Origin of the sequence: Paraglaciecola sp. (assembly GCF_030730205.1) — a bacterium.
In the GTDB taxonomy this organism is placed as follows: Bacteria; Pseudomonadota; Gammaproteobacteria; order Enterobacterales; family Alteromonadaceae; genus Paraglaciecola.
In genome coordinates this window covers 1-41,462 of the sequence record NZ_JANQVQ010000028.1, presented here as the reverse complement: position 1 = coordinate 41,462, position 41,462 = coordinate 1, and the positions used below count along the sequence as shown (strand labels likewise).

Annotated in this window: 35 protein-coding genes, 1 tRNA gene and 2 pseudogenes; 17 read left to right on the top strand and 21 right to left on the bottom strand. The window is 43.2% G+C overall.

Features of this window, described 5'->3' with window-relative positions:
• Positions 1 to 42: 42 nt before the first annotated feature.
• The 3 genes from NWQ57_RS02525 to NWQ57_RS02515 form a co-directional block, all read right to left on the bottom strand.
• Positions 43 to 1,389 (bottom strand): OprO/OprP family phosphate-selective porin, encoded by a 1,347-nt coding sequence (locus tag NWQ57_RS02525; RefSeq protein WP_306020425.1) that lies wholly within the window; start codon positions 1,387 to 1,389, stop codon positions 43 to 45.
• 228 nt (positions 1,390 to 1,617) lie between these two features.
• The gene (locus NWQ57_RS02520) at positions 1,618 to 2,886 is read right to left on the bottom strand and encodes an inorganic phosphate transporter (RefSeq protein ID WP_306020424.1); all 1,269 of its coding nucleotides are present in this window, start codon (positions 2,884 to 2,886) and stop codon (positions 1,618 to 1,620) included.
• Positions 2,887 to 2,898: 12 nt separating this feature from the next.
• Positions 2,899 to 3,576 (bottom strand): TIGR00153 family protein, encoded by a 678-nt coding sequence (locus NWQ57_RS02515; RefSeq protein ID WP_306020422.1) that lies wholly within the window; start codon positions 3,574 to 3,576, stop codon positions 2,899 to 2,901.
• A 301-nt stretch (positions 3,577 to 3,877) separates the two neighbouring features.
• On the opposite strand from NWQ57_RS02515, the gene NWQ57_RS02510 reads away from it, so the two are divergent.
• From NWQ57_RS02510 to ppx, 3 genes are read left to right on the top strand one after another with little or no spacing between them, the layout of a single operon-like run.
• Entirely contained in the window at positions 3,878 to 4,381 is a 504-nt protein-coding gene (locus NWQ57_RS02510) for a glycine cleavage system protein R (protein WP_306020421.1), read from the top strand.
• A 60-nt stretch (positions 4,382 to 4,441) separates the two neighbouring features.
• Positions 4,442 to 6,556 (top strand): polyphosphate kinase 1, encoded by a 2,115-nt coding sequence (ppk1, locus tag NWQ57_RS02505; RefSeq protein ID WP_306020420.1) that lies wholly within the window; start codon positions 4,442 to 4,444, stop codon positions 6,554 to 6,556.
• Positions 6,540 to 8,066: an exopolyphosphatase gene (gene ppx / locus NWQ57_RS02500; RefSeq protein ID WP_306020418.1), complete on the top strand. Its 1,527-nt coding sequence runs from the start codon at positions 6,540 to 6,542 to the stop codon at positions 8,064 to 8,066. Before ppk1 ends, ppx begins: the two co-directional genes overlap by 17 nt.
• A 20-nt stretch (positions 8,067 to 8,086) precedes the next feature.
• Here ppx and NWQ57_RS02495 read toward each other — a convergent pair whose 3' ends face one another.
• The 5 genes from NWQ57_RS02495 to tkt all read right to left on the bottom strand — a co-directional run bounded on the left by NWQ57_RS02495 (position 8,087) and on the right by tkt (position 14,014).
• Positions 8,087 to 8,425, bottom strand: coding sequence for a hypothetical protein (locus NWQ57_RS02495; RefSeq protein ID WP_306020417.1), 339 nt, complete (start codon positions 8,423 to 8,425; stop codon positions 8,087 to 8,089).
• Positions 8,426 to 8,612: 187 nt separating this feature from the next.
• On the bottom strand, positions 8,613 to 9,512 hold the full coding sequence (locus NWQ57_RS02490) for a fructose bisphosphate aldolase (RefSeq protein WP_306020416.1): 900 nt from the start codon (positions 9,510 to 9,512) through the stop codon (positions 8,613 to 8,615).
• Between the two features lie 123 nt (positions 9,513 to 9,635).
• Entirely contained in the window at positions 9,636 to 10,802 is a 1,167-nt protein-coding gene (locus NWQ57_RS02485) for a phosphoglycerate kinase (protein WP_306020414.1), read from the bottom strand.
• 44 nt (positions 10,803 to 10,846) lie between these two features.
• Positions 10,847 to 11,857, bottom strand: coding sequence for an erythrose-4-phosphate dehydrogenase (gene epd / locus NWQ57_RS02480; protein ID WP_306020413.1), 1,011 nt, complete (start codon positions 11,855 to 11,857; stop codon positions 10,847 to 10,849).
• A 159-nt stretch (positions 11,858 to 12,016) separates the two neighbouring features.
• A complete protein-coding gene (gene tkt / locus NWQ57_RS02475; RefSeq protein ID WP_306020412.1) occupies positions 12,017 to 14,014 on the bottom strand; it encodes a transketolase in 1,998 nt (665 codons plus the stop codon).
• A gap of 274 nt (positions 14,015 to 14,288) precedes the next feature.
• On the opposite strand from tkt, the gene metK reads away from it, so the two are divergent.
• Positions 14,289 to 15,434 (top strand): methionine adenosyltransferase, encoded by a 1,146-nt coding sequence (metK, locus tag NWQ57_RS02470; protein ID WP_306020411.1) that lies wholly within the window; start codon positions 14,289 to 14,291, stop codon positions 15,432 to 15,434.
• 64 nt (positions 15,435 to 15,498) lie between these two features.
• On the opposite strand, the gene NWQ57_RS02465 is transcribed toward metK, so the two are convergent.
• A complete protein-coding gene (locus NWQ57_RS02465; protein WP_306020410.1) occupies positions 15,499 to 15,972 on the bottom strand; it encodes a hypothetical protein in 474 nt (157 codons plus the stop codon).
• Positions 15,973 to 16,109: 137 nt separating this feature from the next.
• Between NWQ57_RS02465 and NWQ57_RS02460 the strand changes: the two genes are divergently transcribed.
• Positions 16,110 to 16,907 carry a M48 family metallopeptidase gene (locus tag NWQ57_RS02460; RefSeq protein WP_306020451.1) on the top strand — a complete coding sequence of 266 codons (798 nt, stop codon included), beginning with the start codon at positions 16,110 to 16,112 and terminating at the stop codon, positions 16,905 to 16,907.
• 117 nt (positions 16,908 to 17,024) lie between these two features.
• Positions 17,025 to 17,423: a large-conductance mechanosensitive channel protein MscL gene (gene mscL, locus NWQ57_RS02455; RefSeq protein WP_306020409.1), complete on the top strand. Its 399-nt coding sequence runs from the start codon at positions 17,025 to 17,027 to the stop codon at positions 17,421 to 17,423.
• 55 nt (positions 17,424 to 17,478) lie between these two features.
• Here mscL and NWQ57_RS02450 read toward each other — a convergent pair whose 3' ends face one another.
• Complete coding sequence (locus NWQ57_RS02450; RefSeq protein WP_306020408.1) at positions 17,479 to 18,306, bottom strand: mechanosensitive ion channel family protein; 828 nt, start codon at positions 18,304 to 18,306, stop codon at positions 17,479 to 17,481.
• A 279-nt stretch (positions 18,307 to 18,585) separates the two neighbouring features.
• Here NWQ57_RS02450 and NWQ57_RS02445 point away from each other — a divergent pair, with 279 nt between their 5' ends.
• From NWQ57_RS02445 to NWQ57_RS02435, 3 genes are all read left to right on the top strand, one after another.
• The gene (locus NWQ57_RS02445; protein ID WP_306020407.1) at positions 18,586 to 18,756 is read left to right on the top strand and encodes a hypothetical protein; all 171 of its coding nucleotides are present in this window, start codon (positions 18,586 to 18,588) and stop codon (positions 18,754 to 18,756) included.
• 108 nt (positions 18,757 to 18,864) lie between these two features.
• Complete coding sequence (locus tag NWQ57_RS02440) at positions 18,865 to 19,593, top strand: 16S rRNA (uracil(1498)-N(3))-methyltransferase (RefSeq protein ID WP_306020405.1); 729 nt, start codon at positions 18,865 to 18,867, stop codon at positions 19,591 to 19,593.
• Positions 19,594 to 19,663: 70 nt separating this feature from the next.
• Positions 19,664 to 21,112: a sensor histidine kinase gene (locus NWQ57_RS02435; RefSeq protein WP_306020404.1), complete on the top strand. Its 1,449-nt coding sequence runs from the start codon at positions 19,664 to 19,666 to the stop codon at positions 21,110 to 21,112.
• A gap of 65 nt (positions 21,113 to 21,177) precedes the next feature.
• Here the strand turns inward: NWQ57_RS02435 and serA are convergent, their stop codons facing one another.
• The 4 genes from serA to gshB form a co-directional block, all read right to left on the bottom strand.
• Entirely contained in the window at positions 21,178 to 22,407 is a 1,230-nt protein-coding gene (gene serA / locus NWQ57_RS02430) for a phosphoglycerate dehydrogenase (protein ID WP_306020403.1), read from the bottom strand.
• Between the two features lie 229 nt (positions 22,408 to 22,636).
• Entirely contained in the window at positions 22,637 to 23,065 is a 429-nt protein-coding gene (gene ruvX, locus NWQ57_RS02425; protein ID WP_306020402.1) for a Holliday junction resolvase RuvX, read from the bottom strand.
• Positions 23,065 to 23,622 carry a YqgE/AlgH family protein gene (locus tag NWQ57_RS02420; protein WP_306020401.1) on the bottom strand — a complete coding sequence of 186 codons (558 nt, stop codon included), beginning with the start codon at positions 23,620 to 23,622 and terminating at the stop codon, positions 23,065 to 23,067. The genes ruvX and NWQ57_RS02420 overlap by 1 nt, the downstream gene beginning before the upstream one ends.
• Before the next feature lie 5 nt (positions 23,623 to 23,627).
• A complete protein-coding gene (gene gshB / locus NWQ57_RS02415; RefSeq protein WP_306020400.1) occupies positions 23,628 to 24,599 on the bottom strand; it encodes a glutathione synthase in 972 nt (323 codons plus the stop codon).
• 274 nt (positions 24,600 to 24,873) lie between these two features.
• Between gshB and NWQ57_RS02410 the strand changes: the two genes are divergently transcribed.
• Entirely contained in the window at positions 24,874 to 25,581 is a 708-nt protein-coding gene (locus tag NWQ57_RS02410) for a hypothetical protein (RefSeq protein WP_306020399.1), read from the top strand.
• Between the two features lie 66 nt (positions 25,582 to 25,647).
• Here NWQ57_RS02410 and NWQ57_RS02405 read toward each other — a convergent pair whose 3' ends face one another.
• From NWQ57_RS02405 to NWQ57_RS02395, 3 genes are all read right to left on the bottom strand, one after another.
• Complete coding sequence (locus tag NWQ57_RS02405) at positions 25,648 to 25,977, bottom strand: hypothetical protein (RefSeq protein WP_306020398.1); 330 nt, start codon at positions 25,975 to 25,977, stop codon at positions 25,648 to 25,650.
• A 108-nt stretch (positions 25,978 to 26,085) separates the two neighbouring features.
• On the bottom strand, positions 26,086 to 27,192 hold the full coding sequence (locus NWQ57_RS02400; protein ID WP_306020397.1) for a methanobactin export MATE transporter MbnM: 1,107 nt from the start codon (positions 27,190 to 27,192) through the stop codon (positions 26,086 to 26,088).
• Between the two features lies 1 nt (position 27,193).
• Entirely contained in the window at positions 27,194 to 28,081 is an 888-nt protein-coding gene (locus tag NWQ57_RS02395; protein ID WP_306020395.1) for an MbnP family copper-binding protein, read from the bottom strand.
• On the opposite strand from NWQ57_RS02395, the gene NWQ57_RS02390 reads away from it, so the two are divergent.
• The 6 genes and pseudogenes from NWQ57_RS02390 (at position 28,053) to NWQ57_RS02365 (ending at position 37,947) form a co-directional block, all read left to right on the top strand.
• Positions 28,053 to 30,785, top strand: a complete 2,733-nt coding sequence (locus tag NWQ57_RS02390; protein ID WP_306020394.1) for a choice-of-anchor B family protein — start codon at positions 28,053 to 28,055, stop codon at positions 30,783 to 30,785. The two genes, NWQ57_RS02395 and NWQ57_RS02390, sit on opposite strands and share 29 nt — an antisense overlap.
• A gap of 54 nt (positions 30,786 to 30,839) precedes the next feature.
• Positions 30,840 to 32,258 carry a DUF945 family protein gene (locus tag NWQ57_RS02385; protein ID WP_306020393.1) on the top strand — a complete coding sequence of 473 codons (1,419 nt, stop codon included), beginning with the start codon at positions 30,840 to 30,842 and terminating at the stop codon, positions 32,256 to 32,258.
• Between the two features lie 204 nt (positions 32,259 to 32,462).
• Positions 32,463 to 32,539, top strand: a tRNA-Ile gene (locus NWQ57_RS02380).
• Between the two features lie 271 nt (positions 32,540 to 32,810).
• A pseudogene (locus NWQ57_RS02375) lies at positions 32,811 to 33,578 on the top strand (PLP-dependent cysteine synthase family protein); the annotation flags it as partial.
• A gap of 229 nt (positions 33,579 to 33,807) precedes the next feature.
• Entirely contained in the window at positions 33,808 to 35,145 is a 1,338-nt protein-coding gene (locus tag NWQ57_RS02370; RefSeq protein ID WP_306020392.1) for a uracil-xanthine permease family protein, read from the top strand.
• A 264-nt stretch (positions 35,146 to 35,409) separates the two neighbouring features.
• Positions 35,410 to 37,947 carry a TonB-dependent siderophore receptor gene (locus NWQ57_RS02365; RefSeq protein WP_306020390.1) on the top strand — a complete coding sequence of 846 codons (2,538 nt, stop codon included), beginning with the start codon at positions 35,410 to 35,412 and terminating at the stop codon, positions 37,945 to 37,947.
• 99 nt (positions 37,948 to 38,046) lie between these two features.
• Here the strand turns inward: NWQ57_RS02365 and NWQ57_RS02360 are convergent, their stop codons facing one another.
• From NWQ57_RS02360 to NWQ57_RS02345, 4 genes are all read right to left on the bottom strand, one after another.
• The gene (locus tag NWQ57_RS02360; protein ID WP_306020388.1) at positions 38,047 to 38,691 is read right to left on the bottom strand and encodes a TetR family transcriptional regulator C-terminal domain-containing protein; all 645 of its coding nucleotides are present in this window, start codon (positions 38,689 to 38,691) and stop codon (positions 38,047 to 38,049) included.
• Positions 38,692 to 38,823: 132 nt separating this feature from the next.
• Positions 38,824 to 39,348 (bottom strand): hypothetical protein, encoded by a 525-nt coding sequence (locus NWQ57_RS02355; protein ID WP_306020386.1) that lies wholly within the window; start codon positions 39,346 to 39,348, stop codon positions 38,824 to 38,826.
• Between the two features lie 27 nt (positions 39,349 to 39,375).
• Positions 39,376 to 40,095 (bottom strand): anti-sigma factor, encoded by a 720-nt coding sequence (locus NWQ57_RS02350; protein ID WP_306020385.1) that lies wholly within the window; start codon positions 40,093 to 40,095, stop codon positions 39,376 to 39,378.
• A complete protein-coding gene (locus NWQ57_RS02345) occupies positions 40,092 to 40,583 on the bottom strand; it encodes an RNA polymerase sigma factor (RefSeq protein WP_306020384.1) in 492 nt (163 codons plus the stop codon). The genes NWQ57_RS02350 and NWQ57_RS02345 overlap by 4 nt, the downstream gene beginning before the upstream one ends.
• A gap of 123 nt (positions 40,584 to 40,706) precedes the next feature.
• Between NWQ57_RS02345 and NWQ57_RS02340 the strand changes: the two are divergent.
• Positions 40,707 to 41,462: pseudogene (locus tag NWQ57_RS02340) on the top strand (protease); the annotation flags it as partial.

Here is a 41,462-nt window from a genome sequence, read left to right as displayed (position 1 = left end):
TGAGCCACTCGGTGAGCCAATTTGCCATTACATGATCGTTCGTTAAAAACTGACCTGAGTGCGCGCCCCCACCACATTGACCGAAAAATCTTGCGGCGCGCCCTCAACAATACCCAAGGCATCGCTGTACTTAATATGTCCGTAATTCACTAAAAATCTAACGTTATTAACCGGTGTCCAAATAAGTGAGGTCATATACGCATTTTGAGTACCGCCAACAATATCGGCGTCGACCAAGTCTAGACGGTCAAACCTGACATTAATTTGCCACGCGCCCATACCACCGGCACCCAAGGGTTCACTGACTTTCACCCCCTTGAATATGCCACCTTGATATTGGCGAGCATCATTTGTTAAAAAATAACCCGCCTCAATCGCACCACCAAAGAAAGATGCATCTTCAAAACCGTTTCTATCGAGCATTAATGAATACATTTCAGCCATGGCATGAAAACGATCAGCAATCAGGCCAAACTCTAGGCCCAAACCTGTTTCAGTGTCGGCACCGGCAATATTGTTGGTATTAATAAATCGAGTATCAACCGTGTGCACCATAGGGCGCGCACGATATCTGACTGTGTCAGTGCTTTCTGCGAGATTTCGCCAGTGCACTGATGCACCAACATGCCATTGCTTACCCTCTATTTTCGGGGCCAGATAGGCTCTTACATCAACACTGTGTGAGTTATTGCCGTCGTTCAAATTATCGATGTTATCGGTAAATACCCCACCTTCTAGATTAATATCAGCGACTTTATATGATGCTGAAATACCAACCTTACGTTCAAAACCAAAGGCATCAGTAAAGGCTGCTCGTTCAATAAAGCTTGTATCATTACTGCTGGATAATTCTTCTAAACCTTGAAAATTATTATGCTGGCCAATAATGATTTTTAATCCATCGCTTTTGTAATCAAGGTAAGCATCAGTTAACGTCGTGCCATCCAGAAAGTCAGCTTCCAATTTATAAGCGAAACCGCCTGGCATAGAGCCCTGAATACCAAGTCGTACCCGTCGAGCCTCATTAGAAAATCCTTCTCCGGGGATATCAATGCTCGATGGCACAGAAGAGAGGTTAGAAAAGTCATACAACATTCTGCCTCGTGGCTTAATACTCCACCCGCCCTGACTTTTTACTTCAGGTGCGCCCTTCCATTTCACCGACGTATCATTTTTAGTGCTTAGTTTTTTGTCTATTTCTACCTTGTCTGTTGCAACCGCATTTAGCTTGTCTTTTATGGCACTAATTTCTTGTTCTAATTGGTTAAGGCGTTCCAATAAAGCCGTGTCATTTTGTCCTTCTTTTTCTTGTGCAAGCGCCGTCAATGGCAAAGATAAGCTTAAACAAGCGGAGAAAAATGAAGTAAACACTATGTTTTTTTTAGACACGTCTCATTCCAGTTTTTGGCAGGATTTAAATTGCGCGCAATATAGACCAAAATGACTTAAATGACAATTTTATGAAGCTTTAATGAATTTTTTGTGACTTACTTTATAAGGATAAATGACAGCGAAAGGATGCCGTTTTTTGTCACTAAAAAAGGCCAGAAACGTTGTAACGTTCTGGCCTAGTTTTATAGCAATTCAGCCTAACTTTGACTGATTAAAAAGCGCGTTTTAGGCGGCAAAGATACCTTTAATCATGTAGAAGAACATAATTGATAAACCAGCACCTGCAGGAAGTGTTACCACCCATGAAATAACGATATTTCTTACTACACCTAAATTAAGTGCCGCAATACCTCTTGCCATACCTACACCCAGTACTGCACCAACTAAGGTTTGCGTGGTAGAGATAGGCAAACCGGTACCTGATGCGATAACCACCGTACTTGCAGCAGCAAGTTCTGCAGCAAAACCGCGGCTTGGGGTTAAATGGGTAATCCCATTACCAATCGTTTTGATAACTCGATGACCAAAAAGTGCTAAACCTGCAACAATACCAATACCACCTAGGGGTAATATCCACCATACTAAGGCTGATTTAGAACCGATTTCACCACCACTGTTGACAATACTGACTACAGCAGCCAATGGCCCAATTGCATTCGCCACATCGTTTGAACCATGGGCAAACGCCATACAACAAGCAGTAACAATCATCAGTACCGCAAAGACTTTTTCTACGTTGGCAAAGTGAGCAGCGCGACCTGCTTGCGGGTCAAACTTGAGTCGGTTAATAATAACCTTACCAATAATGGCAACCACAAGACCAATCGCAATTGAAATTAGGTAGCCAGTGCTGCTTTCAATGTGCAAACCAACATGGCTTAAACCTTTTTTGATGGTCACTAAAGACATAATAAAACCAGCCGCTGCCATGTAAAAAGGCACATAACGTTTGGCATTATCAAAAGGTTTTTCAGTATCAAATATCAGCTTTTGCGCACTTTGGAAAATTAAGTAAGCAATAAAGCCAGAAATAGCAGGAGTGACGATCCAACTTCCTACAATACCCGTTACTTTTGCCCACTCAACGGCATCAGAACTCACACCAATCGCCGCAAAACCAACGATTGCACCAACAATAGAGTGGGTAGTTGACACTGGCCAGCCTAAGTAAGAAGCGAAGGCTAACCAAATACCCGCCGCCAATAGCGAGGCGATCATACCGTATACAAGCAATTCAGGAGTATTGACAAAGAATGCAGAGTCAATAATCCCTTTACGGATGGTTGAAGTCACTTCGCCACCCGCCAAATAGGCGCCGGCAAACTCAAAAATCATGGCAATGAAGATTGCTTGTTTGATTGTTAAGGCTTTTGAACCTACCGAGGTTCCCATAGCATTAGCAACATCGTTAGCACCAATACCCCAAGCCATTAAGAATCCAACCGCAGCCGCAGCTACGATCAACATAAAACCGTATGTATTTAAAATATCCATGAAATGCGTCTCTTAATTGGCTAACATTAATTCGAGCCTAGAACCAACTCGTTCAGAAATATCGGCCAATTCGCCGACCCATTCAATAATACTGTACAAGAACATGACATCCACAGGATTAAGATTTTTCTCAATGGATAACAAGCTTCTGCGCAGCCCTATTTGTAATCTGTCTGTGTCATCTTCGATGCTGTCAAGACGCTCAATCATGTCTTCAACTAGTTTTACTTCACGGCCTCTAAAACCTGTTTCAAGTAATTCATCAAGTTCGTTTATCACTTGTTTCGCTTGGTCAGTGGCGTCTAAGCAACGTTGCAAATATTCAAGAAACTGGCTTTGTAACTGTTCAGGCACTGTTAACTGGCGGCCTAAAATTCGTCCAGAAATATCTTTCGCTTTGTTGGCTATTTTGTCTTGCTGAGTAAGCAAATCCAATACGTCTTGGCGTTGAATAGGCATAAAAATACCGCTAGGTAAATTTATCCGTAATTCACGCTTTATGGTGTCAGCTTGCTTTTCTAGTTTTGAAATGGCAGCTTGTTGCTCTTGCGCTGCTTTCCAATCTTCTGCGTAAACCGCTTCAAAAAAAGGCAATAAGCCCTGGCTGCATTGATGCACAAGGTTGATATGATCTTCTAATGGCTTTAATGGTGATTTTGCAAACACCCCTAAGAAAGAATTCATTGGCATAATTTACTTTTCTCTTTAGTTAAGTTGATGCTTAAAACGAATAAACACGCACCACACCCTTGGACGCGCATTCTATTACAGAAATAAGACACTTTTGTTACAGTGAACAAATTTTTCTAAATTTAAAACTCTCGTCATAATAATTCACTGCGTTTCCGTGGCTTGCTAAGATAGAAACTCATCAGTATAGAGGGTTGGTAGACCTTCTTAATAAACAACAAATTAAATTACATCCCATAGTAGCAAGATTAAGTTATGCTTTTATGTCATTGATAAACTAATCAAATTAATAGGATATAAGATGAAACCATTGATTTTTACCTTAGTTGGCCCCGATAAACCGGGTTTAATCAGCAACCTATCTAAAGCCGTCTACCAAAGAAATGGAAATTGGCTAGGCAGTAATTTTTCACATATGGCCGGGCATTTTGCCGGTTTTGTGCACATTGATTTGCCAGAAGACAAACACGCCGAACTGATTGAATTATTTAGCCAACACCCTGATCTGCGTATCCATTTAGTCTCGGCTCAAACAAGCCAATTAAAGAACCAACAAACCGTTGAAATTACTATCATGGGAAATGACAAAGCAGGTATAGTGCAAGAGCTAACGCGAGTCCTAAATCAGTTTAACTTGAATATTGTTAAGTTTGATTCGAGTTGCACCAGCGCCCCCAACTCAGGTAGCCCGCTTTTCAATGCAAAAGCCATTGTCGAGATTGCACCAGAGGTTGACTTGTCTAATTTACGTGACGCACTTGAAAATATAGCCAACGACTTAATGATAGACGTGGACTTAGTTTAATTATTAGCTGTGCTGTCATCAAAACGTCACATTCTCACCTGAGGATCGACGTTTTGTCTTATGACGGATAAATTGAATAGAACCATGCCATTACAAACCACTACCTACTATCCAAGAGAACTAAGCTGGTTAGCATTTAATCAACGCGTATTACAAGAAGCGGCTGATAAAAAAAATCCCATCATTGAGCGAATACGCTTCTTAGGTATTTATTCAAGTAACATGGATGAGTTTTATCGGGTCCGCGTTGCTGATGTGAAACGTAAGATTTACATTCATTTAAACGAAGGCGATACACAAAAAGCCGACGACACCAAATTGTTGATGGAAAAAATTCAACAACGGGTACTCGTGATGACCAAAGATTTTGATCGAGTATACGAAGACGTTGTTGCCCGTTTAGCCCGCTATCGTATTTATTTACTCGATGAGAAAGATTTAAACCCCTTTCATACGCAGTGGTTGCGAGACTATTTCAAAAATAAAATTCTACGGCATATCGCGCCTATTCTGCTGGATAACAAAGTAAAATTAGTGTCTCGATTAAATGATTCAGCCACCTATTTATATATTGGTATTTATAACGAAGGCAAGCCCACTAGTTATGCCACTATAGAAGTTCCCACTCAGGTTATGTCCCGCTTTGTGGTAATACCCCCTGAAAAAAGCCGTAAGAAAAAATACATTATTTTGCTCGACAATATTATTCGGCAAAACCTTGAGAGCATTTTTAAGGGCTTTATCAAATTTGATAAATTAAGCGCTTATTCATTTAAGATGACCCGAGATTCAGAATATTCGATCAATGATGAAATTGACGAAAGTTACGTAGATAAGATGTCTGACAGTATGAAACAACGTTTAATCGCTGAGCCTGTGCGCGTGGTTTACGATGGTCGAATGCCTGAAGACATGCTGAAAGATTTGCAAAAACGTTTAAAGATATCGTCGTTTGACAGCTTGATCGCCAGCGGTGCCTATCGTAACTTTAAAGACTTTATCGGTTTTCCTAATATCGGCCGTGAATATCTCGAAAACCCTATACTACCGGCGATGACAGCGACTGACTTTGCAAAATACGACACGGTATTTGAAGCCATCACCGCCAAAGATATTTTGTTGTATTACCCCTATCATCGGTTTCTACACTTCACAGAATTTGTGCGCCAAGCGGCCTTTGACCCGCAAGTCAAACATATTCGGCTGAACATTTACCGTGTTGCCAGTAAGTCACGGGTCATGGGTTCGTTAATTGACGCGGTGGATAACGGTAAAAAAGTCACCGTCGTGGTTGAGCTACGAGCAAGATTTGATGAACAAGCCAATATAGAATGGTCAAAAACCATGACCGATGCGGGTGTTAAAGTCGTATTTGGTATGCCAGCATTAAAAATTCACAGTAAGGTGTGTGTGGTAAGCCGCGAAGAAAATGGCAAATTAGTCAATTACGCGCATTTAGGCACTGGCAACTTTAACGAAAAAACCGCCAAAATATACACAGACTTTAGCCTATTTACGCGTAATCCTGAAATAACAGAGGAAGCTGAAAACCTCTTCACCTTTATTCAACAGCCCTACAGGCGCGTGAAGTTTCAGCATTTACAAGTATCACCTATTAATGCGCGGACTAAAATTCAGTTGCTGGTTCGCCAAGAAATACAAAATTGTAAAGAAGGCCAAAAAGCCGAAATTTTTCTCAAATTAAATAACTTAGACGATGAATTGCTGATTGACGATTTGTATAAGGCAAGTCAAGCAGGTGTGAAAGTAAAGGCTATCATTCGCGGGATCTGCTCATTGATCCCAGGGGTAAAAGGCTTAAGCGAAAATATCAGTATCATTAGTATCGTTGACCGCTTTTTAGAGCACCCTCGGGTCCTCGTATTTGAAAATGGAGGCGACAGAAAAGTTTTTATTTCGTCAGCTGACTGGATGACCCGCAATATGGACAATCGAATTGAAGTAGGTTGCCCGATTTTTGACCCTGATATTAAAAATCGCATACTAAACATTTTAAATATCCAATGGCATGATACGGTTAAGGCCAGAGTCATTGATGCCGAGCAAACAAATAAATATGTTAAACGCGGCAATCGCAAACAAACTCGTTCGCAAGTTGCAATTTATGACTACCTAAAAGGGTTGGAAACAAAACAAAATGCTAAATCTGAATAACGCCTTTGACACCGTTGAAGTAAGAGAGTCCCTAAAAGTGGCTGCGCTGGATCTTGGTTCCAATAGTTTTCACTTAGTAGTAGCGCGCATTGTCGCAGGCTCAGTGCAAATATTGCATCGGGTCAAACAAAAAGTGCGCCTTGCTGATGGGCTGGGTGTTGACGGCGCATTGTCAGAAGAAGCCCAACAACGTGGCCTCGATACGCTTGCCACTATTGCAGAAAGTCTGCAAGATTTTGCACCTGAGTCGGTAAGAGTCGTCGCCACTCATACCCTAAGAAGAGCGAGTAACGCAAAAGAATTTCTGCAGGCAGCCAAAAAAGTCTTTCCCTTCCCCATTGAAGTGATTTCAGGGGCTGAAGAAGCCCGTTTGATCTACCAAGGTGTGGCACACACCAATCATCAAACAGGCCAACGCCTTATCGTGGATATTGGTGGTGGGTCTACCGAATTTATTATTGGTGAAGGATTTGAGACCAAAATTTTACGTAGTTTGCAAATGGGCTGCGTGAGTTACACCAATAAATTTTTCAAACAGGGCGAAATCAAAGCTAAGTTTTTTACCAAAGCCATTACTAGCGCCCAGCAAGAATTAGAACTCATCGACAAGAAGTTTAATCAGATCGGTTGGAAAGCCTGTATAGGCACCTCTGGCACCATTAAAAGCATCATTGAGCTGGCCTCTCAACTAGACTCCACCAATCGTGAAAACTGCGTGTCGTTGAGTGACTTAAACGTACTGATGGACCTATGCTGTGCGGCGGGTAACAGTAAAGATTTAAAATTAGAAGGTTTGAGTGATGACCGTCGCCCGGTTTTTGCAGCGGGATTGTCCATTCTAATTGCCGTATTTAAGAGCTTACACATTACTGAAATGGAGTTTTCATCTGCGGCGCTGCGTGAAGGTGTTTTATATGAAATGGGCGACCAGTTAGCGCAAAAGGATATTCGCCAGCGCAGTGCTGAAAGTTTAGCGGTGCGATATGACGTAGATATCGAACAAGCAAAGCGGGTTTTAAATACAACCATGGATCTATTTCAACAGGTTCGCAAAGGTTGGGATATTAATCACCCTGAGTTAAAAAGTCTGTTGGGTTGGTCTGCCCTACTGCACGAAGTTGGTTTACACATTAATACTCGTGGTATTCAACGCCATTCGAGTTACATTCTGCAAAATATTGATTTACCCGGTTTTGGCCAAGAGCAGCAAAGTATTCTGGCCACCTTGGTGCGTTTTCATCGCAAGAAAATCCGTAAAGCAGACATCGTAGAATTTACGTTGTTACAACAGAGCCAAGTACTGAAGTTAATTACCTTGCTCAGAATTGGGGTGTTATTGAACATAAAACGTCAAGATGACATCTTGCCTGAAATTAAAATAACGGCACTAGACAAGAAAATTACCCTACACCTGCCTGATGATTGGCTGAGCCAAAAACCGGTCTTTAGCGCTGATTTAGAAAGAGAACTTGAATATCTAAAAGATATTGACTTCAAGCTTCACTATTAGGCATTCAAAGCAAAGTGGAGTTAACGACCCAGAAATTCGTCAATTAGCTCCGCTAGCCTGTCTTGTAAATGCTCTTCAAAGTCATCCAGTTCCTTGCCAAATACCCGTAAATACTTCTGCGCTTTATCGTGATCCAAGCGTTTATTGTTAGTTTTGTATTCGGTTTCAAGTAATGACTTATCAAAGCGCGGTGTGATAACCCAACGAACAAAGTCAGAATCCAGCGTGGCAACGTCTTGCTTGGCAAACTTACAAAATTTTTCGATGTGATCGATGCCATCAGGCCCCAAACAACCAGGCTCAACCCGAAACGTTACTGTCAGCTTTTTATAAAGTGGTAAGGGCAAATCAACATTCATAAGGGATAATTACTTTCACTTTGGGTTAAATTACTATCATCTCAATAATAGCGTAATTATTTCATCTTAAAAGCTTAAAATAACTGAAACTACTGAAAAAACAAGTAAGTAGAAGTAGACTGAACAGCCTGCGGACATAAAAAAAGCCGAATGAGATCCGGCTTTGTTCATGCTTCTAACAAACTAACTAGCTGCGCGATGCCTGATAAATACTTTCAATGGTCGCGTCTAGTACGCTATCAAATTCTGCATCAGACTGCTGGGCACTCACACCTTCAGTTAAGGCACGAGAAAAACTGGCAATCATGCCTTTATTTTCTGTTAGGCGCTGATTGGCTTCTTCACGGTCGTAACCACCAGATAAAGCCACCAGCTTCAACACTTTAGGATGACTTACAAGCTCTGCGTAAAAGTTAGCCGTTTCTGGCAAAGTCACTTTAAACATCACTGGAGTATCTGCACTTAATGAATCTAGGTGCTTCAATATGGCCGCCTTTAACATTGCCTCAGCGGCTGCTTTTTCAGGGCTGTGAATATCAATTTCAGGCTCTAAAATTGGCACGAGGCCCGCAGCCAAAATTTGCTTTCCAACCTCAAATTGCTGAGCAACGACTGCTTCAATACCGGCTTCGTTGGCTAACTTAATCACTGAACGCATTTTTGTACCAAAGACGTTTTGCTTATTTGCTTTGGCTAACAGCTCGTCTAAGTTACTAATGGGCTTAAGTAGCTGAGTACCATTTACTTCATCTTGTAAGCCTTTATCTACCTTCAAAAAAGGCACAACGTGTTTATCTTGCCACAAGTATTCTGCTGATGGTTTACCAGCAATTTCTCGGTCTAAGGTATTTTCAAACAAAATGGCCCCTAACACGCGGCTCCCATCAAACGCTTTTGACGTTACGATACGGGTCCTCATGTCATGCACCTTGCGGAACATTTCTTCATCACCATTGTAGTCAGATTCCATGACACCGTATAAGCGCAACGCCTTTGGTGTACTCCCTCCGCTCTGATCCAATGCCGCAATAAATCCAACTTGCGACTTAATTTTTTCAAGCATGTCCAATTGTGCTGGTGATGCCATGTAGTGCACTCCTTCTTTTTATTTAAAGCCGATAGTAGAACGGCTCGTAGGTTACATAGGTTAGTAGTTGAGGACTCAAGCCCTTCTTTTTATAAATTTCTTACTGACTTAAGCCAGTTTTTATTATTTTTTTGCCGCTCGAGCTTCGAGCATAGCCACTGCGGGTAAAGTCTTACCTTCAACAAATTCTAAGAAAGCGCCGCCACCAGTAGAGATATAAGAGATCTGATCTTCTAAGCCCCATTTATCTATGGCCGCTAAGGTATCACCGCCACCGGCAATTGAAAACGCGTCACTTTGGGCAATAGCCCGAGCGACCACTTCTGTGCCTTTAGCAAAATTATCAAATTCGAATACACCACATGGGCCGTTCCACAATATGGTTTTAGCACTTTTAAGTACTTCAGCAACATGAGCTGCAGTTTGTGGACCGTAGTCCATGATTTCTTCGTCATCTAACACTTCATTTACCAGCTTCACTTCAGCCGGTGCGGTATCAGAAAACTCTTTACCAACTCGCACATCAACCGCTTCAGGAATATCAAGATTCGCCATTAATTTTTGTGCTTCTGGGATCAAGTCTTTTTCATACAAAGACTTACCCACATTGTGGCCACGAGCCGCAATAAAGGTGTTTGAAATCCCACCACCGACAATTAACTGATCAGCAATTTTAGATAAAGCGTCTAACACCGTTAATTTGGTTGATACTTTAGAACCACCCACTACCGCCACCATAGGACGTGCAGGGTTACCAAGCGCCTTCCCTAAAGCCTCTAACTCGCCAGCCAATAATGGACCAGCACAGGCTACAGGTGCATACACGCCAACACCGTGAGTAGACGCTTGCGCACGGTGGGCCGTACCAAATGCATCCATTACGTAAATATCACATAAGGCAGCATATTGTTTTGCTAAGACTTCGTCATCATTTTTCTCGCCTTTGTTAAAGCGCACGTTTTCCAAAATAACCACTTCACCGGCTTGCACTTCAAGGCCTTGCAAATAGTCTTTTTCTAAACGCACGGGGCACGAAAGCGCGTCTTGTAAATAATTGACAACGGGAAGTAATGAATACTCTTCTTCAAACACACCTTCGCTTGGTCTGCCCAAATGCGACATCACCATGACTTTGGCACCTGCTTCCACGGCAAGTTTTATAGTGGGGATAGCTGCGCGTAGACGTGCATCAGAGCTCACTTTTCCGTCTTTAATCGGCACGTTAAGGTCTTCTCTTATTAAGACTCTTTTACCCGCTAGTTCAAGTTCGCTCATTTTTAAAATAGACATACAGTACCTTCTTGATATTTAAATTAAATCGAAAACGTGTCAGCTTATTCGCTGGCAAACATGGCCAATGCTGTATCTAGCATTCTATTGGCAAAACCCCATTCATTGTCACACCACACTAAGGTTTTCACCAATTGCTTGTGGCTAACCCGTGTTTGATTGCCATCCACAATACACGAATGAGGGTCGTGGTTAAAATCTACTGATACTAAGGGCTCTTCGGTATAATCCAGTATTCCCGCTAAGCGCCCTTTTCTTGCTGCTTTGAGGGCAGCGTTAACCTGCGCTATACACACTTCGGTGTCCAAGGTTACGCTTAAATCCATCGCGGTAACATTGATGGTGGGCACGCGCACAGCTATCGCTTCAAATCGACCCGCGAACTTGGGCAAAATACGTTCTATGCCAATTGCTAACTTGGTATCAACCGGAATAATAGACTGGCTTGCTGCTCTTGTTCGGCGTAAATCTGGATGATATGCATCAATAACTTGTTGATCATGCATGGAAGAATGAATTGTAGTGATCGTACCACTGAGCACGCCGAAGGCGTCATCCAATACTTGTATTACTGGCACAATACAATTTGTGGTGCATGAACCATTAGAAACAATGCGATCGGTGGGTTTGAGTTGATCTTCGTTGATGCCAAAGATCACCGTTGCGTCCATGTCTGCGCTACAAGGCTGAGAAAACAATACTTTTTTAGCACCTTGGTTTAGATGAGCAAGCCCTGCTTCACGATCGCCATACACTCCGGTGCATTCAAGCACAAGGTCGATGTCTAACCTTGCCCAAGGGAGTTGCTCAATCTTATGGTGTTGGAATAATTGAATAGTATCACTGCCCACACGCAAAGCTTCATCGTGCAGATCCACCGGGATCCTAAAACGTCCATGAGACGTGTCATACTTCAATAGGTGAGCAATCCCTTGGGGTGAGGCAATTTCATTAATAGCCACTATTTTTATGTGCTGATTTAGCCCTGTCTCATACATGGCCCTCAGTACATTGCGTCCTATTCGGCCAAAACCATTTATTGCAATTCTCAGCATAATACTCGTAAATAATTCATTGGTTTATTCAACCAAAATGATATCCCTTGAACTTGATTTTACTGCGTTGACTACTGAGCCTAAAAACAGAAAAAACAAAGGCGCTTGAAAGCGCCTTAGGATATAGATTTATTAACTTTACTGAAAGCCATTTAACGACTAATTCAATAAGCCTTTGGCTGCCGTAACGACCGCGTCACTGGTAATCCCGAAATGTTTCATCAAAGCACCACCTGGGGCTGATTCACCAAAAGTCGACATACCGACTATTGCACCATCAAATCCAACGTATTTATGCCAAAAATCGACATGTAAAGCTTCAACGGCAACCCGTTTAGTTACCGCTTTGGGTAATACCGACTCACGATAAGCCGCATCTTGTTGATCAAACAAGTTCGTGCTTGGCATGGATACCACACGCACTGCAACACCTGACTCCGTTAAGGCGGCTGCAGCTTCAACCGCAATACCCACTTCAGAACCTGTCGCAATCAAAATAACGTCAGGTTGTGTAGTACAATCAACCAGTACATAACCACCTTTTGCCACATCAGCAAGCTGAGCAGCAGTGCGAGACTGCGCCGTCAAACCTTGGCGACTGAATACCAATGCAGAAGGTCCAGAAGTACGCTCTAAAGCAGATTTCCAAGCAACCGCAGTTTCAGCACCGTCACAAGGACGCCAAGTATTCAAATTGGGCGTTAAACGTAAGTTTGCAACTTGCTCAATAGGTTGATGCGTAGGACCATCCTCGCCTTGGCCAATTGAGTCATGGGTGTAGACAAATATGTTGGGAATGCCCATTAAAGCTGACATTCGCACAGCGTTACGTGCATATTCCATAAACATAAGGAAAGTCGCACCAAAGGCTCTGAAACCGCCATGTAAGCCAATCCCGTTCATGATTCCGCTCATACCAAATTCGCGAACACCATAGAACAAATAATTACCACTGGCATCGTCAGCAGAAATACCTTTCGCTTCTTTCCACAGAGTCAAGTTAGAGCCGGCTAAATCAGCAGAACCACCAATCACTTCTGGTAACAAGGTAGCAAAGGCTTGGATACAGTTTTGTGAGGCCTTACGACTGGCAATATTTTCGGCTTTGGCTTGAGATTCAGCAATAAAGGCATCGGCTTTTTCGCTAAAGTCAGCAGGCAATTCCCCGCTTAAACGACGAGACAATTGCGCGGCTAATTCAGGGTAAGCTTGCTCATAGGCTGCAAATTGTTTGTTCCAAGCAGCTTCTTTTTCGGCGCCTTGGCTTTTTGCGTCCCAGCCAGCATACACATCAGCAGGAATTTCAAAGGGGGCGTGTGGCCACTTTAAAAACTCACGAGCAGCGGCTATTTCTGCATCACCAAGAGGGGCACCGTGGCAATCATGGCTACCTGATTTATTAGGTGAGCCAAAACCGATAATGGTTTTACAGCAAATCAAAGTAGGTTTATCGCTTACCGCTTTTGCCGCTTCAATTGCACTAGCAATAGCAGCAGGATCGTGCCCATCAACATCAGCAATCACGTGCCAGCCATAAGCTTCAAAACGCGCTGGTGTGTTATCAGTAAACCAACCTTCTACATGACCATCGATAGAAATACCGTTGTCATCCCAAAAAGCAACTAACTTGCCAAGGCCTAAAGTACCGGCCAATGAACAGGCTTCGTGAGAAATACCTTCCATTAGACAGCCATCGCCTAAGAAGCAATAAGTGAAATGATCAATGACGTCATGGCCTTCGCGGTTAAACTGAGCTGCTAAGGTTTTTTCAGCAATCGCCATACCGACCGCATTACTGATGCCTTGTCCTAGTGGACCCGTTGTCGTTTCAACGCCAGGTGCGTAACCGTATTCCGGGTGACCAGGTGTTTTAGAGTGAAGTTGACGAAAGTTTTTTAACTCTTCCATCGGTAAATCATAACCAGATAAATGCAGCAGTGAATACACCAACATTGAACCATGGCCGTTAGACATGACAAAGCGATCACGATTGTCCCACTTAGGGTTAGTCGGATTATGGTTTAGAAAATCACACCATAACACTTGTGCAATATCAGCCATCCCCATTGGGGCTCCCGGGTGACCAGAATTAGCTTTTTGCACAGCATCCATGCTTAGCGCTCTAATGGCGTTGGCAAGTTCTTGACGTTGGGGCATGTTGTCTCCTGACGGTAAATTTGAAATCAAATTAATAAAGTAAATAAAAAGGAATAGATCCGATTGGCTTGGCATTTTGTATTAGCCTACCAACAACTTCAATGCTTTTCATATAACAAAAGGTTGTTTTGACGTGACTTTATTTCTCTAAATTTCCTCGCATTAAAAAAGACGTTTGGACGTCTAGATGGAAAGACTGGTAATTTATTGAACATTAGGTAAAATACCGAGCTATCAAGTCGATAAAACAAAATCGAACAAAGTAAGGCCCATTATGACAACACATTTATTTACCTCAGAGTCTGTTTCTGAAGGACATCCGGATAAAATCGCTGACCAAATTTCTGACGCGGTGTTAGACGCTATATTAACGCAAGACCCACGTGCCCGCGTAGCCTGCGAGACTTTTGTCAAAACCGGCATGGTATTAGTCGGTGGCGAAGTCACTACTTCTGCTTGGGTTGATATCGAAGAAATCACCCGTAAAACAGTAAAAGAAATTGGCTACACGCATTCTGATATGGGTTTTGATGCTGATTCGTGTGCCGTTTTAAACGCCATCGGTAAACAATCGCCTGACATTAATCAGGGCGTTGATCGTACTTCTCCAGAAGAACAAGGCGCTGGTGACCAAGGATTGATGTTCGGATACGCCAGTAACGAAACTGACGTGCTCATGCCCGCACCCATCACGTATTCTCATCGTTTAGTAAAACGCCAAGCAGAGGTCAGAAAAAACGGAACTTTAAACTGGTTACGTCCCGATGCAAAAAGCCAAGTGACGTTCGTTTACGAGAATAATCAGCCTGTGGGTATTGATGCGGTTGTCCTTTCAACCCAACATTGCGATTCAATCAGTACAGCTGACTTACGTGAAGCGGTCATGGAAGAAATCATCAAGCCTGTGCTACCAGCAAAATGGTTAACAGCAAAAACCAAATACTTTATTAACCCAACGGGTCGTTTTGTTATTGGTGGGCCAATGGGTGATTGTGGTCTTACGGGTCGAAAAATTATTGTTGATACCTACGGTGGTATGGCAAGACACGGTGGCGGTGCATTTTCAGGTAAAGACCCTTCAAAAGTGGATCGTTCTGCCGCTTATGCCGGACGTTATGTGGCTAAAAATATCGTAGCTGCTGGCCTTGCTGACCGTTGTGAAATTCAGGTTTCTTATGCGATTGGTGTTGCCGAACCCACCTCCATTAATATTGAAACCTTCGGTACAGGTAAAATATCTGAGGCCAAATTGATTGAGTTGGTGCGCGCTAATTTTGACTTGCGTCCCTATGGTTTAATTAAAATGCTGGACCTTGAACGCCCCATCTACCAAGCGACGGCTGCCTATGGACACTTTGGCCGTGACGAGTTCCCTTGGGAAAAAACCGACAAAGCAGAATTACTAAAAGCCGGTCTATAAACTTTATGCTAGGGCCAATTAGGTCAAAGTTTATTACAACAACGCCTCATTGATGAGGCGTTTTTTATAGTGACGGGTATTCTTTGGCCGCTTCAATGCAGCTCTCCATTGGGCGCTGGGTTAACCTTACATCACCCGCTACTCTGACACTAACGCACTCCCCTACTGCACCGGATTTTTTACCGACAATCACTGTGACCACATCACCATCTACTGCTTTTAACTGATATTCATAACCTTTAGAGCTGCCTTCAAAAATCGCGGCAAACAAACCGCCTACTAGAGCCCCAGCTATGCCGCCCGCAATCATATCTTCTTTGTCGCCATCAGAGCCTTCAATTACACCACCTATTGCACCAACGGCCATGCCTTCGCCGATATAGGATTTAAATCTAACTTTTTTTACCTCTTGCACATAAGCATAAAATTCAGTTACAAACTGGTTCTGGGCTCTTCGATCCACATCAGTGGAATTAGCACAACCAACCAATAGCGACCCTAAGAGAAAAACACCTACGTAAGCCAATTTGTTTTGCATATATCGTCCTAGTTTTTTTAACACTCACCTATCCTAAGCAGCAAAATAATGAAACTTGCCTGAACATAAGCTTAACGACTTATCCGAATCAATGTAATATCAAGACACTTAGTTATTCAATTGGAGTCAATATTTTGATGAAGTTTTCTCGGTTTGTTACTTACGCTGGCTGTTTAGTTTTATTAACCGCATGTGCCAAATCTCCTATGGGTAGAAACCAGCTCAAACTCTATTCAAATCAACAACTAGCCGGAATGGGACAACAAACCTTTGACGGAATGAAAGCCGAACAAAAAGTATCCAGCAAAGCAGTGACTAACGAATTTGTCAATTGTGTCGCTAACGCGATTACTAAACATGTGCCCAACTCAGTATTTAATGGCCAATGGGAAGTGGTGGTATTTGACGATCCACAAGTAAACGCATTTGCCTTACCAGGAGGAAAAATTGGTGTTTACACGGGCTTATTGGCGGTTGCAGAAAACCAAGAACAGCTGGCAGCGGTTATAGGTCATGAAGTAGGCCATGTTATTGCCGAGCACGGTAACGAAAGGATGTCGAGTAGTACCTTAATAGGTATTGGTATGGAAGCCACCAATGCCTTGTTGCAAGCCAATGAGATTGCCAACAACAACTTAATCATGGCGGCAATCGGCGCAGGCGTGCAAGTAGGTGTGCAATTACCCTTTAGCCGTACCCATGAAAGCGAGGCTGACTTAATCGGTTTAGAGCTCATGGCCCAATCTGGTTTTGCGCCTGGTGAAGCCGTGAAACTGTGGCAAAACATGGCAAAAGCCAGTGGTGATCAACGTCAACCAGAGTTGTTATCTACTCACCCCTTACCCGCTACTCGGATTAGCAATATCGAGCAACACTTGCCTGCCGCGGTGGCTATGTTCAATAGCGCTTCTGATAAACCTAAGTGCAAGAGGTAATTGGCTTAATTTGTAACAAAATGCAAAAAAATTGTACACATCGTGATCATCAGATAAACTCGCGACAGAATGTTTAACGTTTAAACATTCATTAAAACGAATAAGAAGGATGTTTAAATGAGTTTTATGTCAGAGTTTAAGAAATTTGCAATGAAAGGCAACGTGGTCGACATGGCGGTCGGTATTATTATCGGTGCCGCTTTTGGTAAGATCGTTGCTTCTTTCGTTGGTGATATTTTAATGCCGCCTCTTGGCCTAGCCCTTGGTGGAGTGAACTTTACTGATTTGGCTTTTGTATTAAAAGAAGCCACAGCAGAAAGTCCCGCGGTCGCAATCGCTTGGGGTAAATTTGTTCAAACTGTAATAGACTTTGTTATTATTGCATTTGCGGTTTTTGTGGGTGTTAAAGCGATGAACTCGATGAAAAAGAAAGAAGAAGCTGCTCCGGCTGCTCCAGCTGCACCACCTAAGCAAGAAGTATTACTTGAAGAAATTCGTGATTTGTTGAAAAAATAAAACACTAATTGATTTATTAAGCCAGATTCGGCGACGAATCTGGCTTTTTTTGATCTTACGATTCGGTTTTATGTAAATGCACATCCATTTGAGGATAAGGAATGCTAATGCCTTCTTCGTCAAATCTTAATTTTACCGCTTCGGTGAAATCAAATTTAACTGCCCAGTAATCTGATGAATTAACCCAAGGGCGCACAACAAAATTAACACTGCTATCAGCTAATTCAGATACTGCAACCGTTGGCGCTGGATCTTTCAGAATACGCTCATCAGCAGCAACCATTTCCTTCAATATTTCTTTGGCTTTTCTTAAGTCACTGTCGTAACCAATGCCAACAACCATATCAACTCGACGAGTCGGTTTAGCTGAATAGTTAACAATGTTGCCACCGTAAATAGACCCATTTGGTACGATGATTTCTTTATTATCGCCCGTTGTCATCACGGTAGTAAAAATACTGATGCTTTTTACGACACCCGCTGTACCACCAGCCTCAACAAAATCACCGGCTTTAAAAGGACGGAACACCAACAACATCACACCCGCCGCAAAATTTTGTAGTGAGCCTTGTAACGACAAACCAATAGCTAAACCAGCTGCACCTAAAATAGCCACCAAAGACGTGGTATCAACGCCTAAACGATCGAGTGAAGCAACAATGACAAACAGCATTAAAATCGCATTCAATATGGCTTTAACAAAGTCGACAAGCATATTGTCGTACTTAGAACGCGCTAATACCTTGCCAAATAAGTTAACCAAAATCTTAACGATAATACGGCCAACGATATAAATGATAAGTGCCATCACGATATTGATGGACCAAGGGATAACGTAGGTGTCGACTAAACGGGATATATCTTCTGAATTAAAATCAAACATTGTGTGCTCCGATTGTGGATGTTATTTCCGATGTGTTATGTGTAGCGTGGGCATTCTAAAACATAACAAAGAGCATGTAAAAACTAGCGCGCTGTGTTTTAAGCAGCCCTTATTTTCATCATTTCGTCATCATCTGCGTTTATCATCCTTTCGCTGTTACATTACGGCGCGCCAATCAGTTTTACCTTGATTAAAATCATTTTTGAGATCTCAAGAATGTTGGTGCTATACTGCGGCTTCCGTAAAATCGGAGGCTTAATATTTTTAAAGGAATTGAAAATGTTGCTACTATATTTTTTAGTTTTTTCTATCGTAATACTGTTGGCTTTTTCATTATCGAAAGAAACGGGCAAAAACACCAAGCATGCGCGAAAAGGAGCTAACGCCATAGCTAATAAGTCGCAAGCTAATGTTCAATTACGCACCACCACTGTGATAGAAATCAACTAGTCTTATCTGTAATCCCGTTAAGTTGGAACCCTTAACGGGATTATTTTCTTTAACCCCTCCCCCTTTTATTGTTACCATTTACGCTCTTTTCAGCTTAGATCCCTCTTAATGCGAATTTCACGAATTTTTCATCCCGACCTGTTAAGTGTCGACGAACACGTTACCCTTGGCGATGACGCCACTAACCACTTAGCCAATGTACTCAGGGCTAAAGTCGGTCAGCCTCTCATTCTATTTAATGGTGACGGGGCAGAATACAGTGCTCACGTTGTCGATATCACCAAACGAAAAGTCATAGTGTGTATCGATACCAAATTGTCTTTGTCTGTTGAGTCTCCCCTTAAACTTCATTTAGGACAGGGGATTTCTCGTGGCGATCGGATGGACTGGGTCATCCAAAAAGCCGTTGAATTAGGCGTAAGTGAAATCAGCCCTCTCATCACTGAACGATGTGGGGTAAAACTTAGCGCCGAGAGATGGCTAAAAAAACATGAACAATGGCAAAAGTTAATTATTTCGGCCTGCGAACAATGTGGCAGAAATACCTTACCTACATTACATACGCCTATCGATTTTCATCAGTGGATTAGTCAATCTACAGAGCAACTACGCTTAACCCTACATCCCCGTGCTGAAAGTACTTTTCGCCATATTCGACTGCCCGTTTCTGGGGTAAGACTACTCATTGGTCCAGAAGGTGGTTTTTCTGATCAAGAAATTTACCAAACCGAACAGTCTGGCTTTCATACTATTCAAATGGGTCCAAGAGTATTACGCACTGAAACGGCAGCAATTGCCGCCATTGCTGCACTACAAGCGATTCATGGCGACTTATAGATATTGCAAACTTTACATATGAAACAAATCTGTTAACGTAATAAAACATGTATAACAATAACAAGAAAACATGCACTCGTTACAATTAGTTAGCAGTAATTTAAACACTAAAATTAGCACCGCCAGCCAACGTTTTTTAGACCATGCACGTGTGTCAGCGATGGAAGAAATTCTCAATGGTGGCTTACTTGATCAGGGCATCACGAAGATTGCCCTGTGTCTTGAAAAAATTACTGAAGCCAGTCTTTGCCAAGTTATTCTACACACCGGCCAACACCAACGTTTTCGAGCAATTGGCGCAACATCGGGACTTTATACAGATTTTATTAAAAGCTGTATCAAAGACTATTACGCACAAAACCACCTTGAAGATGATGAGCTTACTCTTAAAAAGTCCTTACTAATTGATGGTGACTTGTCGCAATCTGCCGCCTGGTTCGGTCTGTTAGAAAGCGCTGAAAAACACGACATTCATGCAAGTTGTACACTTCCTGTGGTTAATTCTGTAGGGATGACGATTGCCTTAATCAGTGTGTTCTTTAATAAAAAAACGGTGCCAAGCAGTGAAAAACTCGCCGTATTACAACAAGGTGCACGTACGGTTGCTGCCCTCCTTACCCATGCTAAAAGTAAGACGCTGGAGCTTCGTAAACACGTTAATTTGCATGAACAATTAGAAACCCGGCAAATTGCGTTAGACGAATCAAATACCTTGGTAAAAAAAGCCCTAGCTCAGCGTACTGAAGTGCAAAGCCAATTAATCGAATTAGAGAGTATGGCGGCGCTCGGCACCATGATGTCGAGTTTAACCCATGAGGTAAATACCCCACTTGGTGTTGCATTAACCGCCTCAACATACCTAAGTGATATGCAAAAAGTCGTGCAGCATAAACTGAGCAACGACAATTTAAAAAAATCTGAACTGACTGACTATTTTCATGATGCCGCTGAAGCGTCTGAAATTATTGCACGAAATTTAAGCCGTGCTGATATCTTAATAAAAACCTTTAAACAGTTATCTTTAGATCAACACAGTCAAGATATTCGCTCATTCAATATTTGTGATTATGTCAGTGAGGTATTGCTGTCGCTTAAACCGCGCCTCAAGTCAAGGCCTCATAAATTTTGTTTAGATATTCCCACAGACTTAAAAATAACCAGTAATGCGGGCGCGATTAGTCAGTTGCTGATTAATTTAATTCTCAATTCAGTCCAACATGCCTTTCCGTTAGGAATGACAGGCCACATCAACATAAAAGTACGCCTCTTCACAACCGATTCACAAGAGCCAAAAATTCAGCTCGACTACACTGACAACGGTATTGGAATGAGTGAAGCTACTATTGAGAACATTTACAAACCCTTTTTTACCTTGGCTCGAGATTCCGGCGGTACGGGCTTAGGCATGCACATCTGCAACAATATTGTAATGAAAGTGCTCAGAGGAAATATCGACTGCAAATCCTCGTTGGGGAAAGGGGTGCACTTCTGTATCCAGTTCCCCTTACAAAACGAATAAAAGCTAAAAATTAAAAAGCCCCAAGTAGGGCTTACTCTACTGGGGGCTTTTTTGTCACTGATGACCTAGTGAAGAATTCGGGTCTTTAAGGTACCTTCAATCAAAGTCAATTGCTCAAAGGCTTCTGCAGCATCATCTGTTTCAACGTCAATAACCACATAACCAATATTGCCTTTGGTTTGTAGATATTGGGCAGCAATGTTAATACCCTTTTCTGCAAACGCTTGGTTGATTTTAGTCAACACACCAGGGGTATTGTGGTGAATATGCAGTAATCGAGAACGGTTGGTGTGCGATGGTAAAGACACCTCTGGAAAGTTGACGGCTGATAAGGTCGAGCCATTATCGCTGTATTTCGCTAACTTACCCGCAACTTCAATACCGATATTTTGCTGTGCTTCTTGAGTACTCCCGCCCACGTGCGGGGTCAATATTACATTATCAAAAGCGGTTAAAGGCGACTCAAAAAGGTCGTCATTTGACTTAGGCTCAACAGGAAATACATCAATCGCCGCACCAGACAGTTTGTTTGCATTTAAGGCATCAACTAAGGCGTCAATATCGATGACCGTGCCACGAGCAGCGTTCATAATGATCGCGCCGTCTTTCATCATGGCAAATTCTTTTGCGCCAATCATATTTTGCGTTTGTTCGGTTTCGGGTACATGCAAACTGATGACATCAGATGTTTTAAGTAACTGCTTTAAGGTTTTTACCTGAGTTGAATTACCTAATACTAATTTATCTTCGATATCAAAAAACTGCACGCGCATACCAAGATGCTCAGCCAAAATACTTAATTGGGTACCGATATGACCATAACCAATAATACCTAAGGTTTTGCCCCGCGCTTCAAAAGAGCCATTCGCAGATTTATCCCAAATTCCTTTATGTGCTTTTGCATTTTTCGCTGGTACACCACGCAACAACAGGATCATTTGGCCTAAAGCCAACTCAGCCACCGAGCGAGTATTTGAGAACGGTGCATTAAATACCGGAATACCCCGTTTTTGCGCAGCCTCAAGATCGACTTGATTAGTACCGATACAGAAACACCCCACCGCCACTAATTTGTTAGCCGCCTCAAACACCTTTTCAGACAAATGTGTACGAGAACGAATACCAATAAAGTGCACATCCTTAATCTTTTCGATTAACTCATCTTCAGGTAGCGAGGTTTTCAAATACTCAATGTTTTCATAACCGTTGGACTTTAGTGTATCCAAGGTACTTTGATGTAAACCTTCAAGTAATAAGATCTTAATTTTATCTTTTGGCAGTGACACTTTGCTCATTAGGGTTTCCGCATTACGATTGAGTGAAAATAAATTCAGACATCTGGACGTCTATTTGAGGAGAAAATAGCAGAATTCTGACTAATTAGAAAGAGAGTTACCTAGAAAAGGCACAAATAATCTCAGATTTTTAGTTATGGTTTATAAGGTATTGCCGTTCACGAAGCGGCCTCATATTATAAACGGGCAAAGCAATCCATTTGCAACAACAATACCCAAGACTCAAACGCTAAAACTGCGCCTCAAACCAGCTTTCAAAAATCAAACAGGCTGACACGCTGTCGACTTTTTGTTTGTCTAATTTTTTATAGCCCCCTAGTTCAAAAAGTCGCGCTTTGGCATCCACAGTGGTTAAACGCTCATCACTGGTTTCGACCGGCACGCGAAATTTAGCATTCAGCCGGTTAGCAAATTTCTTGGCTGCAAACGTCACGTGTTGGTTTGTGCCATCCATATTTAAGGGTAAGCCCACTACCACCAAGTGTGGCATCCACTCGGCAAATACTTGCGCTAATGTGTCCCAATTGGGAATACCATCGACGGCTTTTAAGGCGTTTAAAGGTGAAGCCGTGCCGGTCACCTCTTGGCCTACTGCCACACCAATACTTTTAGTGCCAAAATCAAAAATCAATACGGTTCTTTGCCCCAACCTAGCCACTACGCATGCCCAACATCAGGACCAAGCTGCCAAATATCAATGCCCAGCTTTTGCACCGCCGCTTCCCATTTTTTGTGAATAGGCACATCAAATAATAGGGCTAAGTCAGCTTCAATAGTCAGCCAAGAATTGGTTTGCAATTCTTCCTCAAGTTGTCCGGCAGACCATCCCGCATAACCCAATGTTACTATCGACTTATCTGGTCCACTGTGGTTTCCTAACGAGCCAAGTATGTCTTTGGATGTGGTCACCATCAGTTCATCGGTAAGTGCTAAACTTGAGCTCCAGCCCGCTTGGGTTGTATGTAAAATAAATCCCCTTTCTTGGCTAACCGGACCACCAGAGAGCACAATGACATTGGCTTTTTCTTCAAGCACAATGGCATCTTCATCGGTTTGGGCAATTAATTCTTTGAGCGTCATACCAATGGGCTGATTGAGCACTAGGCCCATTGTGCCTTTATCATTGTGTTCACATATATACGTTACCGTACGTGAAAAATACGGATCGCCCATAGTCGGCATCGCAATTAATAGGTGGTTTTGCAAACTCTGCATAGAGCTTAATGGCTCCCTTTAAAACGGCCGTTGGCTAAGCGCACTTCGATCGCATCAAATAACATACCAGTGATACTGATATCGTAAGCGGCTTCGATTTCTCGTACACAGGTTGGGCTAGTGACATTTATTTCAGTAATACGATCTCCAATCACATCGAGTCCAACAAAAATAAGGCCTTTTTCAACGAGCAAAGGCGCAATGGTTTCAGCGATTTTTTTATCTGACTCAGACAAAGGTTGTGGCCTGCCTGTGCCACCTGCGGCAAGGTTACCGCGGTTTTCACCTTTCGTAGGTAAACGGGCTAAGGCATAAGGTACAACCTGACCGTCAACAATCAAAATACGTTTATCGCCGTCTTTTATTTCCGGTAAATAACGTTGAAACATGGCGTAACGCGTGCCAAGTTCAGTCAGGGTTTCGATGATAACACCTAGGTTATTACCGTCTTCTTTCACTCTAAAAATAGAGGTGCCGCCCATACCATCTAGTGGTTTGCAGATAATATCTTGATGGGTTTGATGAAATTCTCTAATCAGTTTGGCACTGCGGGTCACTAAGGTGTCTGGAATAAGCTCAGGAAACCAAGAGGTAAAGAGTTTCTCATTAAAATCCCGTAAACTTTGCGCTTTGTTCACCACTAAAGTGCCGCATTGTTCTGCTAATTCGAACATCTGTGTTGCGTATAAAAACTCACCGTCAAACGGCGGATCTTTACGCATCAAAATCACGTCTAGCTCACCTAAAGATTGGGTTTTGCTACCAGTAAACTCGTACCAGTTTTGCGCATCGTATTGCACTGACAAGCTGCGCATCGTCGCCATTGGTTTGCCATTAAGCAAATACAGATCACCCATTTCCATATAAAAGATCTCATAACCTCTCGCTTGAGCCGCCAGTAACATAGCAAAGCTAGTATCTTTTTTGATATTGATGCTTGCAATGGGATCCATCACAATACCGAGTTTAATAGTCAATTTGAATCCTTACTATGTGGTAAAACAGGTGAGTACAGTTGCCAAGGTTTGATGCATTATAACCCTTAGGCTCATAATCTAGCGACGAAAGTTATAAATTCAAGGTGCTGGGCCAAATATCTCACTTTAAAATGGGTTTAAAAATAAAGGTTTATGCCAGTTTTTTGTGATCGTGAGTTGTGCGACTCAAGCCACTATAACGCAAATATAAGCGAGTTGGGTGACGTAAGAAAAGCTGGTGAGGTATGGTTTATCCGACATAATTTGGCATAATATGCGAACGTCACAAGGAGGCGATGCTTTGCCCATACAAACCGATTTAGTCGCTGACTTTGACTTCAAACCTTACCAGCAACTCGAGCAGCTAATTCAACCAGGCGACGTGATTGCGTTTGGTGGCAACAGTTTATTTTCTCGCTGGGCAAAGTTAACCACTCGCTCGGTTGTCACCCATCTAGCCCTTGTTTTAGACACTAAAACGCCTTACGGCAATCCGCAAAGCCCCGTTCATCAGATCATCGAATCAACGTGTTATGGCGGCAACTCTGGGGTAATGATCAATCGCCTATGCGAACGCATAGCCACATACGATGGCAGCGTATGGTGGTTACCTCTTAGTGAAGCAAGCCGTAACACCTTTGAGCTCAACAAAGCAGAATGTATAAACTTTTTGCGTTCGCAATTATATAAACCTTACGACATCAACCAACTATTTGGCTCCACTGTTGATGCCACCGACACTCTGCCTTTTTTCAGATATTTAAGTTATAACGTCGAAGATTTTTCACAGTGGTTTTGTTCAGAACTGGTTGCGGCAGCCTTGGGAATAGGTAAGTTAATTCATAATATTAATGCGTCTGAGTGCACGCCTATCGATATTTGTCAGTTAGCGATATTTCACCCACGATATACGCAAATTCGCGGTCCCAAAACCGCAATTTCAGGGTTTAACACTATCTTACCCGCCAATTTTATGGTCTGAATGTTGTCTACCGCCACAAAAAAGCCCTGATAAACAGGGCCAGCAAAACCGTGTGCGTTACTCGATTTAAAATGCGTTTTCTTGGTGAATTTTGATAAATAAGGAAGTGCCGTGTTTGCTGTAATCAACCTTGTACTCTTTGCCGTTAATAGTCTGAATAAACAATAACGTTTTTTCTTCACCAAAAATTTCTTGGCTGGTGACATCAACCAATTCCATTTCTTTCATTTTTGCATCGCGTTTGTTATCAGGAATTTCTCCTGTGTATTCTTTAATCGCTTTATGGGTTACGAGAACAGCAGGTTGATCTTCACCGTTAGTTACCAATAAATCTAGTTTTCTGATCTTATGTATTAGGGTATTGCGGCCACTCACCAAAAAAGGCTTTTCGTTCATCTTATTCTCCATACTGCGCAAGGGCGCTAAATATAGTTAGTCTGCATTTGTTAAGAAGATATCAAAGTTTTTTCTGCCTTGCACTTTATTGTTGCGAAGGTACGCGGCTTATTCTAACTTGCGATCCTTACCCTGATTTTCAGTGCTCAAAAATGCGTCATCACTTAGACTAGCCAAAAATGCCAACAAATCCTGTTTTTCTTCAGCTTGCAAAGTAAACCCCTGAATAAAAGGGCTTTTTAATGGGTTATTAATACCGGCTGCACGTCCACCAGCGGCATAAAAATCGATAACGTCAGCCAAAGTAGCCAAACTGCCATCATGCATATACGGCGCGCTATACTGTACGTTTCTTAAGGTAGGCGCACGAAAACGCCCCATATCCTGCGCCTTATGTGTCACTTCATACAAACCTTGGTCATGCAAGGGAAAAGCGCCAACGCCATCTTCATTATATAAACCGGTATTGTGAAACGGCCGCAAATCTAAGCGCTGGTTTTCATGCTGACTTGATTGGGTAAAGTTAAAACCACCGTGGCAATGAAAACATTCTAAACGCTCTGAAAAAAACAGTTCCATACCCCGTAGCGCCGATTCACTCATGGCATCATCTTGAGCGAGATAAGCATAGCGATCGAAAGGCGAATTCAAACTCACCAAACTGCGTACGTAACTGGCTAAGGCAAAAACAATACGCTCAAAATTGGCTTCAGACTCATCAAAGGCTTGCTCAAATAAAGGTCGATACCTCGCATTATTAAAACGGTTAAGCACCTCTTTTTCATGGCCAGTAATCCCAAGTTCCACAGGATCTTCAGCAAACATGGGTATCAAAATCTGTTGCTCAATAGTATTTATACCAGAATGCGCCCACGTTAAATTACTGTTATAAGCAATATTAACCAGCGCTTGCGAATTGCGTCTCAGCACCTGTTGCGTTGCACCCATTGCAAACTGACTATTTTGTGCAAACGCAAATTCAGGTTGATGGCAAGAAGCACACGACACCGATTGGTTAAACGACAAATTAACATCAAAAAATAGTGCACGGCCTAGCGCAACTTTGGCTTCACTCATCGGATTGTCGGCAGGTACGATGGGTTCGGGAAATCCTATTGGTATTGGCCACTTATAAGGATCAGGTGCAGGTTTACACGCCACTATAGCGGCAATGGCCACTACAAAACCAATATATTTCACGCTTCTACTAAGCATATTATTGCCATTCAAAAACCTGATTATCAGCCATGTTTTTCATGATTTGCACGCAGCTTTCTTGATCAGGTTGCATCAAGCATGCTGTTTTGTTGTTAAGTGCAACACCGCTCAATAAGCGGTCTAAATGTAAGATCAATGTCTCACCTTGCTGCTGTTTAGGCAAATCAAAGGTCAGGCGGTTAGGTTGCCCACATTGCATGGTAGGTGCTCGCATTGCAGAATCGGCATAACATTCAGTGCTGCCAAGATGAAAAACCCAGCTTTGCTCGTCACCCAACATATCAAGGCGCATAAATTTATGCCCGGCCCGCCACGACCAAAACATTGACGGAATATTCAGCGGCGATGCTTGGCTAAGTGGATTAAGGTGATTCAGTTCAAAGGGGATACCGAGGGTAAATTGCAATTGCATGACCTCGGAAAAATCAATAGGCTCAGCAAGTTGTAAGCTTGCATGATAAGCAGAGATAAGCGGGCCGCTTTGTTCTGTTTGACTTGCTTGTTCCGCACAATCGGTATATTGCAGTAAAGCCACATCATTGCTTTGCCAGTCGTTAGTGGTGAGAGGCAAGGCCTGTTGCACCCCATTTTGGCTAACATTCAGCTCACTGATAAAAAACGCGAGTTGATTGATGCGCCAGTTTTGCTCATCCAAGCTTACTATTTGCTCGCACCTTATGGGAGCTTGTTGAAAAAACACCTCTACTTTAATCTCGCTCAGCGCGGGCTTGTCTTGCAACTTGCTACAGGCGCTGGACAGTAAAATAAAAACTAACACCAAAGTATTTTGCATAGCTTGGTGTAAAAATCGACATCTTGTTGTTAATCTATCGTTAATCATCTTTTGGGTAATAACTGTGATAATACGTTTATGCAAAAGCGGCATGATGCTGCTTACCTTGGTGCTCAGTCAAGGGATTCACGCACATGCAGAGCACGATAAAGCCAGATTTGTTGCCAATAATGGGCTTGACGAAGGTTTATGCAATAACCGATTTAGACCCTGTAAAACAGTTACTTACGCAGCGCAGCATGCCGCCAAAGGTGACAAAATATTAGTAGCACAGGGCCAATACCACATCACCTCTGCCGAAGACTTACTGTATCTAAGCGGTCAAGTTACTCCCGTTTTAGCCGGTTTCGACCAGGTTGATCAGTATCAAAATCAAAATCCAGACACTTTTGTTACCAGTATCAGTGGCGTGCCTGCTGAATATGCAGAGCAACTCAGCCAGCAAGGCTTTCATGTCATTCGCGACAGCAAATCCTTACCGCAAATCAGTTTAATGGCCAAAAACAGTGCTTTTAGCCCGCTTAGTGTCATGCAAAAAAGCCAAGGAGCACAAAGCTGCACGGCCGGGCAAGCGAGTGGTTTTGCGTGTGAAAACATTTCGTTGTTGTCTCATGTAGCATTGGCCGACTTTCCTTCATCGCCACAGTCTGCCAATGATATTTGGGGTCATGTTGATTTAAATAACGGTAAAGAATACGCGTTAATTGGCCTAAGCAACGCCATTAGCGTGGTGGATGTAAGCCAACCTGAAAGCCCAGTAATTGTAGGAAGTATTAGCGGGCAAGCCACTACGTGGCGAGATATCAAAGTATGGCAATATTTTGATGTCACGGAAAATCGCTGGAAAGCCTACGCCTATGCCAGTGCTGACAATGTCAGTGAAGGTCTTACCATTATTAATTTATCGAACCTGCCCCAGAGTATCAGTGTAGCCAGCCGCCAAACCCTCGATGCCTCAGCGCACAACGTATATATCAGCAACGTGGATTACGGTTTAAACATTGCCCACAACACTAGCCAGCCATTACTGCACGTGACGGGTTCTAATCGCTCAAACGGGGCATTTCGCTCATATAGCCTACTTAATCCAGAGTCACCTAGTTTGCAGTATCAGTTGCCTAATGCGAGCCGTAGTGACTACACCCATGACGCCTCATCACTGTTGATTACCGATAGCCGTTCGCAAAGCGATTGTGTTAATGCCACTGCATTAGGCTGCCAGGTGCTACTTGATTTTAACGAAACCAGCTTACGAATTTGGGATCACAGCAATGCCAATCAAGCGACAGAGCTTAGCAACACCACCTATCCTTTAGCCGAGTACACCCACTCTGGTTGGTGGACCGAAGACAAACAATACGTCATTGTCCACGACGAGCTTGACGAACAGCGCCATGGCATCAACACCACCTTAAACATATTTGAAATTAGTGATCTAACGGCCCCTACTCTTGTCGGCACATGGACAGGCCCCACTCGCGCCATTGATCACAATGGTTTTGTGCGTGGTAACCGCTATTTTATGTCAAATTACGAGCGTGGTTTAACCGTGCTCGACATCACTCAAGCCGCAAGTCCACAGCAAATTGGCTATTTTGATACCTATCCGGTGTCTGACAATGGAGCATTTAACGGTGCATGGGGTGTTTACCCATTTTTGCCCAGCGGCAACATCCTTGTCAGTGATATCAACAGTGGCTTATTTGTTTTACAAGACAATACCTTGGCAGCAAATAGCGCCAGTGTGGCCTTTAGCCAAGGCGTTCTAGAGATTAATGAAGGTGATACCGCACAAATTTCGGTCACTAAAAGTGGGACTAATAGCGGTACGGTCGCTTATGAAGTACTCAGTGGGTCTGCCGAAAGCAGTGATTACGACATCACTCAAGGCGAGCTAAGCTGGCCAGCCAATGACAACACGCCACAAAACATGTCGATTAGCATCAATACCGATTCGCTCGCAGAGCCCAACGAAGTCTTTTTTGTACGCCTCATTAACCCAACTAATGGCATTGCCCTTGGCAATCCCAATATATTGCAGCTTAAAATTACCGGCCTGAGTCAAACAGGCACCATCAGCTTTGCCCAAAGTACCTTGCAAGTAAAAGAAACCGACGGCGAATTTGAGGTAATCGTTGAACGCATTGGCGGCAGTGAAGAACAAATAAATATTGAATACCGTGTGCAATCCGGCTCGGCCATGGTTGGGCAAGATATCGCCGACTCTCAAGGGACTTTAACTTGGCAAGCCGGTGATAGCAGCAATCGCACCTTTCCAATTAGCGTGCTAAACGATACGCAATCTGAGCCTGACGAGTCATTTACGATTATACTGCACGCCCCTGAAGCACGCTTTTTAGGCCAACAAACAAGCTTAGCCGTTACTATATTTGATGACGAATCCAATCAAGCACCACAAGCTGACGCCGGTGAAAATTTTCAGGTTAATACTCGCCAATCAAGCCAGTTAAACGGCACAGGCAATGATCCTGAAGCGCGTACCTTACGTTTTGCGTGGCAGCAAACTGCGGGCACGAGCGTTACTTTAAATAATGCTAATACCGCACAAGCCTCGTTTACCGCGCCAGCAGTGGCCGGCACATTAACGTTTAGCCTCACCGTAAGCGACGATTTTGGCCTAAACGCCACCGACAGTGTGCAGGTCAACGTAGTGAGTACCAACAGCACTACACCAACAGGAGGAAGTGGCGGCAGCCTAGTTGCTTTACTCTGCCTAGCTATGCTAATTTTGCCCGCCCGTTTACGCCGTAAACTGTATATTAATCAACCCACTTAATACGACTCACCCAGTTTTATTATTCTAACTAAAAAAATATAGGGAAATACTCTTATGCAAAACTTCCTAAAAGGCGCCATTGCGGTAGCCGTTATCGCTGGTGTGGCTGCCGCCCCCAAATTGATCGGCTTATCAGTAGTCGAAAACTTAAATGCACACATCGCACAAATCAATGAAATTCCCAGTTATCAAGCCAGTATCAAAGAAGTTCATTCCACTTGGTTTACTACCACAGCGGTTATTGATGTAGCGCTGAGCGTGCCGGAATTAGACGCCGAGATGCAAGAGGCCCTCACCTTTCAACTTGACTTCAGTGCCCAACATGGCCCGATTTTAATGGGTGAACAAATTGGTATTGGCCGCGAGGCTTGGAGTATCAGTTATCAAGGTGACAGTTTACGAGAAAAACTCGACTTTGCCGCTGAACAAGCACTTTATCGTTTTAATGCCAAAACCAGCCTATTAGGCGCAACGTCTATCAGCGACCGTGTTTTGCCATTCAACGTGACCATCAAAGAATTTCAAGAAATCTCGATGCGTTTTAGCGGCTATCAAGGCAGCGGCGAAATACAGGGTAAACATATAAATTATCTGGCTAACATCGAAAAAATGAGCATCGACGGCGACGGTAAACATGCCTCCATTGACAATATTCAATTCGATACCAGCATTGACGCAACACTAGACCAAATCTTCTCGGGTGAGGTGTACGACTCAATCGTCAAAGTTAGCATTGCCGCGATGAACTTTAAAGATGAACAAGATGCCACCATGACCAGCAATGTCACCAATACCGTCATAACGGCAGAAAGTGATGCAGATCAAGCCAATAAGCTCTTCCATATTTTATCGTCATACTCAGTCGAAAGTTACCAAGTCATGGGCTCAGAAGGTCAAAACCTACATCTTAATATTGATATGAATAACATCAGCACAGACTTTTTAAAAGCCTACCAAAACCAAATGCAAGAAGTCATGCAAAACCCACAAAGCGATCCCGCCGCCACTCAAGAACAGCTATTGGCGTTTATGGATGAGAACTTATTGGACTTACTTATTGCATCACCCGAACTCAATATCGCACAACTGAGTGGCACCATTGACCAAGGTAATTTTAGCGCTCAACTGTTTACCAAATTAGTCAATATCACCGCCCTACCCGACAACATGCTCGACACCGCATATTGGTTAAGCCACATTCAAGCCAGTACCAACATTGAGCTTGAGCAAAACATTGCTGAGATGGTGGCCAAGTTAGTGCTGAAGTCGCAGTTACAAGGCAACCCACAAATGGCCCAAGCAACGCCAGAAGAATTAGACGAAATAGCCATGCAACAAGCCCCAATGATTTTGCAAAATTTAGCACAACAAGGGCTACTGCAAACAACGGCAAACGGCTATAAACTCGTGGCAGAATTAAAAGACAGCCAAGCCACTTTAAACGGTAACCCAATTCCATTACCTATCCCATAAGCAGGTAATGGGCACAAAAAAAGGTCGCAAATAAAACCTGCGACCTTTTTTACCTTACAACAAGCGCACAAAAATCAAGCAAACAGTCAGTCATTCACATGCAAACTAATGACAAGCCCCATAAAACTGCTTATACTGCGCACCGTTTTGTTGCCACCGCTACGTTTTGCATAGTCACGGTATCAAACAATCTGCACAAAAAATGGCCCCATAGCTCAGTTGGTTAGAGCATCCGACTCATAATCGGCAGGTCCCCTGTTCAAGTCAGGGTGGGGCCACCATTTTTAAAGGCTTTCAGCCATAGTAATTACCAACCCAATTTTCTCGTGCTACACATGTGCTACAAAAATATGTGGTATTTCAGCCCGAACAAAATTTTAAACGCTTATTTTAGATCCTCGAATAAATTCATTTATTTTTCTTATTTCATAAATAATCACCCAAAAAAACTGTATTGTTTTAGCCGAATGACAGTTTCTCTTTTTTAGAAATCAACAACAAACATCTCTAAACTGCGTGTGCGGCAGCTAACTGTGACGGCTTAACACCTCAAGTACCGCCGCCGAAAAAATCAAACAGATCGAATTTTATGGTGGTGAATGTCATAAGATTGAGCCTAAAGATATCTATGCCAAAGCCCAGCAATTGGCCGATGAATTAAACGGCCATTATATGGATCAGTTTACCTATGCTGAGCGTGCTACCGATTGGCGTGGCAATAACAACATAGCTGAAAGTATTTTTGCGCAAATGGCGTTAGAACCTCATCCTATTCCACGTTGGATAGTGGTAAGTGCAGGCACCGGGGGCACCTCTGCCACTATTGGTCGCTATTTACGTTATAACCCCGAACTGCATTTAAATACCCAACTGGCGGTAGTTGACCCCGACAACTCGGTATTTTTTAATTATTATCAACAGCGCGACCACACACTGACCAGTGTAAAGGGCTCGCGTATCGAAGGGATTGGCCGTCCTCGGGTAGAACCTTCGTTTTTGCCAGACGTGGTTGATCATATGATTCAGGTACCAGATGCCGCCTCGATCGCCACTATGCGTTGGTTAGAAAAAATCCTTGGGCGCAAATGTGGCGGCTCTACCGGCACCAATGTTTATGGAGCCCTGACTTTAATTGCCCAAATGATAGAAAACCAGCAACAAGGCAGTGTGGTCAGTATGATCTGTGATTCTGGCGAACGTTATTTAAATAGCTATTACAACGATGACTGGGTAGTGCAACAACAACTGGATCTTGCTCCTTACACTCGCCAGCTAGAAAATTTCATGGCCACTGGCACGTTATCTCACGCTTCTTTCTAGCCACTCCACCAACTCGATAGTCCCCGCCAACAGAATCTGACTGTTTGGTCAGATTCTTGCATTCTACCCTCAGGCCGTTAACAAAACCTGTGCTTATAAATTGGTTTTACGCAGCCTGACAGGCTGGCCAGTTGACCCTTAATATGCTCAGTAACGTCATTAATACCAAGCTCAATAACTAATAAAAAATCAGAATTGCTGGTAAGCAGTCTATAAAAAGGAAAAATGAATGAAAGCAAACTCGGATATTCTGTTTGCGTTGGATGAAATCCCCACTGTAAAGCAAAGTATTACTGCCGCCATGCAACATATTCTGGCCTGTTTTGTGGGTATTATTACACCCACATTAATCATCGGCGCAGCCTTAGGTTTGCAATCTGAAGTGCCATATTTGATCAGCATGGCGTTGTTTGTTTCTGGGGTTTCAACTTTTATTCAGGCCAAAACCTTTGGACCGCTTGGCTGTGGTCTGATTGCCGTGCAAGGCACTAGTTTTGCGTTTGTCAGTGCGTTATTGGTGGCCGGATTTGCAGTAAAAGCTAAAGGAGGCAGCAAAGAAGAAATCCTGGCGACAATTTGTGGGATCTGTTTTGTTGGGGCGTTTATCGAAATTATCGTCAGTCAGTTTATCGACAAAGTTAAACGAATAATTACCCCCTTAACTACGGGCATTGTGATTACCACTATTGGCATCAGCTTGATTAAAGTAGGCATTACTGATCTGGCCGGCGGTTTTGGCAGCGAGGATTTTGGTGATATGCCAAACCTGATGTTAGGTTTGTTTGTACTGGTGTTGATTATCGCGATGAACGTATCTGCTAATCCTTGGGTAAGGTTATCAGCGATTATGATTGGCATGGTGGCCGGCTCCATTTTAGCCTACGCATTAGGTGTATTGTCATTCACCAATGTACTCAGCCAACCTCTTTTCAGTTTGCCTTTGCCGTTTAAATACGGATTTAACTTTGATATAGACATATTCTTACCCGTTGCCCTTATCTATTTTTTAACGGCTTTGGAAACCTCTGGCGACATCACCGCGAACTGCCTGTTTTGTCGGCTGCCAATCAAAGGTGATAGCTACTTTAAACGCATCAAAGGCGGGATCCTCGCAGACGGTTTTAATTCTGCAATGGCGGCGGTTTTCAATACCTTTCCCAATACCACTTTTGGACAAAATAATGCGGTGATCCAGATGACCGGTGTAGCAAGTCGCCACGTAGGCTACTATATTGCGGGGATCTTGGTGATTTTGGGGCTTTTTCCCATAGTAGGTGGTGTCCTGCAAGCGATCCCTAAACCTGTGTTAGGGGGAGCAACACTGGTGATGTTTGCAACCATCGCTGTCGCGGGTATAAAAATCCTTGCCAGTGAGCCCATCGACCGCCGAAAATCATTGATCATTGCCACCTCACTTGGCGCTGGACTAGGTATTTTGATGGTTCCGGAGGCCGTGCAGTCCCTTCCCAATTTATTAAAAAACATTTTATCTTCGGCTGTCACAACCGCCGGATTTACCGCAATCGTCATGAGCCTGTTGATACCAGACAAAGCTAAAGAAGACTAAACCAGCATCGTTATTTTAGATAAGTTCTGCGCCATTCAAGGTGAGTGCCATGCACTCACTTTGGGTGCAAGTCCTCACCATTTTGAAGCAACATCCCCACTAAGAAGCGAAATATTCTCATTTTTCTGACCAATTAGTCAGAAAAATGGGATTGGCATAACTATTGCCTTTGCTTGTCTGATTATTCTTAATCGTACTGATAAACACCAGGAAACATAACTCCAAATTATAAAAGCCAGCTACTGCAAAAGGACAAAAAAACACATGAAACGCTTTAAATATAATCCACTTTATTTAGCTACACTATCTGTCATAGCAGTTGCATCAATGTCTTCCAGCTTTGCCCAAGACAGCATTGAAACCATTTCAATTACCGGAGTAAAAGACCAAAACTCAATTATGCCGGCTGAATCTGGCAGCGCGTTTGGTTTTGACAAATCCCTGTTAGAAACCCCCAGATCTGTCACAGAAGTCAGTTCAGATTTAATTGAAGCTTATGGTTTACGTAGCGTTGATGATTTAGTACGCATCACCCCAGGAGCCTTTACCAGTTCATTTTTTGGTATTCAGGGTGCCATGGATATTCGTGGTGAATCGGCCGACAACTATTTCCGTGGATTCCGCCGCATAGCCAACCCCGGTGCATTTAAAACCAACATTCGTGGTGCCAGAAAATTAGAAGTGATGCGCGGTCCGGTCAGTCCCTTATACGGTACCGGCAGTGTGGGTGGACAACTCAATTATTCGCCCAAATCAGCCAAATCTGATGCCACTAAATACATTGACAGTACTACTGGTAAACTGGAACTAACCTTAGGCACCTACAACCAGAAAATTCTGGCTGGCGAAGTGGGTACACCATTTACCATTGGCGACAAACGCGGTGGTATTTATGTTTTTGCTGAAGTAGAAGATTCAGAGTCTTTCTATGACAACTACTATCCGTCTAATGAGATGCTGCAAGTTGCATTGGATTATGACCTTAGTGAAAACACCACCATGGAAGTAGGTTTTCAATATCAGACTTCTGATTCCATTCAGGTGCCTGGCTGGAACAGGGTTACCCAGGACTTAATCGATAACGGTACTTATATTACCGGTTCACCCGTGGTCAAAAACTCAGATAACCCCATTGGTGCGGACCGTTTACTGCCTCAGGAGTCTGGTTTTATAACCTCTGCCGCCCCTTATTTCATTAACTCATCTTTCTCTGGCGTGGGTACATTTTGTAGCCCAGGTACAGCTGACAACAATAATTACCAATATAACGGTATGTTGTTATCCTGCCCCGGTGTACCAAATGGTATCGAAAACCACTATTCTTTAACTAACCCCGGTACCACTCAAATCGACCACAGCACCACTTTTATTGACGATATCGACTTTGCCGACTCTACTGCCTTCACCGCTTATTTAGACTTCACCACGTATTTAAGTGGCGATATGACCTGGAAAAATCAGTTTTACTACGATTACATGGATCACACCAAATTCCAAAGTTGGGGATTTACCGCAGACTATCCTGGCGCAAAAGCCATGGAGTTTCGCTCTAGTCTGATGTTTGACTCTAAGGCCGGTGATGTTGACATTCAACACATTGTGGGTGTCAGTCTGCGTAAAGAAGATATTGATTATAACCACGCCTATTACGATGAAACCTTCGACTTCAGAGACATTTCGGTTGGACCAACACCCAATGACCGTATCGATTGGGCAGTCGCGGATCCTTATGAGAATGCCACTATCTTGTACGATGCCGATGGCAACCCGACCGGTATTGACGGTACCGTGCGCCGTAATTATAACGAAGAGCAAGTATCAACTGTGCTTGATACTGGCTTATTTTACTTAGCTGATATCACCCTCGACAAACTGAGTGTATTGCTGGGTTTACGTTATGATTATTACGATGTTGAATCAGAAGATCAGGCGGTGTCACTATTGGGTATTCCTTTTGGCGATGGATTAGTACACAGCGACAAAAAAGGGGTGGCGAGTTACAACCTCAGTTTTTCATACAAACTGGAATCAGGCTTCGTACCTTACATCACCTATGCTAAATCTAACTCCCTAAGCACTAACCAGGTCGGTGGTATCATTCCTAGCAGCGTCGATAATTCAGAATATATAGCTGATTCGAAATTGACCGAACTAGGTCTTAAATATACCAGCGACGATGAAGCCATTTATGCGGCAGTCGCAGTATATGATCAGGAAAAAACCGACAGGATCGGTCAAACCTCGGCTCTCGTCGCCGTATACAGTAAAGGTGTAGAATTTGAAGCCCGTGCGTTGTTGAATGAAAACTTCTCTTTAACCGCCACTGCAACTCACATCGAAACCACTGAAATCAGTGATGGTGCCTTAGCAGTTATCAACGGCGCTGAATTTGCCACGCAAAACGGTCTGTTACCTTATCAGGTGTATGGCGGTCGTATTGCAGGTAACCGCTCTACCTTTGTGGGTACTGGTGTTGAATTGGATCGTGGTGGATTGCCGGATAACTCTGTCAGTATGTATTTGAACTATGTTAATCCTCTGGAAAACGGCATGATCACCAGCAGTGTGGGTTTTGGCTGGGCTGATGAAACTTATACGGATGTAATGGAAACCATTTTGCTGCCAAGTTATATGGTATGGACGGCTTCTGCGGGTTATGTCACCGACAACTACGAAGTATTACTGTCAGTGAACAACTTGTTTGATGAAGAATATTATACTTCTGCAGACTTGTTTGATTCGGTGGTGGTTAAACCGTCGGAAGGACGCACAGCGTCAATTATGTTTAGCTATAAGTTCTAAAACTGCATAGTGAAATCGGAGATACATTCTCCGGTTTCACTGTTTTTTGTTCGTTCACTTTTCACACTTTCGCGCCACATCTTTTATGACCATTTTGCTTTAACGATATTTAAGCGGCACTTCAAGATCACAGCCTTTCAGGACAATGTGAATTAGATTTTTAGTGGCCTCGGCAAAATCCGCTTTATCCATAGTCTTATTAGTAAGCTGTTGAATTTGAGCAGAAAAATCTGCGTAGTGTTGGCAACCTGCCCAAATGGTAAACAACAGGTGATAAGGTGATATCACGCTAATTTTGTTCATTGCTACCCACTGTTCAATCACTTTTACCCGGCCTTCAACCCAATCAAAATGACTCTTGCGGAATTTTTTGTCCAGATTCAGGCCACCGTTAATAATTTCCAGGGCAAAGATTTTTGATAAGTCTGGTCTGATGCGCGACACTTCAATTTTTTCAGTAATATAAGCTGCCAGCGCTTCTGCCGGATCGTTATCACTGGTGGCACGGTCGAAACTGGAATTCCACAAGGTTAATATTTGTCTCAACACCGCCATATATAAATCGTTTTTGGTTTTGAAGTAATACAGCACATTGGTTTTTGGCAAACCCGCGCAATCCCCCACACTTTGAATGGTGGTGCCCTTGAAACCAGACTTGGCGAACTCCTTTTCCGCCGCCAGCAGGATTTTTTTGTAATTATCCTTTCTGATGGCTCCATCTTTTTTATCGATTTTTTTTGTCATTATTCAACAAGATAACTTGGCAACCTAATTTACAATGGCGTTATTCTGAAGCATATTTGCCCGTAATACCACTCGACATTCTTTAAACCTATATTACGGTATTTGCTGCGTAAAATAAGTGGCTCAAGACCATCACGATTGGGTGACGGTCGCTAAATTTTCTAATAAATCCGATGCACTGTAACTGTTTTCATCAGGTCGCATGCCCTTACCCAATCTGACTTCTAAAATACTTTGCACCTCTTTACGCTGACGATTGTTACTCAGTTCCACATCCATTGAGTTAACCGGACCATAACTGGTTTGACAGCCCAACAGTCCACATTTTTGATGGTATTCCTGACGATGCGCCACACCTAATGCAAACTGCGGTTCAACACTCTGACGGTCAACAAAAGTTTCACGGCTAGTCACTACAAACCAGTCATATCCTTGTAGTTGAGTAATTTCTGCCGCCCGGTACAGAGCCATATTGGTCACATTCATCACGTCTTCTGACGTTGATTTGTATTGTACCCGATAGCGGTCTTCGCTGACTTTAATATCGCTGTAACCGTTGCCGCCTTTAGCTGCCTGACGATAAGCGGGGTTGCTGGCACAAGCGCCAAGCAAAACCGCCAAACTTATGATGACTATATGTTTAATTAGTTTATTCATTACTATTACCTCTTTTACAGTTGATTATTACGGTTTTTGGGCGACCCAAGACTGAGCAATAGCCTGGCGCTCCTGTTGTTGATTTAACGCTTGTCCGACGATTAATTGGTCGATCACTGAGTCAAGTAAGGCATTGTGTGACGCCGTTTTGTATTCACCATTTTGCAAAGAAGCGTCATGATAAGTGCTGGCCGATAGCTGCCAACCATCAGCGCCATAACAAGCGATACTGTCATTCTGCAGCGTCTGCATCTGCACCCTGTACTGGCGGCAATACTGCCCTGCGTGACTGACAAAACTAAGTCTTGGTGTCATGTTGATACCCTCAGACAGCTCAACCATTTCACCACTTCCTGCATGATCCAGTACGTTGGCAAGAGCTGTGTTTAAGTGTGGTTGTGGCAGCAGTTGGCTATCCTCTGAGGTTTGCCCCAATATCAAACCAAAACACAAAGCCACGCCTGCGGCTAAGGCGGTATGCTGGCTAAACTGCTGCTGACATTTTTGCCACAGCGACAGCTGCACAACCTTATTGTCTGTTGCAAGTAACTGTTTGATGGCTTGCGGAACTGGCTGCTGGTCGATTTGACGGGCATGGTCGACCACCCACTCATTTACTTCAGCTAATTCTGCTAAACGTAAGGCCAAAGAATCGTCATCGGCAACCAGATCTCTGATGGCCTGCATTTCTGCTTCAGGTAATTCTGCATCTAAAAATGCGGATAATTGTTGGTCTGTAACTTTCATGCAACCAATCCTCCTTGTTGCCCTTTTATCAGGGTGATTAACGATGTCCTTGCTCTGGATAAACGGCTCATAACCGTACCAAGGGGAATATCTAAAGACTCTGACACTTCTTTATACGAAAAGCCCTGCACGGCCACCAAAGCCAATATTGAGCGTTGGTCATCTGGTAAGGCTTGCATCGCAGCATTGACCTGATTTAGAGTATTTTTCTGATCTATTTGGGCACTGCTATCCATACTTTGTTCTTCCTGAAGTTCAGGATCTTGTGCTGCCACCAGTCTGACTTTCCTGGCCCGATATTCATCTATCCAGATATTGCGGCACACTCTAAAGGCCCACTTGGCTAATTCCACCTCATCAGGCAGTCCTTTACTCAGAATTTTTTCAATGGTCGATTGCACCAGATCATCTGCGTCAGCCATAGAGCCCGTCAATGAATAAGCAAAACGGCGCAGCATGGGCAATAATTTTAATAACTGTTGTTGCATATTTATCTCCTCTTTAACAGGAAGACGAAGTACTCAAAATTTTATTCCATTATTTTGGAATTTTTTTCGGGTTCTGCACGTTTTCATGTTAAAGATACCAACAATTCAGGTTTTGAGGTCAATATGAAAGGAAAATTAACGGCGCTGGTTTTGCCCGTCCTAGCGACCAAATTCGCTTTTGCGCAGCTTCCTATTGTCAATTCCACCCTCAATCAGGTGGGAGAAATCCAACAGTCAATACAGAAAAAGCTTGTTGAGCCGTTACCGGCGCGACTTGCCAAAATTGAGCCTTTTGCCTTAAGCCAATTGCCGTCTATCGCCGAAGTAATCACCGAACCACTGAATGCTTTACCCAGTAGACTCAGCATACCGGCATTAAATAATGCAGTTGAGGTACAACTTGACGACGGCTGGCGGGCAATCGAACGGCAATGGGTTATGCTGGCAGATAATCAATCAATAGACATTCTGCAACAACATGGCGCGTCTTTACTGAGCCAGCAGCCCTACCCGGCACTGGATGTAGTGTTGTTGCGTTTCACTGTACCAGCCAGCCTAGACTCGAAGGCCGCTTTAACGCAGATCCTAGGGGATGACCAAGTCGCCACACTGGATCGTAATCACGTCTATGCCAGTCAGACTGTCGATGAAACAGCCAATCCGCAATCTTCATCTGGTCCGACAAAATTTCCTCCAAAAAAATTGCCCATGTGTGAAGATTCATTGCGCATAGGCATGCTTGATACTGCTATTCAAACCGACCATCCAGCCTTTGCCAATACAACCATTGTTACCCATAGTTTTGTCGAAAATAATAGCCAAGAACCGCAATTACATGGCACTGCCATAGCGGGTTTGCTGGTCGGGCAAGGTCATGCG

Coding starts and splice junctions, on each gene's coding strand:
- NWQ57_RS02520 (WP_306020424.1), bottom strand. CDS start 2,886: ATGGATATTTTAAATACATACGGTTTTATGTTGATCGTAGCTGCGGCT.
- NWQ57_RS02515 (WP_306020422.1), bottom strand. CDS start 3,576: ATGCCAATGAATTCTTTCTTAGGGGTGTTTGCAAAATCACCATTAAAG.
- NWQ57_RS02510 (WP_306020421.1), top strand. CDS start 3,878: ATGAAACCATTGATTTTTACCTTAGTTGGCCCCGATAAACCGGGTTTA.
- ppk1 (WP_306020420.1), top strand. CDS start 4,442: ATGACGGATAAATTGAATAGAACCATGCCATTACAAACCACTACCTAC.
- ppx (WP_306020418.1), top strand. CDS start 6,540: ATGCTAAATCTGAATAACGCCTTTGACACCGTTGAAGTAAGAGAGTCC.
- NWQ57_RS02495 (WP_306020417.1), bottom strand. CDS start 8,425: ATGAATGTTGATTTGCCCTTACCACTTTATAAAAAGCTGACAGTAACG.
- NWQ57_RS02490 (WP_306020416.1), bottom strand. CDS start 9,512: ATGGCATCACCAGCACAATTGGACATGCTTGAAAAAATTAAGTCGCAA.
- NWQ57_RS02485 (WP_306020414.1), bottom strand. CDS start 10,802: ATGTCTATTTTAAAAATGAGCGAACTTGAACTAGCGGGTAAAAGAGTC.
- epd (WP_306020413.1), bottom strand. CDS start 11,857: ATGCTGAGAATTGCAATAAATGGTTTTGGCCGAATAGGACGCAATGTA.
- tkt (WP_306020412.1), bottom strand. CDS start 14,014: ATGCCCCAACGTCAAGAACTTGCCAACGCCATTAGAGCGCTAAGCATG.
- metK (WP_306020411.1), top strand. CDS start 14,289: ATGACAACACATTTATTTACCTCAGAGTCTGTTTCTGAAGGACATCCG.
- NWQ57_RS02465 (WP_306020410.1), bottom strand. CDS start 15,972: ATGCAAAACAAATTGGCTTACGTAGGTGTTTTTCTCTTAGGGTCGCTA.
- NWQ57_RS02460 (WP_306020451.1), top strand. CDS start 16,110: ATGAAGTTTTCTCGGTTTGTTACTTACGCTGGCTGTTTAGTTTTATTA.
- mscL (WP_306020409.1), top strand. CDS start 17,025: ATGAGTTTTATGTCAGAGTTTAAGAAATTTGCAATGAAAGGCAACGTG.
- NWQ57_RS02450 (WP_306020408.1), bottom strand. CDS start 18,306: ATGTTTGATTTTAATTCAGAAGATATATCCCGTTTAGTCGACACCTAC.
- NWQ57_RS02445 (WP_306020407.1), top strand. CDS start 18,586: ATGTTGCTACTATATTTTTTAGTTTTTTCTATCGTAATACTGTTGGCT.
- NWQ57_RS02440 (WP_306020405.1), top strand. CDS start 18,865: ATGCGAATTTCACGAATTTTTCATCCCGACCTGTTAAGTGTCGACGAA.
- NWQ57_RS02435 (WP_306020404.1), top strand. CDS start 19,664: ATGCACTCGTTACAATTAGTTAGCAGTAATTTAAACACTAAAATTAGC.
- serA (WP_306020403.1), bottom strand. CDS start 22,407: ATGAGCAAAGTGTCACTGCCAAAAGATAAAATTAAGATCTTATTACTT.
- NWQ57_RS02420 (WP_306020401.1), bottom strand. CDS start 23,622: ATGCAGAGTTTGCAAAACCACCTATTAATTGCGATGCCGACTATGGGC.
- NWQ57_RS02410 (WP_306020399.1), top strand. CDS start 24,874: ATGCGAACGTCACAAGGAGGCGATGCTTTGCCCATACAAACCGATTTA.
- NWQ57_RS02405 (WP_306020398.1), bottom strand. CDS start 25,977: ATGAACGAAAAGCCTTTTTTGGTGAGTGGCCGCAATACCCTAATACAT.
- NWQ57_RS02400 (WP_306020397.1), bottom strand. CDS start 27,192: ATGCTTAGTAGAAGCGTGAAATATATTGGTTTTGTAGTGGCCATTGCC.
- NWQ57_RS02395 (WP_306020395.1), bottom strand. CDS start 28,081: ATGCCGCTTTTGCATAAACGTATTATCACAGTTATTACCCAAAAGATG.
- NWQ57_RS02385 (WP_306020393.1), top strand. CDS start 30,840: ATGCAAAACTTCCTAAAAGGCGCCATTGCGGTAGCCGTTATCGCTGGT.
- NWQ57_RS02370 (WP_306020392.1), top strand. CDS start 33,808: ATGAAAGCAAACTCGGATATTCTGTTTGCGTTGGATGAAATCCCCACT.
- NWQ57_RS02365 (WP_306020390.1), top strand. CDS start 35,410: ATGAAACGCTTTAAATATAATCCACTTTATTTAGCTACACTATCTGTC.
- NWQ57_RS02360 (WP_306020388.1), bottom strand. CDS start 38,691: ATGACAAAAAAAATCGATAAAAAAGATGGAGCCATCAGAAAGGATAAT.
- NWQ57_RS02355 (WP_306020386.1), bottom strand. CDS start 39,348: ATGAATAAACTAATTAAACATATAGTCATCATAAGTTTGGCGGTTTTG.
- NWQ57_RS02350 (WP_306020385.1), bottom strand. CDS start 40,095: ATGAAAGTTACAGACCAACAATTATCCGCATTTTTAGATGCAGAATTA.
- NWQ57_RS02345 (WP_306020384.1), bottom strand. CDS start 40,583: ATGCAACAACAGTTATTAAAATTATTGCCCATGCTGCGCCGTTTTGCT.